General features: G+C 46.0%; 51 protein-coding genes and 1 pseudogene (1 of these 52 running past the window's edge). 18 read left to right on the top strand and 34 right to left on the bottom strand.

The genetic code is table 11. The annotated features are described in order from the left end of the window. The 5 genes and pseudogenes from JOC27_RS04430 to JOC27_RS04450 form a co-directional block, all read right to left on the bottom strand. A pseudogene (locus tag JOC27_RS04430) lies at positions 1-455 on the bottom strand (hypothetical protein); the annotation flags it as partial. An 879-nt stretch (positions 456-1,334) separates the two neighbouring features. Beyond that, positions 1,335-2,114 (bottom strand): delta-lactam-biosynthetic de-N-acetylase, encoded by a 780-nt coding sequence (gene pdaA / locus JOC27_RS04435; protein ID WP_205005808.1) that lies wholly within the window; start codon positions 2,112-2,114, stop codon positions 1,335-1,337. Between the two features lie 57 nt (positions 2,115-2,171). After that, on the bottom strand, positions 2,172-2,375 hold the full coding sequence (locus JOC27_RS04440; RefSeq protein WP_205005809.1) for an SE1561 family protein: 204 nt from the start codon (positions 2,373-2,375) through the stop codon (positions 2,172-2,174). A gap of 137 nt (positions 2,376-2,512) precedes the next feature. Next, positions 2,513-3,298, bottom strand: coding sequence for a YfkD family protein (locus tag JOC27_RS04445; RefSeq protein ID WP_205005810.1), 786 nt, complete (start codon positions 3,296-3,298; stop codon positions 2,513-2,515). A 419-nt stretch (positions 3,299-3,717) separates the two neighbouring features. Continuing rightward, positions 3,718-4,893 carry a pyridoxal phosphate-dependent aminotransferase gene (locus JOC27_RS04450; protein WP_205005811.1) on the bottom strand — a complete coding sequence of 392 codons (1,176 nt, stop codon included), beginning with the start codon at positions 4,891-4,893 and terminating at the stop codon, positions 3,718-3,720. Positions 4,894-5,047: 154 nt separating this feature from the next. On the opposite strand from JOC27_RS04450, the gene JOC27_RS04455 reads away from it, so the two are divergent. From JOC27_RS04455 to JOC27_RS04465, 3 genes are all read left to right on the top strand, one after another. Continuing rightward, entirely contained in the window at positions 5,048-5,824 is a 777-nt protein-coding gene (locus JOC27_RS04455) for a carbon-nitrogen family hydrolase (protein WP_205005812.1), read from the top strand. Positions 5,825-5,864: 40 nt separating this feature from the next. After that, the gene (locus tag JOC27_RS04460) at positions 5,865-7,052 is read left to right on the top strand and encodes an MFS transporter (RefSeq protein ID WP_205005813.1); all 1,188 of its coding nucleotides are present in this window, start codon (positions 5,865-5,867) and stop codon (positions 7,050-7,052) included. Between the two features lie 150 nt (positions 7,053-7,202). Then, positions 7,203-7,640, top strand: coding sequence for a TlpA disulfide reductase family protein (locus JOC27_RS04465; RefSeq protein ID WP_239529748.1), 438 nt, complete (start codon positions 7,203-7,205; stop codon positions 7,638-7,640). Positions 7,641-7,643: 3 nt separating this feature from the next. Here the strand turns inward: JOC27_RS04465 and JOC27_RS04470 are convergent, their stop codons facing one another. The 4 genes from JOC27_RS04470 to JOC27_RS04485 form a co-directional block, all read right to left on the bottom strand. Further along, positions 7,644-8,093, bottom strand: coding sequence for a VanZ family protein (locus tag JOC27_RS04470; RefSeq protein ID WP_239529713.1), 450 nt, complete (start codon positions 8,091-8,093; stop codon positions 7,644-7,646). Positions 8,094-8,226: 133 nt separating this feature from the next. Further along, positions 8,227-9,096 carry a YihY/virulence factor BrkB family protein gene (locus JOC27_RS04475; RefSeq protein ID WP_205005816.1) on the bottom strand — a complete coding sequence of 290 codons (870 nt, stop codon included), beginning with the start codon at positions 9,094-9,096 and terminating at the stop codon, positions 8,227-8,229. An 11-nt stretch (positions 9,097-9,107) separates the two neighbouring features. After that, a complete protein-coding gene (locus tag JOC27_RS04480; RefSeq protein ID WP_205005817.1) occupies positions 9,108-9,719 on the bottom strand; it encodes a hypothetical protein in 612 nt (203 codons plus the stop codon). Positions 9,720-9,816: 97 nt separating this feature from the next. After that, positions 9,817-10,290, bottom strand: coding sequence for a low molecular weight protein-tyrosine-phosphatase (locus tag JOC27_RS04485; protein WP_205005818.1), 474 nt, complete (start codon positions 10,288-10,290; stop codon positions 9,817-9,819). A 147-nt stretch (positions 10,291-10,437) separates the two neighbouring features. Between JOC27_RS04485 and JOC27_RS04490 the strand changes: the two genes are divergently transcribed. From JOC27_RS04490 to JOC27_RS04505, 4 genes are all read left to right on the top strand, one after another. Further along, the gene (locus JOC27_RS04490; RefSeq protein ID WP_205005819.1) at positions 10,438-12,231 is read left to right on the top strand and encodes a M3 family oligoendopeptidase; all 1,794 of its coding nucleotides are present in this window, start codon (positions 10,438-10,440) and stop codon (positions 12,229-12,231) included. 123 nt (positions 12,232-12,354) lie between these two features. Continuing rightward, entirely contained in the window at positions 12,355-14,094 is a 1,740-nt protein-coding gene (gene ade, locus JOC27_RS04495) for an adenine deaminase (RefSeq protein WP_205005820.1), read from the top strand. A 21-nt stretch (positions 14,095-14,115) separates the two neighbouring features. Continuing rightward, positions 14,116-15,495 carry an RsmF rRNA methyltransferase first C-terminal domain-containing protein gene (locus JOC27_RS04500; protein WP_205005821.1) on the top strand — a complete coding sequence of 460 codons (1,380 nt, stop codon included), beginning with the start codon at positions 14,116-14,118 and terminating at the stop codon, positions 15,493-15,495. A gap of 12 nt (positions 15,496-15,507) precedes the next feature. Then, complete coding sequence (locus tag JOC27_RS04505; protein WP_205005822.1) at positions 15,508-16,386, top strand: S66 peptidase family protein; 879 nt, start codon at positions 15,508-15,510, stop codon at positions 16,384-16,386. A gap of 272 nt (positions 16,387-16,658) precedes the next feature. Here JOC27_RS04505 and hypB read toward each other — a convergent pair whose 3' ends face one another. Further along, entirely contained in the window at positions 16,659-17,321 is a 663-nt protein-coding gene (hypB, locus tag JOC27_RS04510) for a hydrogenase nickel incorporation protein HypB (protein WP_205005823.1), read from the bottom strand. Between the two features lie 394 nt (positions 17,322-17,715). Here hypB and JOC27_RS04515 point away from each other — a divergent pair, with 394 nt between their 5' ends. Then, the gene (locus tag JOC27_RS04515; protein WP_205005824.1) at positions 17,716-18,144 is read left to right on the top strand and encodes a DUF3842 family protein; all 429 of its coding nucleotides are present in this window, start codon (positions 17,716-17,718) and stop codon (positions 18,142-18,144) included. A 5-nt stretch (positions 18,145-18,149) separates the two neighbouring features. On the opposite strand, the gene JOC27_RS04520 is transcribed toward JOC27_RS04515, so the two are convergent. Further along, positions 18,150-18,665: a gamma carbonic anhydrase family protein gene (locus JOC27_RS04520; protein ID WP_205005825.1), complete on the bottom strand. Its 516-nt coding sequence runs from the start codon at positions 18,663-18,665 to the stop codon at positions 18,150-18,152. A 305-nt stretch (positions 18,666-18,970) separates the two neighbouring features. Here JOC27_RS04520 and JOC27_RS04525 point away from each other — a divergent pair, with 305 nt between their 5' ends. Further along, complete coding sequence (locus JOC27_RS04525) at positions 18,971-19,765, top strand: arginase family protein (protein WP_205005826.1); 795 nt, start codon at positions 18,971-18,973, stop codon at positions 19,763-19,765. Positions 19,766-19,777: 12 nt separating this feature from the next. On the opposite strand, the gene JOC27_RS04530 is transcribed toward JOC27_RS04525, so the two are convergent. The 6 genes from JOC27_RS04530 to JOC27_RS04555 all read right to left on the bottom strand — a co-directional run bounded on the left by JOC27_RS04530 (position 19,778) and on the right by JOC27_RS04555 (position 25,525). Beyond that, complete coding sequence (locus JOC27_RS04530; protein ID WP_205005827.1) at positions 19,778-20,284, bottom strand: type 1 glutamine amidotransferase domain-containing protein; 507 nt, start codon at positions 20,282-20,284, stop codon at positions 19,778-19,780. Between the two features lie 112 nt (positions 20,285-20,396). After that, positions 20,397-21,245 carry a TIGR03943 family putative permease subunit gene (locus JOC27_RS04535; protein ID WP_205005828.1) on the bottom strand — a complete coding sequence of 283 codons (849 nt, stop codon included), beginning with the start codon at positions 21,243-21,245 and terminating at the stop codon, positions 20,397-20,399. A gap of 13 nt (positions 21,246-21,258) precedes the next feature. Further along, complete coding sequence (locus JOC27_RS04540) at positions 21,259-22,167, bottom strand: permease (RefSeq protein WP_205005829.1); 909 nt, start codon at positions 22,165-22,167, stop codon at positions 21,259-21,261. 223 nt (positions 22,168-22,390) lie between these two features. Next, positions 22,391-22,765 carry a DnaJ family domain-containing protein gene (locus tag JOC27_RS04545; RefSeq protein WP_205005830.1) on the bottom strand — a complete coding sequence of 125 codons (375 nt, stop codon included), beginning with the start codon at positions 22,763-22,765 and terminating at the stop codon, positions 22,391-22,393. Between the two features lie 14 nt (positions 22,766-22,779). Next, on the bottom strand, positions 22,780-24,339 hold the full coding sequence (locus JOC27_RS04550; RefSeq protein ID WP_205005831.1) for an FAD-dependent oxidoreductase: 1,560 nt from the start codon (positions 24,337-24,339) through the stop codon (positions 22,780-22,782). 199 nt (positions 24,340-24,538) lie between these two features. Further along, positions 24,539-25,525 carry a Gfo/Idh/MocA family protein gene (locus tag JOC27_RS04555; RefSeq protein ID WP_205005832.1) on the bottom strand — a complete coding sequence of 329 codons (987 nt, stop codon included), beginning with the start codon at positions 25,523-25,525 and terminating at the stop codon, positions 24,539-24,541. Positions 25,526-25,830: 305 nt separating this feature from the next. Between JOC27_RS04555 and JOC27_RS04560 the strand changes: the two genes are divergently transcribed. From JOC27_RS04560 to JOC27_RS04570, 3 genes are all read left to right on the top strand, one after another. Beyond that, on the top strand, positions 25,831-27,159 hold the full coding sequence (locus JOC27_RS04560) for an O-antigen ligase family protein (protein WP_205005833.1): 1,329 nt from the start codon (positions 25,831-25,833) through the stop codon (positions 27,157-27,159). Positions 27,160-27,232: 73 nt separating this feature from the next. Next, on the top strand, positions 27,233-28,051 hold the full coding sequence (gene proC, locus JOC27_RS04565) for a pyrroline-5-carboxylate reductase (protein ID WP_205005834.1): 819 nt from the start codon (positions 27,233-27,235) through the stop codon (positions 28,049-28,051). Between the two features lie 421 nt (positions 28,052-28,472). Continuing rightward, a complete protein-coding gene (locus JOC27_RS04570) occupies positions 28,473-32,195 on the top strand; it encodes a GH92 family glycosyl hydrolase (RefSeq protein WP_205005835.1) in 3,723 nt (1,240 codons plus the stop codon). 257 nt (positions 32,196-32,452) lie between these two features. Here JOC27_RS04570 and murB read toward each other — a convergent pair whose 3' ends face one another. The 6 genes from murB to JOC27_RS04600 form a co-directional block, all read right to left on the bottom strand. Then, on the bottom strand, positions 32,453-33,370 hold the full coding sequence (murB, locus tag JOC27_RS04575; protein WP_205005836.1) for a UDP-N-acetylmuramate dehydrogenase: 918 nt from the start codon (positions 33,368-33,370) through the stop codon (positions 32,453-32,455). Positions 33,371-33,820: 450 nt separating this feature from the next. Further along, the gene (locus tag JOC27_RS04580; RefSeq protein WP_239529730.1) at positions 33,821-34,738 is read right to left on the bottom strand and encodes a sensor domain-containing diguanylate cyclase; all 918 of its coding nucleotides are present in this window, start codon (positions 34,736-34,738) and stop codon (positions 33,821-33,823) included. 15 nt (positions 34,739-34,753) lie between these two features. Beyond that, positions 34,754-35,371, bottom strand: coding sequence for a chemotaxis protein CheC (locus JOC27_RS04585; protein ID WP_205005838.1), 618 nt, complete (start codon positions 35,369-35,371; stop codon positions 34,754-34,756). Continuing rightward, positions 35,368-35,739 carry a response regulator gene (locus tag JOC27_RS04590; protein WP_205005839.1) on the bottom strand — a complete coding sequence of 124 codons (372 nt, stop codon included), beginning with the start codon at positions 35,737-35,739 and terminating at the stop codon, positions 35,368-35,370. Before JOC27_RS04590 ends, JOC27_RS04585 begins: the two co-directional genes overlap by 4 nt. Positions 35,740-36,008: 269 nt before the next feature. Beyond that, positions 36,009-36,887 (bottom strand): N-carbamoylputrescine amidase, encoded by an 879-nt coding sequence (aguB, locus tag JOC27_RS04595; protein ID WP_205005840.1) that lies wholly within the window; start codon positions 36,885-36,887, stop codon positions 36,009-36,011. Beyond that, entirely contained in the window at positions 36,884-37,927 is a 1,044-nt protein-coding gene (locus tag JOC27_RS04600; protein WP_205005841.1) for an agmatine deiminase family protein, read from the bottom strand. The genes aguB and JOC27_RS04600 overlap by 4 nt, the downstream gene beginning before the upstream one ends. Before the next feature lie 279 nt (positions 37,928-38,206). Here JOC27_RS04600 and JOC27_RS04605 point away from each other — a divergent pair, with 279 nt between their 5' ends. Beyond that, the gene (locus tag JOC27_RS04605; protein WP_205005842.1) at positions 38,207-38,644 is read left to right on the top strand and encodes a C40 family peptidase; all 438 of its coding nucleotides are present in this window, start codon (positions 38,207-38,209) and stop codon (positions 38,642-38,644) included. A gap of 114 nt (positions 38,645-38,758) precedes the next feature. Here JOC27_RS04605 and JOC27_RS04610 read toward each other — a convergent pair whose 3' ends face one another. From JOC27_RS04610 to JOC27_RS04625, 4 genes are all read right to left on the bottom strand, one after another. Next, positions 38,759-39,961, bottom strand: a complete 1,203-nt coding sequence (locus tag JOC27_RS04610; protein ID WP_205005843.1) for a GGDEF domain-containing protein — start codon at positions 39,959-39,961, stop codon at positions 38,759-38,761. 540 nt (positions 39,962-40,501) lie between these two features. Beyond that, a complete protein-coding gene (locus JOC27_RS04615) occupies positions 40,502-40,945 on the bottom strand; it encodes an S-Ena type endospore appendage (protein WP_205005844.1) in 444 nt (147 codons plus the stop codon). Between the two features lie 124 nt (positions 40,946-41,069). Next, entirely contained in the window at positions 41,070-41,480 is a 411-nt protein-coding gene (locus JOC27_RS04620; RefSeq protein WP_205005845.1) for an S-Ena type endospore appendage, read from the bottom strand. 705 nt (positions 41,481-42,185) lie between these two features. After that, positions 42,186-44,498 (bottom strand): tetratricopeptide repeat protein, encoded by a 2,313-nt coding sequence (locus JOC27_RS04625; RefSeq protein WP_205005846.1) that lies wholly within the window; start codon positions 44,496-44,498, stop codon positions 42,186-42,188. A gap of 746 nt (positions 44,499-45,244) precedes the next feature. Between JOC27_RS04625 and JOC27_RS04630 the strand changes: the two genes are divergently transcribed. Then, positions 45,245-46,168 (top strand): aldo/keto reductase, encoded by a 924-nt coding sequence (locus JOC27_RS04630; protein ID WP_205005847.1) that lies wholly within the window; start codon positions 45,245-45,247, stop codon positions 46,166-46,168. Positions 46,169-46,466: 298 nt separating this feature from the next. Next, entirely contained in the window at positions 46,467-47,369 is a 903-nt protein-coding gene (locus JOC27_RS04635) for a DMT family transporter (RefSeq protein ID WP_205005848.1), read from the top strand. 311 nt (positions 47,370-47,680) lie between these two features. Here the strand turns inward: JOC27_RS04635 and JOC27_RS04640 are convergent, their stop codons facing one another. After that, a complete protein-coding gene (locus tag JOC27_RS04640) occupies positions 47,681-48,883 on the bottom strand; it encodes an MFS transporter (RefSeq protein WP_205005849.1) in 1,203 nt (400 codons plus the stop codon). A gap of 134 nt (positions 48,884-49,017) precedes the next feature. Here JOC27_RS04640 and JOC27_RS04645 point away from each other — a divergent pair, with 134 nt between their 5' ends. Then, positions 49,018-49,893 carry a helix-turn-helix domain-containing protein gene (locus tag JOC27_RS04645; RefSeq protein WP_205005850.1) on the top strand — a complete coding sequence of 292 codons (876 nt, stop codon included), beginning with the start codon at positions 49,018-49,020 and terminating at the stop codon, positions 49,891-49,893. A gap of 121 nt (positions 49,894-50,014) precedes the next feature. Here the strand turns inward: JOC27_RS04645 and JOC27_RS04650 are convergent, their stop codons facing one another. Continuing rightward, positions 50,015-50,638: a nitroreductase family protein gene (locus JOC27_RS04650; protein WP_205005851.1), complete on the bottom strand. Its 624-nt coding sequence runs from the start codon at positions 50,636-50,638 to the stop codon at positions 50,015-50,017. A 279-nt stretch (positions 50,639-50,917) separates the two neighbouring features. On the opposite strand from JOC27_RS04650, the gene JOC27_RS04655 reads away from it, so the two are divergent. After that, positions 50,918-51,838: a VanW family protein gene (locus JOC27_RS04655; RefSeq protein ID WP_239529738.1), complete on the top strand. Its 921-nt coding sequence runs from the start codon at positions 50,918-50,920 to the stop codon at positions 51,836-51,838. 215 nt (positions 51,839-52,053) lie between these two features. After that, a complete protein-coding gene (locus tag JOC27_RS04660; protein WP_205005852.1) occupies positions 52,054-52,578 on the top strand; it encodes an O-acetyl-ADP-ribose deacetylase in 525 nt (174 codons plus the stop codon). A 24-nt stretch (positions 52,579-52,602) separates the two neighbouring features. Here JOC27_RS04660 and JOC27_RS04665 read toward each other — a convergent pair whose 3' ends face one another. The 5 genes from JOC27_RS04665 to JOC27_RS04685 form a co-directional block, all read right to left on the bottom strand. Beyond that, on the bottom strand, positions 52,603-52,797 hold the full coding sequence (locus JOC27_RS04665) for a hypothetical protein (RefSeq protein WP_205005853.1): 195 nt from the start codon (positions 52,795-52,797) through the stop codon (positions 52,603-52,605). Between the two features lie 39 nt (positions 52,798-52,836). Next, positions 52,837-53,745, bottom strand: coding sequence for an ROK family protein (locus JOC27_RS04670; RefSeq protein ID WP_205005854.1), 909 nt, complete (start codon positions 53,743-53,745; stop codon positions 52,837-52,839). Positions 53,746-53,981: 236 nt separating this feature from the next. Further along, positions 53,982-55,334 (bottom strand): APC family permease, encoded by a 1,353-nt coding sequence (locus JOC27_RS04675; protein WP_205005855.1) that lies wholly within the window; start codon positions 55,332-55,334, stop codon positions 53,982-53,984. Positions 55,335-55,346: 12 nt separating this feature from the next. Further along, positions 55,347-56,423 (bottom strand): ROK family transcriptional regulator, encoded by a 1,077-nt coding sequence (locus JOC27_RS04680; protein ID WP_205005856.1) that lies wholly within the window; start codon positions 56,421-56,423, stop codon positions 55,347-55,349. A 658-nt stretch (positions 56,424-57,081) separates the two neighbouring features. Further along, on the bottom strand, positions 57,082-57,671 hold the 3' portion of the coding sequence (locus JOC27_RS04685) for a threonine aldolase family protein (protein WP_205005857.1). Its footprint extends 463 nt past the window's final position; only the last 590 of its 1,053 coding nucleotides appear in the window; its start codon lies beyond the right edge, outside the window — the gene reads right to left on this strand; the stop codon is at positions 57,082-57,084.

Raw genomic sequence — 57,671 nt, forward strand, 5'->3', positions numbered from 1 at the left:
ACTCTGTCGATCCCCGCGCCTACTCTGTCGATCCCCGCGCCTACTCTGTCGATCCCCGCGCCTACTCTGTCGATCCCCGCGCCTACTCTGTCGATCCCCGCGCCTACTCTGTCGATGTCCGGCTCTAACAATATCTGCTGTCGGCCAATACCAATCGCATGAAATAAAGCATTAACCGGACCAAATGTGCCGAAGAGACCGATATACGCATACGCTTTGAGAAGGACGTTAATCCATGTCGGCAGAATCAAAAGAAGCAACCACAGCTGGCTATGCTTCAATAGCGTCAGCACATATGCGGTTGGATAAGCAACAAGCAATGTGAACAGCGTAATCAAAAAAGCGTACCCGAGCGATGCTAACGCCATGCGCAGATAGATTGAAGTAAAAAAGTGTGCATAATTACCCAGTGTCAGCTGTCCCTGTAAAAGAATGAACAATATATTTTGACGCATTTTATCAAAAAATTACCTTTTTCATCATATTAAAGTTCTATTTTTCTGAATTTATGAGGACAAGACTTCTGAAATTGTCAATAACTTTGTGGATATGTGGATAACATGGTGAATCGCTTATCAGGCCTTGCTGTCTGATTGTGTATGATTTTGTCGACAACTTTCATTTGCTCTGTGGATAATGTGGATAAAGCTGTGTGTATCCTATAAATAGACTGTATTAATTTGTCAATACTGTGCATAAGTCTGTGGATTATGTGCTTAATTATTTTTGCAGAAAAATTTACATTTTTTTCATAGAAAAGATATCATAAAAACTAGGTAAAGTTGCCCAGTCCTTATTTTGTATCAATTACGCTTCGGCGCTCGCTTGCCGCGGGCGATCCGTGAGCCTCCTCAGACAAGCGAGAATCTGCGGGGTCTCACTTGGCTCGCTTTTCCCGCAGGCGTCTCGCACCTGCGCTCCATTTTTCACGCAAAATCTTATACATTCTTTAATTACAGGATAAACCCAGCCTAGCCCAGTCCTTATTTTGTATCAATTACGCTTCGGCTGCTTGCCGCGGGCGATCCGTGAGCCTCCTCAGACAAGCGAGAATCTGCGGGGTCTCACTTGGCTCGCTTTTCCCGCAGGCGTCTCGCGCCTGCGCTCCATTTTTCACGCAAAATCTTATACATTCTTTAATTACAGGATAAACCCAGCCAGCCCAGTCCTTATTTTTTATCAATTACGCTTCGGCTGCTCGCTTGCCGCGCCTGCATCGTGATCCTCAAAAAAGCTAAAATTCCGCATCCGCCAGCACTGCATTTTTTGCAAAGTTCTTATAAAAAAAGATGCCCTCAAGTCGAAAAAATCGGCTTTTGAGACATCCTCTCTTTTTACCATATATCTGATGAAATCATGCGATGCGCGACAAGATCGTCAAGGCTACGAAATTGATAGCCCTTTTTCTTCAGGTCATGAATCACTTTCGGTAGCGCATCGGCGTTATCCTTAGATACCGTATGAAGGAGAACGATCGCTCCCGGATGGATCCGCCGCATAATTTGTGTATAAGCATAAGCGCCACCATGCTGCTCAGTCCGTACCCAATCTTTATACGCGGCTGACCAGAAGACGCTAATATAGCCTTCCTGTTTGGCTAGCTTCATCGATCGTTCGCTGAATGTGCCACGCGGCGGCCGCAAATAATTCATGATTGGCTTGCCGGTCAGTTTCGTATAAGCATCTTTGAGTTTCGCGAGTTCCTGTTCATATTTCATATCGCTAATTTGCGATAAATCCGGATGCCCCCATGAATGGTTGCCGATAATATGCCCCTCGCGAACCATTCGTTTCACCAGATCCGGCTGACTCTTGATGTAGTGGCCCGTAATGAAAAAAGTGGCCGGCACGTTTTCCTTTTTCAGCGTATCTAAAATCGATGGTGTATAGCCTGCCTCATAGCCGTTGTCAAAAGTCATGTAAATCTGCTTTTTTGTTGTATCGCCGATAAATATCCCATCATACTTATTCAGCAACGCTTGATACTCTGGTTCCGTTGTTGCCGGCTGGTTGTTTTTTGCCGGTTTGAAATACCAGTCCGCCGCGTATCCCGGCTGCGGCAGACCGATAAAAAAGGTCAGCAGCAGGGAAGCGAGCATTATTGTCTTTTTCATTTTCAGTCACCTCAAGGCCCAACATTTTCTCCTTTAGGGTGACCTGAAAAACTAATTTTATTTGTCAGTCAAGTGATTCTCCCAGTCCTCACGATACCGTTTAATGCGTATCGCAAGATTGTCAATCATTTTCAGCAGATGGGTTAAAGCCTCCGAATCTGCATTTTGCTCATCTAATGCGTCAACCATGGTTTGCAGCAGACGTACTCGCTTTTTCAGATTGGCGACCTGCTCGCTCTTTAGATTTGTTGCCCGTCCCATAAAATAAGTTCCTCCATCTTCAACACTATTCTATGGTTACTGTAGCATATTGGCTGCCGACGGGTTGAAAATTTGCCTGTGAGAGACTTTTTGCGCGAAAAATAGGCACTGGCTTTCCCGCCAATGCCTGACTGATCTTAATTTACTGAATAGCGTAGGAACAGACGGTCCTGAATCGGCATCCAGGCGCCGATTCCTTGCTGCATCCTGTTTTTGACTTCAATTTTCGCTTGTCCCCCGTGCAGAACAAGAAAAACTTCCCCGTACGTTATCGTCCCTTTTTCACTAATTGCGGGAACGAAGCCGTACAGGTGACCAATCTGCTTCGGTTGAACAGAATAGGGCCGGTCAATTTTTGTACCGCTGCCGATGATGGTTGAGAAAGCGATCGGAAAATGAGTTTTCCGTATCATTTTTGCCATAATCAGCTGATTAACTTCTTCAGAACGTGGGACTTTCGCCGTCAGGCCACCACTTACTTTTACCTGCATTTTCTGTAGATAGGTAAGTTTCTGAACGGTTTTGCTTCCTCTTGCGTCAACTGCATTGTCATTTACTTTTTTATACTCCCAGTTGACGGATGTTTCCTTAGACGCATAGTTGAGCGGCCACTCGCCAAGATAAATCTTCGCGTGATAGCCAAGCGACCATTTTGACGGATGAATCGTCGACTCATTCAATAGTTTGATCAGGCGCGCGTTTTCGATCGGTACCTTTGCCGTTTTCAATAAAGCTTTCGTTTTGCTGCCGGGAACAAGTTCCGCTGTGTTATGCGCTGGATTCGGATAGGTATTTTCTTTCGATACATCAACCACTGAGGAAGGAATCTTATTGGGAACTGCAGCGGTGGATTGGGCGTCTGTAAACGTCGAACCGCAGAAAAAAATTGCCAGACAGATGCTCACCGATAGTATTTTTTTCAAATCGGATCGCTCCTTTTTTTTCTTATTCTTTTCTGATCGCCGGGATTCTATCCCGAGCGGCTTCATTTTTCTGCAGTGTCCGAATAGACGGTCCTAGTGTCCAAAATCCGCCATGAAGCGCCAAAATCATCGAAAAAAAGTTAAATTCTATCCTCGCGCGCAAAACTGCGCCAGATCCGCTCAAAAAATAAGATAACTTGGCTACGCCAGCCTTTTTTTGCAAAAATTGCACATCGGCTGCTCGCTTGCCGCGGGCAATCCGTGAGCCTCCTTAGAAGGCTAGAATCTGCACGGTCTCACAACTTGGCTCGCTTTTCCCGCAGGCGCCAGAGCGCCTTCGCTCCATTTTTCGGAAAAAATCATAGGCTTTCTTATTTATTGAAAAAAGCTGCGCGAGGCGCAGCTTTCAACTACTGATCTTATCCAAAATAATGAAGCTCACCAATTCGTTTTACCGCTTCGACTAAACGATCCGGTTCGGTCAGGAGCCCGACACGGATAAAGTCGTCACCATTGGCACCGAAACCGAGTCCTGGGGCGAGAACAACATGCGCTTTCTGCAACACATCATCGCAGAAGGAAACGGAGTGATAGCCCTTCGGAACCGGAAGCCAGCCGAAGAACGAGCCTCTTGACGGTTCGGCGTGCCACCCGATCGCTTCAGCAGCGCCGAAGAATGCGTTGCGCCGCTCCTCATACCGGGCAACGAGTTCGTGCACACAATCTTGCGAACTGAGCAAGGCTGTCGCGGCCGCCTCCTGAATTCCACCGAAAAGGCTGACATAATAATGATCTTGAATCAATTCAATGGCTTCAATAACACTTTTATTGCCAAGCGCGAAGCCAACACGCCAACCGGCCATATTATACGTTTTCGACAGTGTATACATTTCGATGCCGACGTCTTTCGCACCCGGCGTCTGCAGAAAGCTGCGTTGTTTCTGACCGTCAAAGCCGAGCGCGCCATAAGCGAAATCATGAACAACGCAGAGGTTGTTTTGTTCCGCTACGCGAACCGTCTCTTCGAAAAAGTCAGCTGGAGCTGTTGCGGCCGTCGGGTTATTTGGGTAGTTCAGAATCATCATTTTCGCTCGGTCAAGCACCGCTGGCGACAGTGCCGAATAATCAGGCAGAAAAGCATTCGCCTTAACAAGCGGCATGGGTTCAACCTTCAAATTAGCGAGCGCAAAGCCAGAGAGATAATCCGGATAGCCGGGGTCTGGCATCAATACCGTATCACCGCTGTTCAGCAAGCATTCGCCGACTTCTACAAGCCCGGTTTTGGAACCGAATAAAATAGCGACTTCGCTTTTCGGATCCAAATCAACAGCGTATTCCCGTTTATAGAAAGAGGCGATCGCCTCTTTGAGAAAATCATAACCGCGAAACGGTGAATACTTATGATAGAGTGGATTGGCCGCCGCTTCCTGCAGCGACCGGACGATATGAGGCGGCGTCGGTTGATCTGGGTTGCCTTGCCCCAGATTAATGACATCGTAGCCTTTGGCAATTTCCGCGTTCGTTTTCACAACCAAGTCAGCAAAAAATTGTTTCGGCAAACGATTCAATGCATCAGATTTCGGATAATAAACCATTTTCACACTTCCCGTTCAGAAATCAGTGATTGCTGTTTTCCAAAAAAAAGCGGCAACCGATATAATAGAATTGTCTGTCCCTTTATTTTCATCGAAATAATCATCTTTGTAAAGGCGATTATTCAAAATATTTTACCATCATGGAGGTATCCGCATGAAGCTTGCATTGATTCAGCTAGACATCGTTTTCGGTAACCCGGAAAAAAATAAGCAAAATGCGCAGACATTGATTGAACATGCGATCAAGCAATCCCCAGACACGGTGATCCTGCCTGAACTGTGGACCACCGGCTATGATTTGACGCGCCTCAATGCGATCGCCGATCCAAACGCCGCCGATATACGCGCGTTTGCCGGAGACTTGGCTAAAAAGTATCAAATCAATATCATTGCCGGATCGGTCGCCAAACAAAAAGGAGACAAAGTCACCAATACAATGACTGTCTTCAATCGAAAAGGCGAATGCATCAAGGAATACAGTAAAGTACACCTTTTTCGTCTGATGCGTGAGGAACGCTACATGGAAGCTGGCGAAGCAGACGGTCTTTTTTCAATTGACGACGTTTCCGCCGCCGGCTTCATTTGCTATGACATTCGTTTCCCCGAATGGCTGCGCCGCCATGTGCTTCAGGGGGCCAAACTTCTGTTTATTCCCGCAGAATGGCCAGCGCCGCGTCTCGATCACTGGCGGACGCTGCTGACATGCCGCGCAATTGAAAATCAAGCCTTTGTTATCGCCTGCAACCGGGCGGGCAGCGATCCTGAAAATCAATTTGCCGGACACTCGCTTGTCATCAGCCCTTGGGGAGAGATTCTGGCTGAAGCCGGCGATAAAGAAGAAATCCTTTTTGCCGACATTGATATTGCCTCGATTGATGCGATCCGTAACCGGATCCCGGTATTTGAGGATCGCCGCCCTGAGCTTTACTGAATCAAAGAACGAATCTTTTTTTAAGAGAAAGGAATCATTTATGACGTCCCGTCGCTCACTGATCTTTCGTTTTACCCTTCTGCTCGGATCTGTTTTCATCTGCGGTGTAGCGGAAGGCATGCTTCTGCCGCTGCTTTCGTCTCTTCTCGAAAAGCGCGGCGTCTCGGTGCTCGTGAACGGTCTCGGTACCACCGCATTGTATCTCGGCATGATAATCGCCACGCCATTCATGGAAAAGCCGATGGAGAAATTTGGCTATAAACCTTTTTTATTCTACGGATTGGTTCTGATCGCTTTATCCATCTTGCTGTTTCCAATCCAGATCAATCTCTGGTTCTGGTTCATCCTGCGCTTCACCGTCGGTATCGGCGACAGTCTTCTTCATTTCGCCGCGCAAACCTGGATCGCAATCGGCAGCCCAGCAAATCGGCGCGGGCGCAATATCGCCTGTTACGGGCTTAGTTTCGGACTCGGGATAGCTGTGGGTCCACTTCTAGTTCGCCTGCTTGCCTATGGACGCTGGGTTCCTTTTATTGCCGCGACTGTTCCCTGCCTACTTGTTGCGCTGCTGATGCTACTTTTGAAGAATGAGCGACCAAGTGCAGTCGGAAAAGACGCTTCGCAAAGCGTTGGCTGGATTGCTCGGTATAAAAAAGTGATTTTTTTAGCTTGGTCCGGTCTTGTGGCGACCTTCAGCTTCGGTTTTCTGGATGCTTCAATGAACAACAGCTTCCCTATTTTTGCCCTTAGAAGCGGTTACTCTGTCGATGACATCTCCATCCTACTTCCAGCTTTTGTTGCGGGAGGGCTTTTGACTCAGTTGCCCATTGGTATGCTGAGCGATCGGATCGGCAGAAAAATTCTGCTGCCGCTTCTCACATTTTCAAGTGCCTGTCTTTTTATTCTGACGGGATTATTCTACGATTCCTTTTCATGGATTTTGGGCACTTTTCTTCTTTCAGGAATGCTCATCGGGTCGCTATATTCGATGAGTATGAGCTATGTCAGTGATTTGCTTGAGCGCCCCCTGCTCCCTCTCGGAAATATTCTGCTCAGCATCTTTTACAGCATCGGCTGCATTTTCGGCCCGCTCAGTGGCAGTCTGTTGATTGGAAAGAATCCCGACGGTCGACTGTTCTTCGGATTCTCCGTGATGCTGCTCTTGATTACAACTAGCACCGCGCTACATCAACTTATACTTGCAAAATGCAGAGAAGCAACCCACTGATGAATGCGAGCATCTCTGTTTTTTTTCCTGTTAAAATGCATTTTTCCGTTTCATTTGGACGATCAGATTTAACGAGCGGTGCGCCGCATGCATACGATACGTTGTAGGCAAGATCGTTCGCGCAGATTGGAGGAATGCACTTTGAAAAGAATGTTAACTTTACCAGACCTTGATTTGGCGACCCATTGGATGAACAGACGGCTGAGTGCCGACTATTTGGAAGGAAAACCGCTGCTGATTCATTTCTGGTCAATCAGTTGCTATCACTGCAAAGACTCGATGCCCGCACTGCAGGCCATACGTGATCGGTACAGCAATCAACTCCGAACTATTGCCGTGCACATGCCACTGTCCCCTGCAGACACAGATGTCGACCAAGTCGCCGCTGTCAGCCGCAACTATCAGATTACGGAACCTTTGCTGATTGATAATGATCACAAATTGGCTGATGCCTTTAGCAACCGCTATGTTCCAGCCTATTACCTATTCGGCACTGATCGCATACTGTATGAATATCATCTCGGGCAGCGCGGTGTCGATCGAATCGGTCGAGCCGTCGAACGTCTTTTAAATCTGCCTCCCGTTTGAATTTTATCGGGGGCCCGAATAGAAGAAAAGCATTTTACGGGTAACAAAGCGTCCGGCAGTCACAAATAACCGGCCAATCAGCGTTCCGGCAAAATTCAACAGCAAATCATCAATATCAAAGATTCGAGCGGCAAAATAGTACTGGCACATCTCTATGAATAAACTGAAGCCGAGGCCCAGTAGCAAGGTCCCTACAAAGAAATCATTTTTTTTGAGAAGTGGGAAAAGAACACCGAGAGGCACGAAAAGAAGCACATTGCCAACGACGTTCTTAGCAATCAACAGACCAGAACCGCTGCGTAACATTAAGCGAATACTGCTGAAAAGTAGCAAATTGCTGGATCGTCCGTACGTATAATAATTATGCGTGAATAAGGTCAGCAGCAGAAGTAGACCAAGATAACTGATAAAGGCTATAAAAAGAACGAAACTATTGGCGTCTTTTTTTTTCATCATCAGCCCTCCTTGTCCCATTTCTATGAAAGGAAGAAACAATCAATGATCCAAAAAACAAACAGGCCCGAGCGCGCGAGCTACTGCTGACGCTTTCGACCTGCATTTTTGTTGCGCGGCAGATTTAACCGTCCTATTGTTTCGGGATAAGCGGTTTTTTATCCTCATTTGAATGCGGAATACGCAAAATTGCATTGATCTGACCACCCACAAGGATCATGATCGCAGTCAGATAAAACCAGACCATCAGAATAATAATCGCTCCGAGCGTCCCATATGTCGACGAATAATTATTGAAATAGCGCACATAAAAAGAAAAGCCATACGAAGCCATTTGCCAGCCAACCCCTGCGATCACGGCACCGATAATCACCTCACGCCATTTTAAAAACATATTGGGCCCAAATTTATAGAGACAGGCAAAAATAGTAATAATCAAGAGAAAACTTAAGAGCATGCTGAGTGCGGTCCAAAGCCAGGCAAACTCGCTTGATAAACCGAGAAAATGCAAAAACTGATGAACCAATCCATTAAAAATCACATTAATCGCAAGTGAGATCACAATGGCGAAAACCATTAAAATTGTCAAAACGAATGAGAGTAGTCGTGTCAATAAAAACGGACGTGTTTCTTTGACACGGTAAGCATGATTCAAGGTTCGAACCATCGCGTTTAATGCATTTGAAGCGGACCAGATAGTTGCCAAAATGCCAAGAGACATCAGCGAACTGCTTTTCTGGAGGAGACTTACTAAATTCTGTTTGAGTAAACCGACAACAACAGCTGGCACATAACGACTGATGAACGCGAATAACTCTTTCTCCGATAAACCGATGTAAGGAACTAAGGAAAACATAAAAATAGACAGCGGAAAAAGCGACAACAGGAAATAATATGCCAGTGTTGCCGCTAAATCCGTTGTTTGATCTTCCGTGAAACGGTGAATAAATTGTTTCAAGATCCCCACGGTGTCTTTCAGTTTCCGTCTCTCCAAATTTCTCATCTCCGCTCCATTCATTTTCTGTTATTTTTTGAATGGTTGCCGCTCTTCGAAACCGATTTGGTTGTTTTTACGGTTTCCGTTTTTCTTTCCAGAGTTGCTGTCGCAGAAGAACCCTTTGAGTAATTAGTTTGCTGCGTCGCCGTTGTTACGGATTCGTGGCGCATCGTTCCCGGATTCGGTACAGTGGTCTCATTTTCGAGGCGCTGCAGTGCATCTAGTTCAGAATCAATCAATACCGGCTGATCGAATTGGGACAAATTCTGCCCGTATCGTTTGATTTTGCCAGCGATATCCCCAAGTTCACTGCCGGCTTCCATCACATATTGATAGGTGTTCCCCGTGCTTTTCCGTGCCATTTCGGCGTGTTCAATCATATGCTGGAAATCATCGGACACTTCGCGCGCTAGACCTTTAAGTCGCGTGCCTGTCACTGAAAAATAACGACCAACCTGAGCAGGATTCTGATACACCGTTTGAATCAATTGACCGCTGCTCTTTGCAGCGTTTTGCACCCGATGTCCCCAAACAGAACGTGTCTCCCGGCTCATGAACGACAGAGCACCGCCAACCAGACCACCGATTAGCATTAATCTCCCCATATTGCTCTTGCCATAGACATTCATTAGACTCTGCCCCCTCGCAGTGTTTGCAATCCCTTGTCGGATCACAAATTTAGTCTGTGTTCAGCGAGTAAATGTATGTAAGAAAAACATTGGAAGATCAAAGGCTACCGGCAATGAGACGTTCAATTAGCTTATCTGTTCCCTTATCGACGAGCTGAAACACATTTTCAAAATTTCCGGTGTAATACGGATCGGGCACATCTTGATCTGCCGTACCGGGCACAAGATCCATGAAACGGAGGATTTTCTCAGTCCGTGCCGGCTGCTGGGCGGCTTGCTCCATTAAATCCGTTTGGTTCCTGCTGTCCATCGCAATCAGCCAATCAAATTGATCAAAATCATTTAAATGGACCTGTCTGGCATGGATACCCTGAAAAGAAATGCGGTGCTTCTGCAAAATTTCACGCGTCCCTTGGTGCGGCGGATCGCCAATATGCCAGTCTCCAGTTCCTGCTGAATCCACAGCTGCCAGCCCGGTTAAGCTGCGCTGTTTCAGTTTATTCCTTAGTACAGCCTCAGCCATTGGCGATCGGCAAATATTACCGAGGCAGACAAACAGTATCCGCTTCATGACGTACGCCTCCAATAAATTATCTCTAAATTCAGCATAGCTGATTCCGTTTTTGTTCTGCAAGCATTATATGCCAAAGACCACTGATCACGGCTTATTGGGAAAATATGCTACAATGAGGGCAGATCATTCGTAGGAGGATTAGCGATGGGAGACGTACTCAATCAAAAATGGAATTTGGATACACTTTTTCAGGGTGAAAGCAATTCAGCGGCTTTCGAATCGTTCCTTCAATCCCTTGAAACAGAACTCAGCCAATTTCAAGAAAAGTTGGAAGCACAAAAGCAGCCATTTACAGCAGAACAAGCCCCATTTTTTGATAAAACCATACATACTTATGAAGACATAACAAGAAAACTAACGGAAGCGATCGCTTTTACCGAATGTCTGACAGCACAGAACGTCAACGATGAGAAAGCTTCGGCGCTCAGCAGCCGTCTACAGGCGTTATCTGCAAAAACAGACGCCGCAGATATTCTGCTTGGCAACCTGCTCCGGGATATTACGGAATCCGACTGGCAACAGCTGATTACAGGCGGCCTAGAAGACATCCGTTTTAATCTTCAAGAAAAACGTGATTTGTCACGGAAATTGCTACCGGCAGAGCAGGAACAGTTGATCAGCAATTTATCCGTAGACGGCTATCATGCGTGGGGCAATTTCTATTATTCGCTCGTTGGCAAGCTTAAGATCCCTTTTACCAATCCGGAAGGCACAGAGGAAATGCTCTCAATTAGCCAGGCGAATAACCTGCTCGAAGATGGCAACCGCACTGTTCGCAAAAACGCATTCGAAGCGCTGGAAAACGCTTGGTCGGAACAGGCTGATCTATTCGCCACCGTTTTGAACCATATCAGCGGCTATCGCTTAGCTGCTTATAAAGCGCGCGGCTGGGATGACTTCTTAAGCGAGCCGCTTGACTATAACCGCTTGTCACGAAAAACGCTTGAGCGGATGTGGCAAACAATTGAGGCTTACAAACCACGGTTCACAGCTTTTCTGAAGCGCAAAGCAGAGCTGCTCGGTCTGAAAAAACTCGCCTGGTACGATGTCGACGCACCACTCTCGACTTCAAGCCCAAAAATCAGCTATGAAGAAGCCGGCGCGTTCGTCGTTCGTCACTTCCGCAGTTTCAATCCGAAAATGGCTGACTTCGCTGATCATGCGTTGAAGTCGCGCTGGATTGAAGCGGAAAATCGCTCAGGAAAACGCCCAGGCGGCTTTTGCACCAGCTTTCCAATTGCCGAGCAGTCGCGAATTTTCATGACGTTTAGCGGTACCATGGGCAATACATCGACGCTGGCTCACGAATTAGGCCATGCCTATCACCAATCCGTGATGAATGACCTACCTTATCTTTCCCAACATTACGCGATGAATGTGGCCGAGACGGCATCGACATTTTCTGAATTAATTGTCGGTGATGCCGCCGAAACCGCCGCCAAGACAAAGGAAGAGAAGATCACCTATCTGAGCAATAAGCTCGAACGTTCGATTGCATTGTTAATGAATATCCACGCGCGTTTCTTATTTGAGACACGGTTCTATGATGAAAGAAAAAAAGGCATGGTTTCCGTTGATCGACTAAATGCGCTGATGGTCGAAGCACAAAAAGAGGCTTATCTGGACTCACTCGATACGTACCACCCGCTGTTCTGGGCATCCAAGCTACATTTTTATATCACCGACTGGCCGTTTTACAATTTCCCATATACCTTCGGCTTCCTGTTCAGCACAGGTATCTATGTACAGGCGCTTAAAGAAGGACCTGCTTATGCGGCTAAATACGATGCCTTGCTGCGCGACACCGGCCGGATGACGACCGAACAGCTCGCCGCCAAGCATCTCGGCGCTGATTTGACCGCTGAAGATTTTTGGAGCGCCGCTCTCGATTATTGCGCCGCCGATGTTGATGAATTCCTGAAATTGACAGAAGAATAATCAAGCGGATCAAAAAGCAATTAGACCGTCGAATTTTCGCCACCGCCCTGGGCGGTGGTTTTTTGAATCGGTTATAATGTTTTTATATGTAAATCGTCAGCTGACCTGGAAAGGGGCTAGTTTATGCTTGAAAATAAAGAACAACTGATTCGCACGATTCACGCAGCTGCCGGAGACGCACCTGCTGATTTGGTTATAAAAAACGGGCAGATCGTCGATGTCTTCAGCGGTTGCCTGATTCAAGCGGATATAGAAATCACTGATGGGAAAATTGTCGGTTTAGGAAAAGGCTACGCGGCGAAAAAAATTATTGACGCGACCGGAAAAATTATCAGCCCGACGCTTATCGACAGTCATGTGCACATTGAGTCCTCGCTTCTGTCTCCTGGAGCGTTCGCCGATGTTTTGGTCGCCCATGGCGTGACGACCGCCATCACTGATCCCCACGAAATCGCCAACGTGCTCGGTGCAGATGGCATCCGTTTCATGATTGAACGCGCCCGGGCTGCGTCGATCGATGTTTTTGTGATGCTCCCTTCTTCTGTGCCAGCGACTTCCTTTGAGCATAATGGCGCGGTGCTGCATGCTGAGCAGCTTGAGCCGCTATTTAGCGAACCGACCGTCCTTGGTCTTGCCGAAGTGATGGATTACCCTGCGGTGATGCAAGCTGAACCTACAATGGTAGATAAACTTTTGATGACAAAAAAGCATTCGTGGCGGATTGACGGCCATGCCGCTGGTTTAGACGAAAAAGGCATCAACATCTATCGCGCCGCTGGGATCCGAACTGATCATGAATGCGTCAACGCTGAAGAAGCGCAAACACGATTGTCGCGCGGCATGTATGTGATGATCCGCCAAGGCACGGTCGCAAAGGACTTACCTCAGTTGATTGACTTGGTCAATCCGGTGAACAGTCGCCGTTTCTTGTTCTGCACGGATGATAAATATCCTGATGATTTAATAGCTGAAGGCAGTGTCGACGCCAACGTGCGTATGGCGATTCAGCGCGGCATCGATCCGATCACCAGCATTCAAATGGCCTCCATTAACGCGGCGGAATGCTACGGACTTGGGGAAAAAGGAGCGCTGGCTCCCGGATACGAGGCAAGTTTTCTGCTGCTTGATGACTTGGAATCCTTTGCGATTGACCAAGTTTATGTTAAGGGAAAACTTGTTGCCGAAAAAGGAAAATCGCTATTTCCATCGCCAGTTCCAGAAGGACGAACAGCGTCGCACCCATTGAATTTTAAAAAACTTACATCAGAGCAACTCGCCATTCCATTGCTGTCCGATCAAACGGCGCACGTGATTGGAATTATCCCAAACAGCCTCGTGACAGAGAACCTTGTTGCAGAAGTCCCGACGCAAGATGGTGCCTTTATTTTCGACGCGGCAAGCGGTGTTCAGAAAATTGCCGTGATTGAGCGCCATCGAGGATTAGGAACCATTGGTCTCGGCCTTGTCAAAGGTTTTGCGATGAACTCCGGTGCTTTGGCGACAACAATTGCCCATGACTCGCATAATCTTGTCGTCACAGGCTGCAGTGATACCGATATGATTTTTGCCGCAGAACGCCTGAAAGAAATCGGCGGTGGCATGCTCGTTGTCAATGACGGCAAAGTGCTTGCAGAGCTTGCTTTGCCGATTGCCGGATTAATGACGGACGATCCAGGAGAAAAGGTAGCCGTCGCACTCGCCAAACTGCGAGACGCTGCCGCTCGACTTGGCACTCCGGATACATTCAATCCTTTCCTGACCCTTTCTTTTCTCAGTCTGCCAGTTATCCCAGACTTGAAATTGACGGATACTGGTTTATTTGATGTCCGGCAATTTAAACACGTGCCAGTCGCCGTTCGCTAATTATTAAAGGAGTGTGTCTGCTTGTCATTACCGGAAGCTTTTATCGAAAAAATGACGCGATTGCTTGGACAAGAAGAAGCCCAAGCCTTTTTCGCCAGTTATGAAAAGCCGCGTGCATACGGATTGCGGGCCAATCTGTTAAAGATTACGCCAGAGCAGCTGCAGGCCCTTGTCAATTTCCCGCTCCGTCGGATCGCATTTTGCAAAACCGGCTTCTATTTTAACCCGGACGATCACCCGGGCCGGCAGGCGTTCCATCAAGCAGGCTTGTACTATATACAGGAGCCAAGTGCGATGGCCGTGGCTGCATTTGCTGACGCTCAGCCCGGTGAAAAAGTGCTTGATCTCTGTGCCGCGCCTGGTGGCAAATCCACGCAACTGGCTGCGGCAATGCAGAATCAAGGGCTGCTTGTTGCCAATGAGATTTTCCCGAAAAGGGCAAAAATATTATCAGAGAACATTGAGCGCATGGGCATCCGCAACGCCATTGTTACAAATGAAACGCCTGAAAAACTCGCCGATTATTTCCCAGGCTATTTTGACAAAATTCTCGTTGATGCGCCATGTTCCGGGGAAGGTATGTTTCGCAAGGATCCAGAGGCTGCGTCCTATTGGAGTCCAGCGCACGTCAATGAATGTGCCGCGCTGCAAAGCCAGATTCTTGATCAGGCGTACCGCATGCTGAAAACTGGTGGGACGCTGATTTATTCAACGTGTACTTTTTCCCCAGAAGAAAATGAACGAACCATTGAGGCTGCACTTGAGCGTTTTCCAGATCTAACCGTGCAGGCTTTAGAAAAAATAGGTGGCATTGCGGATGCACGTGCCAAGTGGTCCATAAGTCAGAAGAAGCAGCTGAAACATGCTGCTCGACTATGGCCGCACCAGCTTGAAGGTGAAGGACACTTTATCTGTAAATTACTGAAAACGGCGGACAGCGCTGAAGCCCGGCTTCGTGAGGCAGTCTCGGTCAAAGAGGCGCAGCTTCACGATTATCGTTTCTTTGAAAAAGCTGCGTTACGTGAGCCGCTGAGTGGTTGTTTCCAACAATACGGCAATCAACTTTTTCTGCTGCCTGAATCATGTCCGGATCTGAAGCCGCTTCGCGTGATCCGAGCCGGACTGCATCTAGGTGAATTCAAGAAAAACCGGTTTGAGCCGAATCACGCTTTGGCACTCGCTTTGCCAATCAGCCAATTTCAAAGCGTTTTAGCGCTCAACAATCAGAGTTGTGATCGCTATTTGCGCGGAGAAACATTGCCGGTATCCGCTGATAAAAAGGGATGGACAATCGCAGCGCTCGATGGATTTCCACTCGGTTGGGGCAAAGCAACCGCCGGTCAACTGAAAAATAATTATCCAAAAGGCCTGCGCCGGCGCGGTCTTGTCTATCCGGAGTAAATGGAGGCTACGATGCGTTTCTTAAAAAAAGGCGATGCTGTCGGACTAATTTCTTGCTCTGACGGTTGGAACAGCAGCGATAAACCGTCCCTTGATTATATAGTTCGAGTACTGTCGTCACTTGGTTTAAACGTACGGATCGCCGAAACGATCTTCCAGTTAAAAAATACGCCTTTCAGCGGTTCGCCGATCCAGCGGGCTACTGAATTGATGAAATTGTTCCGTGACCCTGAAATTCGGATGATCTTCGATGTATCCGGCGGCGACAGTGCCAATCAAATTCTTCCTTATTTGGACTATGCCGCCATTCAGCAGTCGCAGGCTGTATTCTGCGGGATCAGCGATCTGACTGTTGTCACAAATAGTCTCTATTCCCAATGCGGGCACCGAAGCATCCACTATCGGATCAAGAACTTGACTGGAGACTGTGCCGCTGAACAATTGAATTGGTTCAAAGCCGCGTTTATGAAGGACGGCTCCATCCCTGCCATTGACTACCACTGGTTACGTGGCAGCCAGATGAGCGGTGTGCTGATCGGTGGGAATCTGCGCTGCGCGCTCAAGCTTGCCGCAACGCGCTATTTTCCCGATCCAACGGACAAAATCATTTTGCTTGAATCGCTTGGCGGTGGAGCAGCGCGCACAGCGACTTTGCTCGCGCAACTTGATCAAGCCGACGTCTTCAGCAAGTGCAGCGGCATTTTGCTTGGTACATTCACTACGATGGAGCAAAGCGGCGCACAGCCATCTGTACGGAAGCAGATTCTGGGGATCACGGCTCCCTATCAACTGCCAGTCGCTGAAACCTCTCAGATCGGCCATGGCGAAGATGCATACGGCATCGAAATCGGCGCCATGCTACACTTTTCAGCTAGCGCTAACCTACAATAAAATTGATTCTCAAAGATCTACAGAAGCCCTCGCCGTTGTAAACGGGTGAAGGCTTTTTTTAATGCTCGATAAAACGACAAAGCGGATTACCATGTGCACTTGGCTTGTCAGAAAAACTTAGCACAGCCAAGTCCCTTCTACAACAACTGCGGTCCGGTCTTGTTTTTCCCGCAGGCATTTCACACATTGTCTTTTTCGGGAAAATCAATATTAACAATTTAACAGAGGCATAAAAAAAATGGCCAGTCACTGCGCGAGTGATCGGCCATTTCTCATTCTGCTATTTTCTCGCGAATCTTCTGAACGACCGCCTGGTAGAGAGGCTCAATACCTTCGTCCGTCTCACAGGATGTGCGAAAGATTTTCGCTGAGGCATTCAGTCCGAGCGCATCCCGCTCCGCCTGTTCCGTATTAAAATCGAAGAAGCGCTGCAAATCTGTTTTATTGAAAACCACCCAATCCGCTTTTGAAAAAAGCAACGGATACTTAACGACTTTATCGTCGCCTTCCGGAATGCTGACAATACCCAGCTTTACATCTTCACCAACTTCAAATTCTGCCGGACAAACCAGGTTACCGACGTTTTCAATAAACAGAACATCAATTTCATTAAGGTCGAAATAGCCGAGCATTTTCTTCATCGCCATCGCTTCGATATGGCAGGCACCATTCGTGTTCAACTGCACAACTGGAATGCCGAGTGCGTCCAACTTCTCTGCGTCAAGCTGGCCGGCAATATCTCCCTCAATAACCGCCGCATGATAGTCCGGCTGCAGGCGTTCAATCAGTTTCAAAATCAAACTTGTTTTACCTGCGCCAGGAGCTGCCATTATATTGATTGCCAATACCTTTTTGGCTTTAAGTGTTTCTTTTACTTCATTGCTGCAATCTTCGTTCCAGTCGAGCAGCTGCTGTACCACTTTAATTGTGTTCATTAGATTAAGCCTCCATTCCCCGTTAAATGTCCGTGGTTTCTTTTCATGATGAAAACTTCTTCTTGTATTATATAATAAAGGAGTGTTCATTCGTAGCACATAACTTTTTTATCCGTAAGCTTTGTAATATCAATTGTTGCTTTTAATTATTTATCGGATGCGTTCGCTTGCTGCAGGGGCTCACTTAGCTCGCTTTTTCCGCAAGCGTCTCGCGCTTTCACATCATTATTTTCGCAAATTCTTATACATTATTATCTCTTGAAAACCAACATTAAATTTTTACAGCTCTCCGTTAAGAAGATCTTAGACTTCAGCATATTTAGTAAAAGAAAAACTAGCTCAGCCGAGGACTTGGCTTTGCCAAGTTTTTCTGATCAGTAAGGATGGATAAAGCATGAAAATCGCAGTTTTTGACGGTCAGGGAGCGGGGCTCGGGCAGTCTGTGATCAAAGCGATGCGCCAGAGTCTACCGAATCCCTGTACCATTGTCGCACTCGGCGCCAACACGTATGCTACTTCGAAGATGGTCCGCGCCGGCGCGTCCATGGGAATCAGTGGCGAAAAAGGGTTTATCTCCTTCTGCAGGCGTGAGCCAATCGATTGTCTGATTGCACCGATCAGCATCATTGAATCCGGTTCACTGCACGGCGAGATCACACGGCCCATGGTTCACGCGTTCACCGATCTTCATTGCAAGAAATTTCTAATCCCACTCCATCATGAACGCGTATTTCTCCCCGGACTGGCCCATTTGCCAATCAAACTGTGTATTGAAGAAATCATCCGCCAAATCCATGACGATTGGGCGGAAACTGACGAGTAAAAGCTTTATTGGCCAATCCCCATCGATTGATACCGCTTCGCTTGTTCCTGATAGTGTTTGGCGTCATAAACAAGGTATTCTTTATTTTTGTCGCTCAGCATTCGTTTTTCTTTCGCCGGGACACCGGCAACAAGTGTGCCTGCTTTGACAACCTGACCTTCCAGCACAAGCGATCCGGCAGCAACAAGCGCCCCTTTTTCAATGACTGCCCGATTCAGTATCGTCGCCCCCATGCCAATCATTGCGCCATCTTCGACCGTACAGCCGTGCAAGATCACTTGATGACCGACTGTCACATTGCGTCCGACGCGGCAAGGGGTGTTGGTATCGACATGCACGATTGTTCCGTCTTGAATATTGGAACCTTCCCCAATAAAAATACCCGCCTCGTCGCCGCGAAGAACAGCATTAAACCAAACAGAGGATAACGCGGCAAGCTTCACCTGACCGATAATCTGCGCGCCAGGCGCCACAAAAGCGCTCGGATCAATCTTCGGTTCGTAACGTCCATATCTGAACATGATTCCGCCTCCATTGTTCCACTTGTTATCGTTTTCATCATAGCTGAAAAACGAAAGTATTGCGAGCCTCGCCGCTTCGCTAGCCAAGATCGGTTTTGCTCTTTTTTCCATCTCTTGTGCCACATTGATCGTTTCGCGTTAAAATAATAGATAGGTAAATGATTCAGAAAAACTTGGCATGGCCAAGTCCTTTTTCAATAATTGCGCTTAGGTTGCTCGCTTTTCACGCAAGGCACAAGAGCGCCTTCGCTGCAGTTTTCACGAGAAATTCTATACATTCTTATAAAAAATAAGAGGGGACCAACATGTCTTCCAGTGAGACAACCTTTTTACATTTTGATGAATGCTTTGCTTATCAGAAGAAACTGGTTCAGGATCTACACGCCAGGCTGATTGATTTTACGAAACTGCGCGGGACATCCCTTTACTGTTCGTCCGAGGCTTTCACGACGATTCAACGCGCGCTGAACAAGCAAACGACAGGCGGTCTAACTTTACTCGGAAGCGGCAACTATCACTACACAACGCTTGCTCTGCTTCTGAAAATTCAGCATCCGTTCACACTCATTCTCTTCGATCATCATACCGATTTAAATGCGGGCCGTCTCAGCGATATGCTCTCGTGTGGTTCTTGGGTGCATCATGCGATCAGCACTTTGCAGAATCTGAAGAAAACAATCATCATCGGCCCGGATCCGTTATCGGCCCGCAACATTCCGCCGTTCATCCGGCGTCAGGCTGTCATTCTTTCCGAAAATCAGTTACCGGATTCCGCAACATTGCTTTCGCTGATTCCGACGACAAATGTATATATTAGCATCGACAAGGACGTTCTCTCGTCCCATTATGCCCAGACGAACTGGGATCAAGGGCAGATGCAGCTTGGCACACTTTGTGATTTGATTCGGCTGATTCTCAGTGGTCATTTCTGCTCAGGTATGGATATTTGCGGGGAATGGCCCGCCCAGCCGCATCAACATTTAAATGTTGAAACGCGGCGCGCAATGGAAATCAACGCTTACAGCAATCGGCGATTAGCTGAAGTCTATAGGGAAAACAAAAACACGCCCGACATTGTCCGTCCGGGCGTGCTTCATTGAAAAAATATTATCTCAGGAAAGAAGTTTTAAGCTTTCGCGATTAAACGCCGGAATATCCTGAGGCATCCGGCTGGTCACGAGATTATGACAAACAACGACTTCTTCGTCTTTAAACTTTCCGCCAGCATTCACTAGGTCAACCGCTATCGATTTATAGCCGGTAACATTCCGTCCTTCAAGAGAACCAGCCGAGATCAGCAGCTGTGGTCCGTGACAGATCGCAAACACTTTTTTATCTTCCTCCATAAACGCTTTAGTGAATGCGATATAACGGTTATCGTCACGGAGATTATCTGGAGAATAGCCGCCTGGGATGAACAATGCATCGAATTCTTCCGGTTTTACTTCATCAATTGTTCGGTCGACGTTGACCTTTGCCCCATGTTTTCCTGTAACCGTGCCTTTTGATGAACTGATCACGATTACTTCATGGCCGGCTTCTTCGTAAGCTTTTGCCGGGTCGGTGAATTCTACATCTTCGAAATCGTTTGCCAGAACACAAGCAATCTTTTTTCCCATAACGAAATAACTCCCTTTCTTGTTACTTTTTCTGATAAAACGTATCAGAAATTTATTTTCATTTATTATGTTATGGAAAATAATAAAATTTATCAACCAATATGCTTTGGTACTAATATTGACGGTACGTATACGGAGATTTCGGTTTTGATACGACAGTCCAGCGTGTCACTTTCAAATAAGGAATCGTTTGTTTGAACGGCTGGTAATAGACTTCGGATAATTTGCCAGAGACACGAATCCATGTATCATTTTTATAGTCAATTGTGTGCGGAAATTGGACCATCATGCCAAAAACGCCTGCATCAGCAATGCAGTGTATGATGCCGAAGCGGAACAGAAACAGCTGATTTTTCTCCAACGCATCGCCATGATAGACAAAGCCCATCATCGATAGGTTCTTATTTTCAAAATTGCCCGGATAATTATAGATGGCTTCGAGCGCGCGCAGATAATTATTATCATCCAAATACAAGCGATTGCCGCTGCTATATTTTTTCATATCCGCATGCAGCATCTGTTTATACGTGCTACTTTCATAATATTGACTCGTATCCGGTTTTAAAATCTGGTGATTCGCATATTGATCGTGATCGTTATCCAATTCTGCAAAATGAAAACCCTTGGCTTTGACTATATTGGAGTCGAGTGTCGCAATCGGCAGAAACAGCCCTGTCAGCAGCGGGAAAACAAGCAGCCCGTAGGTAATCAGCTTTTTCCACCAGACATTATCCTCGTGGCTGTGATCATGGCCGAACAGGTCTTTTTGTCGCTTGTGATGGGGACGGCTGCCTTCGAGATTCCATTGAATTGCCTGATAGACGGCCATCAAACCGACAATAAAAATCATTGAGAAAGTCAGATAGCCATAGCGCATATTGATATATTTGCTGATATCACCTGTCAGATGCAAATGAAGAAAAAGATACGCATAGCCAAAAAGGATGATAAAACGAATCATTTCCGGCCCTCCTTCAGACGAGCAGCGCGCCGGTGAATACACAAAGAAAAATCAGTGCAACCAGCGTGGCCACAAATTTTTTTCGGAATGTCGACAGCATCATCATTAGATTCTTGATATCAACCATCGCGCCGAAAACTAAGAATGCCGTCAATGGCCCAGGCGGAAAAGTACTGCGGAAGGACGAGGCGACAAACGCATCTGCTTCAGAGCAAAGTGACATGATAAAAGCGAGTAGCATCATGACAAGCGTCGCCGTGACCGGTGTATTGCCAAATGCAAGCAGCGTGCTTTGTTTAATATAGGTCTGCATCGCAGCGGCAATAAAGGCTCCAAAGACGAGATACTTGCCAACAGAAAAAAATTCATCAACGGCATGGGAGAGCGTTCCACGGATCTTATCCGTTAATTGCAGCGGCTGATTTCCTGCTGGCTCATGTTCATGCTTGTGATAATAGGTTTCAATTTTATGATCGATATACTCGCGCAGCTGATTTTCCGGAAAAAGAAAGGAAATAAGTAGGCCGACCGTGATCGAAACGGCAATCGCAAGTCCTCCGCGATAAAAAACCATCTGCCAACTGCTTCCGAAAGCGATATACGTCGCAAAGAGTACGACTGGATTGATAATCGGCCCTGCCAGCATAAACGCGATTGCGGCGTGCAACGGCACTTGTTTGCGAATCAGCCGTTCGGTAATTGGTACAATGCCGCATTCACAGGCTGGGAACAGCGCACCCAGGCAAGTGCCGAGCACGACGGAACCCAGACGATTGCCCGGCATGATCCGAACAATTATCGCTTCGGTAACAAACATCTGGATGATTGCCGAAATAAAGACGCCAATGACGATAAAAGGAATCGCTTCGATCATGATACTGATAAAAATTGTATTTAATTGCAGAAATGATTCGCTAAACAACGCCGCCACTCCTCGCTGAGCAAAAACAAACCGATTAAAACTCTATTCAGTCTATCATCCAGCTGATTTATAAACAACAAGAGCGAATTGGCGGAAAAAGCCGTGTCTGCGTAGCCTCTTTTATTCAGTAAGGCTCGATTGGGCAACTTATCACACACATGATGACTGAGACTCAAAAAGCGCACATCCTGATCACTTCCGGATGTGCGCTTGCTATCATTAATTAAAAATGCAGTTTTTCCATGATTCTGTTACGGTAATTACGAAAAACACCGGCTTTTTTCAGCGAGCGCGTCTCCATCATTTGATTGAATTGAAGACGCTTCGCTCTAATTTCTCCAGAAATCCGCTCTTTCTCCACCGGATCCGTGCAACAGCGCAGCAAATCGTTTAGTGTCACCAGTTCTTTGTGCAGCCGAACTTCCTCCGGAAGATAACCAGCATTCTTCAGTAGTTTATAGCCAACCCGCAAATCAGCGGGTACAGCCGAATCATCCTCGAATTTCTGTGGTTTTCCTTTACCTGGCAGATTTTCAAAAAGGCCTTCACGCAGCCCCTGCTGAATTCTCTCTTCAGCCAGAAGTTCAATCAACCCCATGAATTCCGCTCCTTTTATCCTTTTGGTTGCTCTTGCGACGGTTCCTGATAGAGTTTTTTCAGCGGATCAAGCGCCGGTCCGTCAATCACCTCACCGTTTGCTGAAAAACGCGAGCCGTGGCACGGACAATCCCACGTCTTTTCCGCTTGATTCCAGTTTACTTCGCAGCCCATGTGGGTGCAAGTCGTATTGACAAGGCTCAGACTTCCTTCCTCATCGCGATATGCTCCGGCGCGCTGTCCATTGATCGTGACAATCACGCCTTGATTGTTCCCCAACTCATCGAGCAACCGCTGCTTACGATCAAGCTTGCCTTTAACAAGTTCTTTACCAACAATGGCTCCCTCAATAATAAATGTCTTGATCATTGGGTCAGCCTCAAAGCGTGATGGATTAAACAGTTCTGTGTAAGGATTGTGTTTGCCAAGAATCGTGTCTGAAAATAATTTGGCCGCTACTACTGCGGTCGTCATGCCCCATTTACGAAAACCCGCTGCAACGTACAGATGGGGTTCATTTTTCGCCAGAAGTCCAATATATGGCACTTTATCCAATGAAGTGTAGTCTTGTGCGGACCAGTGCGCAATCATCTGATTTTCACCGAGGACGGCATCAGCAAAACCTTGCAAGCGAATATAATGATCCGTCGTGCTACCTCCTTGACCTGTTTTGTGGTTTTCTCCGCCAACGAGAACAATTTGGCGGCCATCGCAAACCGCACTACGAAGAGAACGTCTCGGATCACCGGCACTCAAATACATACCCTGCGGTACCGACTCGCAATCTGCGCAGGCTATCAAATAGGAGCGCTCCGGATACATGCGAGCAAAATACAGACGATTCGCATCATAAAAAGGAAAATGTGAACAGATCAACACGTCGCGGCAATGAATCTTCCGACCATCCTTCGTGACAACAGCAAGCGATGGTTTTTTCTCCAGATCATAAGCGAGCGTGCCTTCATAAATAGCTGCCCCCATCCGCACCAGTTCAGAAACGAGAAAATGAAGAAACATCAATGGATGAAACTGGGCTTGATCGGCGATTGTCAAACCGCCCTTTGTGTCAATCGGTAGATCAACTGAATCGCTGAACTGTGCCGGTATGCCAAGGCAGTCATATGCTTCTTTTTCCCGTTCAATTGACCGTCGTTCGTTGTCGGTTGCGGCATAAAGAATGGCCGGTGCTGTAGCATATGTGCAGGAAATATCACTGGATTGGCAAAGCTTTCTCAACCAGCTCAACGCTTCATTATTTGCATCAAAATATTGCCGTGCTTTTTCTTTGCCAAAATGGGCGATCAGTTCTTGATAAATCAGGCCATGCTGCACCGTTATTTTAGCCGTCGTATTGCCGGTCGTAGAACTGGCCAAGCGATCAGCTTCAACAAGAGCCACTTTCACGCCACGAACCGCGAGCCGATACGCCGAAACGATGCCTGTGAGTCCGCCGCCAATGATGGCCACATCCGTATGAATGTCTTGGTCAAGCGAACGAAATGAAGGGAGATGCACAGTTTTGTGCCAAATCGATTCTGTCTTCTCCGATATATTATCTTTTTGAAAAAGAGTCATATGCTCTATCCTCCGGCTGATTTTCTCTTTAGTATGCGCAGAAAATCACGGAAAATGAGCAAAAGATTCACGAACGACAAAGCCATCAATACAAATCCAGCAAAATACTGGTTCTTAAATTCAACAAATGTGCTCCGATCGCTCGCTTGCCGCTAAAGTATCGAGTTGTTTTCCGATTCGATGTCGATCATTTTTGACATTATTGCTCGTCATTCGGGAAAATAATCCCATTTTCCTTGCGTACGTGCTCCATGACGCTTAGAACGTTGCTGCTGAGCTGCTTCAAGTGTTCATAAGCCCCTTGGTCATGACGCGCAATAATATCCGCGAAATTGGCAATTTCAAAAACCTTATCATCAGGCACACAGCATGATGCGACAGGCTGTACCTCTTTTGTATGGGCATCGATCCATTCCAGTTGGTGAATATCCGAAGGGTTATTAATTCGCCAAGTCCCCTTCTCTCCATGAATCTCTGAAGGCGCCGATGAATGTGCAATTTTCGAACAGAGCAGCGTACAGACGAACTGATCGTACCGAAGGATCAGCGTTCCGCTGCCGTCGATACCGTTTGATAGTTTCACCGGATAGTAATGGGCTTCAAGTGGTGAGCCGAAAAGTGCAATCACCGGATAAATTGTATAAACACCTAAGTCTTCGAGTGCCCCACCAGCAAATTCTGGCGAGAAGATATTGGTAATCGTACCCTTCAGAAAACTGTCGTATCGAGAAGAATATTGGACAAGTTCTAAAACAGCGGAACGTATTTGGCCCGCTTGCGCAAGATTCGCCTGCAGGGTCTTGAAAACCGGCGTTTGAATGTTGCGAATCGCCTCGAAAAGAAAGACACCCTGCTCATCCGCTAAGCGAAAAGCTTCGTCAAATTCCTTTCGAGTCACAACGATCGGTTTCTCGCAGATCACATGTTTGCCGCCAGCAAGCATCTGACAGACCTGACGATGATGGAGCGTGTTGGGAGACGCAATGTAAACAACATCCACATCCGGCGAACCGGCGAGCGCTTCAAGTGATGAAAACCAGAGCTGTCCACCATTTTTCTGTGCAAAGGCACGTGCCTTCTCCTCTGATCGTGAATAAGCACCGACAAAAGTCATCCGTCCTGTTGCCGCTACCGACCTAAGAAATGATTCCGTTATTTTGCTTGTTCCAATCGTTGCCAGCTTCATTAAATCTAATCGCCTCCAGACTTTCTTTCTGGCTTCATTATACCAAGATAAATATGGTAGAATAGACGAGCACTCAAATTAGCTAGAAAAATTTTCTCCAAATAACATAGAAAAAGTATAGATGAAGCAAAGTGGCTTGTCGCTGCGGATACGGGGTAATTGTTCAGCTCTGGCAAAATTCGTTAAGACGCTGTAAATAATATAGAAATTTACCCACAACTGCCGCTGTATGTTTTCTTTAATATAAAATGATGAAGCTAAATGAATGTTTTACCTATTCATATGCGCTCAGAGGAGTGAGTTGAATGAACGCGATCTATAAAAATATTATCTTGAATATAAAGAAACAACCTTTAGTTTGGGCTTTTGTATTAATTTACGTCCTTCCTCCTGTGGGAATGGCTTGGCTACTCGCTTTCGGCGTGATGCACGTGATACACATGCTAAAATCAAAAGAGAAATGGACCTTTGACCCGGTCGGCATGCTTTTTATGCTCACTGCCATCGCTGCCGCAGGCTCCGCCCTGACTTCCTGGAAGTTGCTAAACTTTTTGTCCGTGCCGATGATTGCAGCGTTTTACGGAATCTATCTTTATTTATTTCATCATATCGAGCGCCTGCGCCTGCGTCGCTATCTATGGGTCGTGATTTTCGGCGGACTGTATGAGGTCATTTCTGATAAAGTTTTTGCTGTGATTAATCATTTTATTAAAATTCCTGATGTCATCTCTTTCTTCACAGGAAATCTGCTGCTTGGCTTTACAAAGTATGATCGCCTTTTTGGTTCAGCATATAATCCGAATTACGCCTGCTATTTGCTTATCTTGTCGTTGTCTTTCCTGCTTGTTGAGATTCTGCGGGTGATTCGTTTAAGAAACACACAAGCCGTACGACGCATGCTGCTGATGCTTGTGGTTATTGATTTCGGTATCTATCAAACGGGATCACGCGCTGGTTTCATCATTATGCTCGTTCTGCATTTGATGTTTCTACTTCTTTATAACAAATGGGCATTCGCCGGATTCACTGGGCTGACTGTTTTGTTGCTGCCTTTTATTTTTCATTGGATGCCTCGGTCGAGCTCAACAGAAATGTCGTTCTCGACGCGTCTTGATATTTGGAAAAACAGTATTTATGTTTTTTGGCAGCATCCGTTGTTTGGCGCCACACCGCTTGGCTTTCCGGATGCCTATGAACAATTTGCCAGCAGCAGTCAGTCACATCCGCATAACCTTTTTCTCGCCGTATTCGCGTCATCTGGGGTTATCTGCGGCCTTTTCTTTACAGCACTGATTCTGCTTAGTGCCTATTATCTGATACGATCATTCATTCAGGATAAACGGCATCGTTATCGAGCAACGTTGTTTCTATTCGCCCTGCCGACAATCATCGAATACGGAATTATGGACTTTACGTTGTCATCGCCACAAGTGATGCTCGTCGTGCTGGCTCTCTCTGCTTTCTGGATCAACTATCTGCGCCAAAAGGGCTGGTTGAAAAGTGTGCATTCCATTCTTATGCCGCAGCTTTTTCATCGGTTTAAGGCGAAAGCAGAAAACAAGAAAAGTCCGGCACTCGCTTTGACCGCTCACATCCAAATGGCAAAAAAAGCCGAAAGCTTGGAAAAATATTAACGTTTCAAAGCGATGAATCCGAGGTTCGTAAGCGTATAATAGATCTATTGAACGCATCAGGAGGAATTCATAAATGACAAAAATCGCATTTATCGGTGCTGGGGAACTGGCTGAATCACTTGTTAAAGGGATCCTAGCCAAGCCATTTTGTCCGCCCCAGTCCATTTGGATGACGAATCATTCGAATAAGGACAAGCTAACTTATTTATCAAAGACCTATCAGGTGAATGCCACACCAGATAAGACGGATGTACTACGCCAGGCCGATGCAGTTTTTCTCGCCTTCAGACCAGGAAATGCGCGCGATGCGCTTGCAGAGATAAAAGATCAGCTGACCAACGAACAGCTCGTGATCTCATTAATGGTCGGCGTTCCATCAGCTTATATTGAAGAAATTGCCGGAAAGTCGCTGCAAATCGTTCGTGCCATGCCAAATACATCAGCATCAAATGGTCTTTCAGCTACCGGTATGGCCGCTAATGCAAATGTGTCCGACGATAATCTTGCACTTGCCCAACGTCTTTTTGAGGCTGTCGGAACAGTAACAGTTGTCGCCGAACAAGAAATCGATATTATTGCCGGTCTGGCAGGAAGCGGACCTGCTTATCTTTATTATCTTGCTGAAGCCATGGAAGAAGCAGGTATTCGAGAAGGCCTCTCTTCAGAAGCTTCTGCCGCGCTTGTTCAGCAAACAATAAAAGGCGCAGCTCACCTGCTGAACCATTCAGGCAAGTCTGCGCGGCAGCTGCTTAAAGCCGTTGCTACGCCAGGTGGCACCACTCAGGCAGGTCTTGATACATTGGACCAGCATGAAACAAAAGACGCGATCATCGCCTGCGTGCATCAAGCCATCCGCCGAGCAGGAGAAATGAGTCAGCCGTTCAAACACTAATACAGCGTTTGTCTCAGCTGCATGCGGCAAAGCTAGCTTATTATGTCAGGATTCTAGCAAAAGTTATGCAATATTCGATTCAAGCAAAAATAGCGTGTCAGATTATATAACACAATCATTGAATGCTTTATCTAAAATGCTAAGATAAGTGAGTAAGCTTTAACACACCTTCTGTTGCAGTTAACCTTAAGTTGAGATGTTCGATCTTAATTTAGGAAACCATCATTTACTCGTTTGCGATAGAATGCTCACCGGCATTCTTATCGCATATTTTTTTGCATTTTTTGCAGATCGGAAGGCAGCTGAAAAGCGTTTTCCTTCTGCTCTATTTCATGCAACCTATATATTCGTTATAATAAAAAATAGAGCTCTTACACAAGTGGGTCGAAATCAGACCCTTTTCGCCGGGAGTGCGTTCACCATGAAAAGACATCATTCTGAGTCGCGAAAGGATGCCTCGCTGATGAAGAACAAGCAAATGATAGCCGCTTTCCATTTTTTCCTTTGCTTTGTCCTCATTGCACCCATTTTGCCACTGACTCAAGCCCGAGCCGAGAGTCACTCTGAAATAGCAGCCACCGCTTTCGCTACATCTTTTGAAAAGGGACAAGCTTTGCCTCTAAAAAGCAAGCGTGTCAGTAGCGAAGGGGCTGATATCTATTGGACGGATCGCGGAACACGTATCGCTGGTTTGAAAACCACCGTAGCAAACGGACCAACAGAAATTTATCATACCACTGCGCGCTTCGGATGGACGGGTAAAAAAGTCCTCTACTATTCAGGAACCATCGGCAAGGGAAAAAAGCGCGACGTCCGAACCGCACTCTTCCACACCCGAATCCAAGTTAAAAAAAACAGCGTGCTTTCCTATTATATCGCGCCGCTCGTCTCAGACAAACAGACATCGGCTCGTGCGTCGAACGTTTCAATCGATCTCGCATTTTCCGATGGAACCTATCTCCACCAATATAAAAACGTTACCGACCAAGACGGCTTTTCAATCACACCGAGTGCTCAAGGAGCATCCGGAACGTTAATAACCAATCAATGGAATCACAAATCTGTGGCAATCGGTCAGACCGTTGGCGGTAAAACAATTACAGGAATCTTGCTATCCTACAGGGCGAGCCAATCTTCCGGTTCATTTCGCGGCGCATTGGACGATTTATCCATCTCGCTTGCCAATCAAGCAACAGCTGCCGCACCCGTTGACTCTGTGAATATCCTGCGTGGCACAGCATCGAGCAGCAAGCTTTACCGCGGAAATACAGTTCCTGCTGTCGGTGTCCCCAACGGATTCGCTTACTGGTCGCCGGCAATCGACAGCAGTTCCGCCAACCATTTCTATCCCTATCAACAAAATAATAATCCGAGCAACCAGCCGATGATTCAGTCCTTCTCACTCAGCCATTCTGCTAATGCTACCGATGGCGACCGTCAATCGTTTCAAGTGATGCCTTCGGACTTCAGTGGAACGCCAAGCGCGAGCAGGCTGAATCGCAGCTTAGCCTATTCGCACATGAGCGAAACAGCGCAGCCAAATCTTTATAAAGTTTCCTTTTTAAATGGCATTCAGGCAGAAATGACCGCGCTCAGTCATTCTGCAATTCTCCGCTTTACCTTTAAGGGAAACAGTAGCAACCTGATTTTCGATAATATTGATAAGAATGGTCACTTATCACTTTCGCCGAATAGAAAAGAGCTCTATGGTTACTCAGATGTCACCAATGGAAAAACCGGTGAATCTGCTCGGCTCTATTTCTACGGAACCGTCGATCAGCCCGTTATCGATCAAGGGCACCTTTATGGACAAGACCGCGATAAAGTGACAGGATTCTACAAATTCGACACCTCCGTTCACAAAACGGTAACTTTGCGCATCGCTAGTTCGCTGATTAGCGTTAACCAAGCCCGTAAAAACCTTAATTTAGAAGTAGGATCGAAGGTATCCTTTCAAAAAGCGAGCAAAGAAGCGGCGGACGCCTGGAACAAACGACTCAAGAGAATTACTGTCAAAGGAGCAACTGCCCTGCAGCAGACAACCTTGTATTCCAATCTCTATCGGCTTTACCTGAGTCCGAACAGTACAAGCGAAAATACAGGCACGGCAAAGAAACCGATTTATCAGTATGCAGATCTTGCCGCACCACTGAAAACAGCCAATGGACCGCTGCAGACTGGTGCACGGATTCGCAAAGGAATGAACTATAATTCAGGTAATTTTCAATACACGGCGCAAACCGTATGGCCCGCCTATGAACTGCTCGAGCCAAAACGCACAGGTAAAATTCTGAACAGCTATTTGCGGGATATGACTAAAGACGACTCATTAATCTCTGCGTCTGAAGCGCCATATGCCGAAATGACGTTGGCAGATGCGGTGCAAAACGCAATTCCCGGCTTAAATGCCAAATCCGTGTATGATCAAGTTCTAAAAAGCGCATCGAATCGGATGCCCCCGATGCAGACGTTTGGTCAAAAAAACACGAACAATCTACTTTTCAACGGTGAACTGACCCTTGCCGGCAGTCAGTCGGCTTCACGTCTGCTTGCGGATTGTCAGAGAGATTATGCACTCGGCGAACTTGCTGCCTCACTCGCTAAAGGCAGCAACGCTTCTTCGTACGCGGATGATTCTGCCTTCTACTTAAAGCAGGCCCAGAATTATATTCATTTATTCGATGTTCCAACAATGCTGACAAACAAACCGCATTCTGGTCGAAACAGCCTGCTCGCCCCGTCACAAGCGCTGAATGATGCCAATCCTCAGCTGCAAAATCGGAGTTGGCGCCTAGCATTTGCTGTACCTCAGGATGGACAGGGACTGGCGAATCGATACGGTGGTCAACGCGGCCTCGCTGCGAAATTGAATCAATGGATCACTGCCACGCCAACCATCAATGAATTAAGCAAAAAAGAGGCAGCAAGAGAAGCCTTCAGCGGCGGCCTTGGATCGTTTACATTGTCCAGTCCTGATTCTCCATCTCTTGCTTATATGTACCTTTTTGCTAAGCAGCCGGATAAAACGCAAACCATGGTGCGTGAATTGCTCAATCGTTTTTATACGGGCAGCGATATCGGTCAGGGCTATCTTGGCAGTGACACAGACGCGATGCTCTCATCCTTCTACATTTTCGCCGCTGCTGGTATTTATCCATTGCAAAAGGGAAGCGGCAATTATGTGTTGAATGCTCCATTTTTTAAAGAAATGACGATTCATCTTGAAAATGGACGAAATTTAACAATTAAAGCACCAGCGGTTAGCAATCGTAATCGTTATATCCAGTCGGTCATTTTCAATAATCAAACCTATTCTAACAGCAGTATCTCGCAATCGATGCTGAAAAAAGGCGGAACATTGTTGTTCGTGATGGGCGAACGCCCATCCAACTGGGGAACGGGAAGCAATCAGCTGCCAAATTCACTGACACCTGTTTCGACCAACGGATCTAGCTTTTATCCGAAGCCGCTAGAAGACTTGATCCGCACGGATAAAATAAAATTGACAACAAACGGAAAGTTACACACTGATTTTCTCTCGGAAATCAATACCGTTCGCGGTGATTCGACAGACGCAATCATCCAGGCTGATTTCTCCAGCCAGTCACCTTTAATCCGCATGTATACACTGACGTCCTCTGAGAATTCAGGGACAAGTGATCCGAAAAGCTGGATTCTTTATGGATCCACGGATGGAAAAACTTGGCATCCGATTGATACGCGAAAAAACGAGCGCTTTTCTTGGCGCCTGATGACTCGTGCTTTTCTGATTAAGGATCCGCAGCCTTTCCGTTATTATCGATTAACAATTATCGATCATTCAGATAATCACGCGCTTTCGCTCGGTTCCATCCAACTGTTGGGTTATAACGGAATTGTTCCTGCATTTAATCAGGTGGAACGCAATCTGATTCGCCAATTTGAACGAAACGATTTGTCTGAGAATCAAACGGCTTCTCTGTTATCTCTGATTAATAAGGCAGAATCCGCCTATCAGGCGCAGGATATTCCCTCTGCAATCAGTTATCTGCAAATTTATGTGCGCACCATTGATTCATTTGTCAACGCAACAGGAACGACATCGACTGTTCGCGGTCAGCTTTCAGCGGACGGTCATGCCTTAATAAACCTGCTCGTTCAATGAGATAAACTTGATTACGCCTTGTCTTTTTCGGCAACAATTGTGCTTCGGCTACTCACTTGGCGCGGGCGCCGCGCGTTTCCTCAGACAAGCTAGAATCTGCGGGGGCTACTTGGCTCGCCTTACCCGCAAGGCGCCAGAGCACCTGCGCTGCATTTTTTTGCAAAATTTTTATGCTTTCTTATCTCCGCAAAAAGCCTTAACTTTCTTCTAAAAAATAGAACCGTTCTTTCCGAATGGCATCCGGAAAGAACGGTTCTTTATTTATCTTCACCAATAATCCGAACCTCGGTCTCAAGGTCGACATGAAACTTTTCCTTGACCGTTTTCTGTACATGATGAATGAGATTAATGTAATCGGTCGCCGTCCCATGATCAACGTTGACCATGAATCCGGCATGCTTCGTGGATACCTCGACGCCGCCGATTCTTACGCCTTGGAGACCGCTGTCCTGTATCAATTTTCCCGCGAAATGTCCGGGTGGACGCTTAAAAACACTGCCACAAGACGGAAATTCCAGCGGTTGTTTCATTTCCCGCAATTCAGTCAAGTGATCCATCTCCGCTTTGATAGCATCTTTATCGCCCGGCACGAGTTCAAAGGTGCCTTCAAGTGCAAGATAGCCGTTCTTCGAAATGGCGCTGCTTCGATACCCCATATCCAGTTCGCCACGACTAAGGGTCCTCAGATTGCCACTTCGATCCAAAACAAGTGCGCTGCTAAGCACCTCAGAAGTTTCACCGCCATAAGCACCCGCATTCATGTAAAGCGCACCACCGACTGAACCGGGAATCCCACAAGCGAATTCCAGACCGGTCAGGCCACAAGTTAACGCGTAGCGCGAGACATCAATTATCGCTGCCCCACATTGTGCCGTAATGGCGTTGCCTTCACGCGTCATTTGGGTCATACGGTTTAAATCAATCACAATTCCGCGAATCCCGCCATCACGGATAATCAGATTCGATCCTCTTCCAAGAATGGTGACAGGTAATTCATTTGCTGCTGCGTATGCAACGATTTGCTGCACTTCAACAAATCGCTGCGGCTGAACGAATAGATCCGCTTTTCCACCTGTATGTGTAAACGTGTAAGCACTTAGCGGTTCATCTTTTCGAATTTGGTCACGAGACGCAAGCATTGTTATTATTGTGTGATAAATGGTATCATTAATCATTCTTCATCCTCAAACCTATCATAATAAAAAATTCCCTCCCGTTCTGCCCGAGCAAAACAGCCAAGTGTATTCAGAACCGGCTGTTGCACAAAAATTGCAATTGAGTCGTAACGGAAAGCTTCGCAGATAATCTAGCTAGAGGGCGAACAAGCTACTGAAGTGCCGCTCTGTTCACAGAACACCTTTTCTCCGCATTAATAATTTATGCCATTCCTTCCGGCCGATGTCAAGCAAATTCCGTCACCATCGAAAGACTGCATTGTATAATCGTTCAATTAAAAAAAGACGGATTCTGTGCACGCTGAGTGTAGAATCCGCCTTAAAGCTTTTACTTTATTGGCTCTGCTGTTGCTTTTAACCCTTTATTTGCCGCGCGTACAGCGAGAGCCTGAGCGCATCGACATTTTGTCGGAAAAACAACAATAAACTCAAACAGAGACATTTAATTAGTTATCTGGATCGATAAGTATTCTTATTCGCATACATAAATTGATCGGCTTTTTGCACCAACTCTTCGATTGTTTCTCCATCATCCGGGAAAAAACTAACACCGATGCTAAGCGACAATACGATTTCAAGCCCATCTTGAATAATTCGCCCATCCGCAAGTTCTTTAAGCCTTTTTCGAATCGCCCAATAGTTTTCATACGATCCGATATCCGGAAGCAAAACAAGAAATTCATCACCGCCATAACGACAGACAATATCCTCTTTCCGGATCGATTCCGTCAACATACTGGCCACTCGGGTCATCACCTTATCCCCGGTATTGTGGCCATATGTATCATTAATTGATTTGAACTCATTCACGTCGACAAACATCAGTCCGAGCATCTGGTCGCTCGCCTTTGCGTGTTTGATATATTTTTCCGCATAACGCTCAAACAGCGCCCGATTTGCCACACCCGTCAGTTGATCATAATAGGCTAGCTTCTCGATAACCTTTTCTTTCTGCTTCAGTTCATTGTTTAAACTGGATAATTGCCTGACGGCATCACGCAGCTGATCAATACGCAAAAACTGATTGGTCACATCAATGAACTCAAGCAGAATTGCAATATTAGAACCCTCTTTTAATCGGTTCATTTTCAGATTGACTTTCTGCTCGGAATCTATCATTTGTCGGTGCATCGCCGCAGAGAAAAAGGCGGGCGTTCCGTCAGCAATCAATCGCTCAACAGCTCGATCAAAGAAACGGTAACTCAGATGGGGAATCACTTCATTGATATTTCGCCCCATTACCTGATCCTGCTTCTTACCCGTTATTTTCTCCATAAACGGATTCCAGTATGTAATGGTCCGATCGGTATTCAGAATGACAATTCCCTCGTTTATGTAGCTCAGCACGCTTTGCATAATTGAGTCCATATCAAGCATCTTCCCTTATAACCAATTCTCAATGGTATCCATTACGTCATCCAGCGACTTCAGTGTCATGTTTATGACTATTGCTCCCTCAATTTCAGTACCTTCAATATCAAATGAAATGTACATCAGGACAACGAGATGATAGGCCTCTTCATTGACAAAAGCCTCGGCACGAGCGTTATCCAAAATACCTACCTCAGGAAGCGTGTATTCAACAGGAATATGAATATTATTGCTGAGTTCCCCGATAATCGCGTTCATGAGAATATTTCCGATTTCTTTAATGGTGTCAAAATCGATATCAGTAAAATCCATAACCGCATCCGTGTCATGTTCTTCATGCAAGCAGAGATCAATAAAACGATGCATTTTCTCAGCTGGAAAAACCAGGCTGATCCTTCCTTGAAGCTGACGATCAAATGAAATCGATGAGACCATCACCGCGCCAGCGGCAACATTTTGCAAGAACGCATCAAGTTCTTTTTTCCCCTCTTGCAAATTAAGGATTTTGACGTCCGGAACCTTGAGCACAATTTTTTTGTCAATAATCTCGGAAAGTGTGCTAGCTGCTTGACCGACCCCGATATTAAACAATTCTTTCAGCACATCTTCTTTATTTAAATTCGCGCTCATTGGGCATCATTCCTTATGAGGTTTGCTATCGTTTTCGCCTTTTCTTCATTCAGAGGTTTATTTATGAAAGTCAAAACACCCATTTTATCTATCACTTCGCGTACTTTATGCTGCACGTCGGCAGAAAGAACAATAATTTTTGCATCAATGTCAATCTTCTTTACTTCCTCAATAAGATCCTGACCGCGTAATTTAGGCATAAGAAGATCAATAATCATAAAATCCGGCTTAATCTCTTTATACTTCTCGAGTCCTTCCAAACCATCATCAGCAAAATGCTGAACAGCATCAGGAATGAACTGTTTGATCAGACCGGATGTCACCTTCTGGGAAAACCTCGAGTCGTCGACAATAAGTATATTCATCATTCTATCACCACTTTTCCAATAATGGCTATACGGCGTTTCCGCCACTTGCGAAAGTATAAAGCAACCGAATGCCTCATGACTAAAGTCACAGCAATTGATTTAATTATACATGAATCACCTATGAAAGCACAGAATAAATCGTTTTAAATAAAGAGATCCAGTCAATGAGTTGCTATTTTTTCCAGAGTTTTACATTGGTTGCTGAGGTCGACATAAATTAAACCATGCCCACTGCAAGTTTTTTTTCATGTTGACTGACACATCCGGATTCAACGCAATTTGTTTTGGCCATCGTAGGACGTTAAAATGCCATATAAATCTGGGCGGCGATCGCGGAAGATCCCCCACTCCATCCGCTGAAGCGCCAATGCATCTAAATCAAAAGTTTCAACCAGAATTTCTTCATCCGTTCGCCCAGCTTCCTGAAGCAAGTTTCCTTGTGGTCCGGCAATAAAGGAGGAACCGTAAAAGGTAATTGATGAATCATCGTCCGACTCAGCGCCAATTCGGTTCGAGGCAATAACCGGAATCAGATTCGATGCTGCATGACCAAGCATGCAGGTCTGCCAATGCTGCTTCGAATCAATCGATGAATCGTATGGCTCTGACCCAATTGCCGTCGGATAGAATAATAATTCAGCGCCCATTAACGCCATGCAGCGCGCCGATTCAGGAAACCACTGATCCCAGCAGATACCGACGCCGATTTTTCCATAGCGGGTTTCCCAGACTTTAAAACCGGTATCGCCTGGATTGAAGTAGAATTTCTCCTCATAACCCGGTCCGTCCGGGATGTGGCTTTTTCGATAGACGCCAAGTACCGTTCCATCCGCATCAATCACCGCGATTGAATTGTACAACGCATTGTTCTTCTTCTCATAAAAGCTGATCGGCAGCACCACTTGAAGTTCTTTAGCAATCGGCTGGAAATAGGCAATGGCCTGGTTTGAATCCCGATCGCAGGCCAACTTATAATAGTCAACTTTCTCCTTCTGACAGAAATACGGTGTCTCAAATAATTCCTGCAGCAAGATAATTTGGGCACCTAGTCCCGATGCTGTGCGGATAAGTTTCTCCGCCCGTTTCAAGTTCTCGTCAAGTGACCAAGAGCAGCGCATTTGTGTCGCCGCGACTGTAACCTTTCTCAACGCTTATTTCCTCCTTTGCCAGCAGGCAATTGCTGTGTCGCACAATGCACATTGCCGCCTTCTGAAATGATTGCCGTACCGTCTATCGTCCGAATCCGGCGATTTGGAAACGTGCGACTCAAAATATCGCATGCAGCTTGATCCGTCTCCGCCGCCTCGCCGCCAAATACAGGCAGTATTAGGCCATCATTCACCAGATAAAAATTCATATAGCTTAAAGTCAGACGCTTGCCTCGGTAATAGCGGGCCGGCGGCTGTTGCACGGGAATCACTTCGAGTTTGCGCCCGGCTGCATCGACGGTTTGTTCCAGTATTGCCAAATTTTCCTGGGTCACCGTATAGTTTTCATCGCTTGGGTCTTCGCAAACTTGAATCAATACTTTACCCGGTGCTGCAAAGCAAGCCAAATTATCCACATGGCCATCGGTTTCATCGCCGCTCAGCCCTTTTTTCAGCCAGATGATCTGACGGATAGCCAAATAATCCTTTAATAACGCACTGATCGTCTCTCGTGACTCTTTAGGATTGCGATTCGGATTAAGTAGGCATTGCTCCGTCGTCAGCAATGTGCCTTCACCATCCACATGGATTGAACCGCCTTCAAGAACGAGCGGCGCATTAAAGCGGGGCAGATTGAAGCTATCCAGTAACATACCCGCCAGCCGATCATCACGATCATACGGTGTATATTTCTCGCCCCATGCGTTGAAGCGCCAATTAATTCCGCCCACTTGTCCATCTGCAGCAACAAGAAAAGTTGGCCCATTATCCCGAAACCACGAATCATCATGTGCCATTGACAAAACCCGAACATTTTTCCCCTGATAAATTTTCTCCAGCGTACCTGCCTCTTCTGGATTAGCAAGGATCGTTACTGGCTCAAATTCAGCGATAGCGGAAGCAAATTGTGAATAGCCCGTTGCGACCTGTCGGTAATTCTCTGGAAAACACATCGAACCTCTAACCGGCCAAGCGATGAATGTACACGCGTGACGTTCCCATTCTGCCGGCATTCGAAAATGTAACACTGAAGGAACCATTTCTGTTAAAGCCTCCGTCTTTCCGCCTAACATCGAGGCGCGAACGATTTAAATTTCTTCCTTAAGAATAACGGATTTCTGCTCAGAAGCAAAATCATTTCTCAATCTCGTTTTATTTCATTTATATTACATTAATCTTTCTTTTTTTAATCATTTAGTCATTATCCAGTAACAAAGTCGAAATGTTAGAATTGTACAATAATAAAGTCGAATAAGAAATGATACATAGGAAACAAAAAAATTATTGGCGACTTTTGGCGGAGCGAGGTAAAGACTGAAATGAAAAAATGGCTTATTTCTTGCGGAATTGTCTGTGTGCTCTTTGCAACGTCACTGAATACAGGACATGCGAACTCGGTTTCCGGTTCGAGAATTGTCCAACTCGCGATGACTCATCATGAGCGGTATATGTACGGCAGCACCGATTGTTCCGCGCTTACCCGCAAAGTTTATGGCTCTGTCGGCATTCGTCTGCCGCGCACGTCGCGTCAGCAAGCGAGAGTTGGAAAGCCAGTCAGGATATCTAATTTACGAGCAGGCGATCTCGTCTTTTTCGCAACAGGACGGAGAGGCGTCATCAGTCATGTCGGTATTTATACTGGCAACGGACGGATGATTGACGCGGAGTATAGTGGTGTAAGACAAACCGGTATTTTTACTGGGTCAACCGCGCATTACTGGAAGTCAAAATACATAACCGCTCGTCGCATCCTATGATAATCAATTTGTGCCAATAGCCATTTATCATTTACTGCGAATGTCTCACGTCTTTTCTTGGTTAGTATGCCTTCCTTTTAAGCAAACGTGTACGATGTGTCGCTGCTTTTCTTTTCATTCTTTTAATTCAATCAGCGAATCAGCAAGCGTTGCTGCTGCTTCATAATGGCCTCGAAAAACTTTGTTTTTTCCGTTCCGTTTCGCCTCATAGAGCGCTGCATCACAGGAAACATACAAGGATTCAATAGTCGTTTCCGCGTCTGGCATCAAGGTTAGTAGACCAATACTGATCGAATAACTCAAGGTACCGTTTCCCATCCGGATAATGGCGTGAGAGACAGTCTCTCTCATTTTTTCCGCGAATATACCGGACATCTCTTCATCTGCCCCCGGCAGCAACAGGCAAAATTCATCGCCGCCGAATCGACTGAAAATCATTTCCCCACTTATCAATGAATAAATTCGATTTGCAAGATCCTTGAGCACGAGATCGCCAATTTCATGACCATAAGTATCATTGACTGCTTTAAAATTATCGATATCGAACAACAGAAAAGAAAGCGGTGCATGGGTGCGTTTGCAGCGCTGCAGGTGCTTCACTGTACGTTCAAAGAAGGCACGTCGATTCAACGCTTGTGTCAAATAATCAATCGTCGCTTGACGCGTCAATTTCAATGCAACCATTTCATTTTTAATCATGATAAATCCGGTATTGCTAAGAAAAAAGCCAAGATAGATGCCAAACAGAGAGATTACGCGCATCCATTCAGGACGCAAGGCGATTAGCGACATATTACGAAGCACGTCAAGACATGCAATTGTCCCGGAACAAACAACAATGATTAGAAAGAAAAAGCTCATGACACGGATAAGCGGAGATTCTTTTCTTTTTTTTCTCAAATAAAAGGCTGGAGCCACGACAAAGCTGCCAAATCCTGCTGAAAAATAAGCGAGCAATACATCCGACTGCTGATCCAGCCTCAAGATCCACAGGAAAGTTGCCAAGCCAGCACCAAGTAAGAGTAAGTAGAGTCGCCGCATCAATCGGCGATAGCAATGAATCAATTTCAAAAAAGCGGTAATCTCAAGATAAGCGCCAATAAAAAGCAGCGTATTAACCACCCATAAGATCGACACTTTGTCACTATTTCGTACAAAAAGATAGAAAATCCAGGTTAATGCAAATAAGCATTTAGAAATGAAGAACTGGCGAAGGACGCGATCACGCTGATGACCAGTCCAATAAGCAAAAATAAGAAATGCCATGAGTAAATCACTTGATGAGAGAACAACCAGAAAAGTTCGCACATCCAACATGAGTCAATAACCACCTTGAGACAGTGTGTTTACTTATCGCTGAGCTGTTTCCTGGCTAATTGATCGCCGGATTCATCAAACAGCGGGTGATACCTGGCCCCTGGTCATTCTTTCAGGACCCTGAAAAGTATGAAGAAGACAATAAAATTGAATGAAAAAAATGATATATCGACATTTATTATCTCATTTTCAGTGCTAAAATTGTCACCATTTTACCATAAAAAGTGCAAGTTGCGTCGATTTTCATTCTATTGCCAAACTATCGATTTCTTTACGAATCCGAATAGGAGAAAAACTAGGCTGTCCATCAGAATGCGACTTTTGATCGTCAGACTTATCTTGCCCACACTTCAGTTGCTCGCTTGCCGCGGGGGCTGAAGTTCTCTGAACGATGGCGCATCTTAAGTCTCTATTTTTAGTTTCTCTTAAATCTTATACAATCTTAACGCACACAAAAAACGGGGGATGAACTCCCCCGCAGATCGCTATCTGTCATCTTAACTATTTTTTAAGCCCTCGTGAATTGCCGTGCAAGTTTCTTTAGCAGGACGGAAGTTTAAAGTTAGGCGTGATGCAGAGTTCACCACGTGCTGGAACAGTAGCAGTAGCCGTCGGCGCCATAACTGTAATCGCGTTAAAGTTTTGGGCAACGAAGGCCACACTGCTACCCTCATCCACACGAAGGGTCTGTACAACGACACCGCCAACTGCTGGATCACCTCTCCAGAATCGAACGATAATGTTACTTGAAGGGTTATCCGTGCTACATTCATAGCTAATGGTTCCGGATGCAATCAGCTTGCAGAGCCCTGGGGCTGTGAAGATTACCCTGTCGACATCAAAGGTATTCACTTCCCAGCAACTTTTTAATTGGGTTTCTTCCCGTTCTTGATCGGAACCATCGCAAGTAAAACAAGAGCAGTGAATTTCCTTCTTACTTTCTTCTGAGTGCTTCTCAGAATGTTTGTTACATTTACAACCCATTGACATATTCCTCCCTGAATCTTACTGCCTCTACGGCAATAATAGTAAATTCAAAAGACAGTTTTTTGTATAGGTTGCTGCTCTGATTGAATGAACCAATTACGATAAGATGCTGATAAATGGCTCAGTCCACATTGAAGATTGGATTAATGCACAGTTCACCTTGAGCTGGGGCCATTCCTTTGCGCAGCGTTAGCGTTATCGAATTAAAATCCGACAAGACGAACGATGAGCTGCTACCCTCGTCAACGATAAAACAATCAACGAGACATTCCTTATTCGGTGGCCCCTTGAAAAATTTTACAAGCGCACGGCCTTCCGGCAAATCGGATGCACATTCAAACTTGATCGTTCCAAAAGCTGTCAACGCGCATTCATTCGGAGCTGTAAAGATAACTCTTTCTTTATCCTTTTTATTAACTTGCCAGCAGCTTTTTAATTGGGTTTCCATTTTATTTTCCCGAATCTTTTCCTCGCCATTTGCCGGAAAATAATAGTCCCAACCGCCGGAATGATGTTTCTGATAATCCACCATCAGTAAGGTCCCCTTCCAAGTTAAATGATTCATTACTAGTTAATGATGCAGACCCATAGACTGTATGGTTTTCTGCACAGATCAACCGTCCATTTTTCTATTTGCAGACAAAAGCACAAAAAAACGGAGCGAAACAAACATAGTATAGGACGTTAAAAGATTTCCGGAGGGATACAAAATGTCCTGTAACTGTCACAAGAAATGCGGAAACTGTTGCTGCAGAAACCGCCTAAAGAAATGTAAAGTAAAACATTGCCATTCCTGTTGCTGTCCTTGTTTTGTGTGTGTTCCCTGCCATCCTTGCTGCTGGCCTTGCTGTTCCCATGATTTTCCGGAGCCATGGACACCCTGCCATTGCCATAAAAAACCAAGCCCTTGTCCAACACCTTGTGAACAGGAAAAGCCACATCCTCGCCGCTCATGCTGCTCAGACACGGACGACGATGTCTGCTAAGCGCTTAATGAGAAAAACTTGCGTAGCCCATTTACGCTCCGTCTACTCGCTTGCCGCGAGCGCCGCGCGTCTCCTCAGACAAGCTAGATTCTGCGGGGGCTCACTTGGCTCGCTTTTTACACAATCGCCAGCGCACCTCGCTGCGAAAAACTTATACTTCTTATCTCTAAAAAAAAATCGAAGCAAAAAACATGCTTCGATTTTTTATCTCTTCATTCAGCTGTTTGGTGCTACAAGAAACCGCTCGGCTGTTATTTCTGCGCTTTCCCAATTGCCTTTGTAGCAGCCGCTTCGTCATGGGCGCCATCCTTAACCGCATAACCCGCTGCCGCGGCTGTTTCAATAATTTTTGCCACCCATTTTTCTGATTCATCCGCAAGCTGACCGGCGGCAAACAATTCGCCAACCTTCTGGCAAGCCGGTCCAAAACCGAGTTCCGCAGAAAGGAGCAGCAGATGCAGACTTTGTTCCACATTTTGCTCGACCGTTTCGCCAGCAAATGAACCGGATGCCCGAATTTCAGATAATGTGAAAATCGCTTCCGGATGATTGCGAGCGGCCGCCTCTTCAATCAAGTTGATACCGCGATCGGTATTCTTCTCAACAACATCGCCCTGCCCGAATGCCATGCCAACACGATATAATGCCGGACTATAGCGTTTGGCAGCACTGCGGAACAGATAGTCGAGCGCTTCCTGACCGCTCACATCGAGATCCGCATAGTGACGGTCACGGCTTAAAACCCAGACTTCATACTGCGCCGCAGCCAGAGTCTTTGCGGCTTTCAGCAACCACTTATAAGCACGTTCTTTATTGATATGCGTGTTTTTCAACGTCTTATAACCGAAGCAGTAATATTGATACAGCGCAAATTGTGCTTCAGCAAATCCGGCATTTGCCGCTGCTTTCAAGAGTTTTTTTGCCTGTTCGAGATCTTGTGGCAGATACAGACCATCAAGCAGCAGGTCAGCAATTAAATACATCGCAGGCGCGAAACCGTCATCAACAGCTTTTCTCAAGTAATTGATAGCTTCGCGATGCTCCAACATCATTTCGTTTCCATTGAGGTAATCGTTCATTATCCGAACACTGGCCTCAGCATTGCCTTCACTCGCAAATTGTTCGAGAAGATGGAAGGCCTTATTCTTGTTCTGTTCGAAAAGAATATCTTTATAACGGCCATTATAATAGCTTTGGAAGAGAACGAGCTGAGCTTCCCAATTTTGTTTCTCCGCCGCTTTCTGCAAATAGCTAAGACCTTTGTCATTATCCTTCTCAAGAAGCCGGCCATCAATATATAGATCGCCGAGTCTCGCTTCGGCCGCTGGATCGCCTTGTTCAGCCGCTGCTTTTAGCCATTTAAGCGCGTCGGATTCTTCCATCAGGAATTCATTGCCATTCTCGAAGAACGTCCATAAACGCAAGGCTGCGTCAACATGACCGCCTTCAGCCGACGAGCACAGGTAATAATAAGCCATTTTCTTATCAACTGGGACCCGTTCGCCAAGACAAATTCCTTCATAAAACGCTTTGAAAAGCAGATATTCCGCCTGAGGCGCCTTCTTTTCCGCCGCCGCTTTTAAAATAGATAAATAATCTTTCACCTGTTCCTGTGAAACGAAGACATAATTGCGGGCAAAAGCATCCGCAAGAACGGCGATCGCTTCGGCAGAGCCAGACTCAGCAGCCTCTTTGACGAAAGCGAAAGCTTTTGTCCTATTATAAGCGCTGCCCTGCTGCGTCAACGAGTACTGATAGATCAGCCATTTAGCGACTGTATTCCCCTTATTCGCCAGTTGTTCGCATTTGACAAGCGTTGCGTCGTCAGTGATTCGCTCCGGAAGCTGATTACGCTCAGCTTCTTGCTTTTCAGCAGCTGCCGAAGCAGCACGACCGACGTTATCAATCTGATCGAGCCATTTTTCCGCATCCTCGTTGTTTGCCACTGCGTAACGCGGCTCACTGTAAACTTCATGGATTTTCTTTGCCGCGTCAAGCGAACCAATGTCCACAAGCTCCTTCAGCAGTTCAATTCCCTTATTCAAAATCGATGGATTATCGGCATTCTGATCGATCCAGTAGCCAACTTTTCCAAAACGTTCTTCTGCGGGCAGACCGCTTTTCAGATAGACTTCCATGCCATGATTCGTTAAAATGTCGAGGCTACCGCGCTTTGTGCCGATCAATGTCAGATTCTGATGATTCAGGACTTCCCCAGTTGTTTCATTTTCCAGAACGACATTCACCGAAACGAGATCGCCGTAATGCAAGACTGGGAAAACGGAATAAGGCATATTGATCTGCATCCGATCCTGTCGCATAGCAAGGACGAAATCAAGGTCGCCGTCTTCACTTATGTATGTAGGACGTGTCTCCGGTATTTCATCAATATGAACGAGCTGATGCGCCGGTTCCAGATAAATCTGAACAGTAACTGCACGATGGCGCTTAATCTTACGCGAAGCTAGTTGGCCAAGCGCCTGAAAAGTCAGTGTTAATTCGGACTGGTCGTCCGTATTTTCGAGATCAACATCAAACAATTGATTTTCTGATAAATTCTCCATAACGTCTCTCCTCTTCCCAATCGAATCATACGAAAGTAGATGGCACGCACCTACCCTCTAAAGATAAATCCGTTTGCTAACCTACTTTTCATTCTAGTAGATTGCAAAAAAAATGGTATCCGCCAAATCACATACACAAATTGGCAGTTTCTATGAACGGTGACCTATTTTATACAAATAAACGTATCAAACGTCGATTCCAGCGACTTTTTGTCCGGTTATTAAGTTGCAAACAACGGTTTCTTTTAATCGTACTGTAATGAAATTGTTGCCAGGAAGAAAAACGAGCACGCGATTAAATATTCGGTTCTCTATAGTGACAATGTGGGCGCCTGAATTCCAGTTGTTTTATGTCAATTATAGCCCAAGCCAATATATTAGGTCTAATAGATTAGTCTCTATTACCCTTATAGCTAAATAAAAGGCTTTGTTAATATATTTTGTTGTATTTAATCGTTTATTACCATGTGTTCGCTTGCCGCGGGCGCACCGCGAGCCTCCTCGTACAGGCAAAAGTCTGCGGGGTCTCGCCGGCACGCTGTTCCCGCAGGCGTCTCACACATTGCCTTTGGGTCAGAAAAAACAACATTAAATTTAAACATAGCTAAATAAAAAGATGTCTATTTAAGTGACACGATCTGGTAACTCTTTAATTGTCTGAAAAAAGAAAAGCCAATTTCTTTCATTCGAAAATCTTTCGTTTTATTATAGTTACTGGAAACGTTTTTACATATGGAGGGATTGGCATGAAAAATGTAACCATCGGCAGCAATCAAGTGCCGGCAGTCGTCCAGGGCTGCATGCGTATCAAAGATCTGAGCGAGGATCAGATCGAACGGCTGATCGAGGCGGATCTAGAGAACGGGATTACTTTCTTTGACCACGCCGACTGCTACACCAACGGTCTCTGTGAGGAAAAATTCGGCAAGGTGCTCGCGAAGCACAAAGACTTGCGTGATAAAATCACGCTGCAAACCAAATGTGGCATCGTTCATGGCCCGGAATATACGTATTATGATTTTTCAAAGGATCATCTGCTTGAGACGGTGAATGCCAGCCTGAAACGTTTGCAGACGGACCATCTCGATTATCTGTTGCTGCACCGTCCGGATGCATTGGTGGAACCAGAGGAAGTTGCCGAAGCATTTGATCGGCTCCATCAAGAAGGGAAAGTGCTCCACTTCGGCGTCAGCAATCAGAATCCAGCACAAATTGAATTACTGAAAAAAGCAATGAAACAGCCGTTTGAAGTCAATCAGTTGCAGTTCAGCATTATGGCGACAGGAATGGTGGACCAAGGCATCAATGTCAACATGACCGTTGACGCGTCATCGGATCGTGACGGCAGTATTCTCGATTATTGCCGGCTGCACGGCATCACCGTTCAGGCATGGTCACCGTTCCAATACGGGTTCTTCGAAGGCGTCTTCCTCGATAATCCGAAATTCCCGAAACTGAATAAAAAAGTCAATGAATTAGCAGCTAAATATGAGGTCACAAATAATGCAATTGCTGTCGCCTGGATTCTGCGCCATCCAGCGGAAATGCAGGTAATACTTGGCACAACAAACCTGACACGGGTTGCGGAATCGGCAAAAGGTGCCGATATCACACTGACACGTCAGGAATGGTACGAGGTTTATCTGGCAGCAGGCAATAAATTGCCTTGATGGCATATTTGCACGGAGAACGCGGCGAATTTCGAAATCCACCGTGTTTTTTTTTGTGTTTGAAAATATTAGAAGACTATTGGCTGCATACAGAAAAAAATCAATTGCCACTTACGGGGCTCGCTATACACCGTTGATCCGTGCGCTTCTTAGCAACCAGCTTTTGGAAACTCGGAACTCACCAAACTCGCCAATGCTTATCGTGACGCAAAGTAGATTCCTATTAAATAATGATTGATTATGCACCCGATCAACTCTTAAAATAGAAAGATCAATAAATCAAGGAGTCTTCCCATCTATGAGCCTGAAAAATTTTCTGCTATTGAATCTGCTTGCTGCTTTGTGGGGTGGATCATTTCTCTTTATGCGTGTCGCCGCACCTGTTCTGGGCCCTTCGCTATTAATCGAATTGCGCGTGCTGCTTGCCGGACTCTTTTTATTCATTTATGCCTACGCCGTCCACCAGGCGCCGAACTTCAGAAAAATTTGGCCGCGGTATATTCTTTTAGGTGCTATCAACGCAGGGGTTCCTTTTACGCTGATTGCCTCTTCGGAATTGCATTTGTCCGCCTCTGTCTCGTCCATTCTAAATGCGACGACGCCTTTATTTGCTGTCATCATCGCCCGGCTGTGGCTAAAGGAAAAATTCACCTTTAAGAAGATTGCTGGCATTTTCCTCGGAATTGCTGGCGTGTCCGTTCTCGTCGGCGGCTTCCACGGCAACGGATCATCGCTGCTTATTTTGTCAGTACTTTTTTCTCTGCTGGCTGCGCTCTGCTACGGAATAGGTGGCGTCTATGCCAAGTCCCATTTTGCCGGAGAACCGGCATTAACTCTTGGGATCGGTCAACAGCTCGGCGCCGCGCTCGTCCTGCTTCCCTTTTCTCTGCCAGATAGCGGACATCTTCAGGCGCTCGCATCGCCTGTCCTTTTATTTTCCGTACTCGCCCTAGCCATTTTGTGTACATCAATCGGCTATCTGATCTATTTTTATCTCATTCGTCAAGTAGGTCCGACGCAGACACTGAGCGTTACGCTCCTTGTCTCGGTCTACGGCGTTATTTGGGGGGCGCTCTTCCTCAGAGAACATCTGTCACTTAACACATTTGCGGGGATGCTGATTATTCTCAGCAGCATGGTGCTGATCACCGGAATAAAGATCACTGCACCGCTAAATCGGATCATGAGACGGGCAGGCTGAATCTCCACAATAACTGCACAATCAACCTAAGCCACAAAATGCTTGGTCTGTTCGAGGAGGCTCACGGTACGTCCGCGTCAAGCGAGCATATAGCCCATAAATGTTTAACAACAACAGACTTTAAAAAGCACCTTTAGATAAGAATAGCAAAGACGGCATTCACCATTGTGGATGAATCCCGTCTTTTTTTGATGCCTTTGATGGTCTTGAATCGCTTGTCATTGGATGCGCGTATTCTATCAGAAACGTTCCTCAGTCAAATAATGATAAGCCCAGACTGTTACCGATCAATCATTCTTTTTCTAAAAAATTTATTGATTCTGAAGCAATTTTTTCTCGCTTGGCAAAAGCAAGCAGAGCGCCGCAGCGGCAAGCGGCAGGAACGCGAGAAAATTAAAAATCGTATACACACCGAACTGATCGGAAAGCCAGCCAATCATCGTTGCACCAATTCCCCCGGCGCCGATACCGAAACCGACCATCAGGCCAGAGACAAGGCCAATATTTTTTGGAAACATCATCTGCCCGTAAACCACCGTGACAGCAAATGAAGACAGAACGAAGAATCCGAAGAGAAAAAGTACAATGATCGATAAGACGCCGTGGACATGTGGCAGAATCCAGGCGAATGGTACAGTGATAGCCATGGAGACGAGGAGCAGCCATTTCCGGCTGATTCGATCGGAGAAACGACCGCCAATTAAAGTGCCGACCGCGCCGGCAAATAAAAAGATGAATGTGAGCAAATCGCCGTGTTTTAATGAAAAACCTTGATGCAGATAAAGAAACGGCAGAAAACCGGCGACACCAATCTGCGTCCAGGAGCGCAGGATGACGACCCCTGTCAGCAACATCAAACCAGCCAAATGGTTGCGCCCTTTAATTGTTTTCTTACGCGCCTCGTTTTGCACGAGGCTCTGTTTATACCATGGCAAAATCGACAGAACAAGTGCCAGGCCAACTACCGTTGCTAAGCTGAACCAACCGAGACCACGGAGTCCGGTTGCAATCAGAAAAAGTGGCAAGAGCAGTACGCCAACCGACTGGCCGAAATTGCCGCCAACTTGAAAAATAGCCTGCGCCATTCCGCGAGCCGTACCGGCCGCCATATAGGCACCGCGACTGGCTTCAGGATGAAAAATGCCAGACCCGATCCCCGAAATTCCGATCAAGATTAGCAGCAGCCAGTAGGCGGACGCAAATCCAGAGGCTGTGAGTCCGAAACCGGTCAGACAGATGCCAATCGGTAGGAACCAAGATTTCGGTTTTTTATCTGTAATTACGCCGAATAGTGGCTGTGAAATTGACGAAGTAATCATTGAGACGAACAAAATAAGTCCTGCCTGCAGATAACTCAGATGAAATGTACTTTTATAAAGCGGCAACAGAGCAGGCACGATCCCGGTCGTCATGACATCGTTGAGAAAGTGGGTCGCGCTCAGGAAAAACAATTCCCGCTTTGCTCCGAGCCGGCGCACCGGTACTTCATGTGCCCTGTTTAAAGCAAGATTCATGAAAGAGAGCCCCCTGTCAATTAAATATTGTTCGTTGCCCGTGTGAGTGAATAAATTTATACTAACACTTGAGATGCATCGGGGCATGCAATATACTGCTTTTCACCCGCACAATTTTGATTGAAGGAGATCACATGCAGAAAAACGAGGCCAATCATTATCTGAAACCACGTCCCCCTGTTCATGCCTATCTTGATATTACAAAACGTGATCATTCTGGGAGTGGGCTGACTTTTAAAGAGAATTGGCACGAGGAAATGCAATTTTATTATATTTGCAAAGGTTCCGCGCTTTTGCGCTGCGAATCCGTCGCCGTCGAATTAGCAGCCGGGGACATTGGCATTATTAACAGCAATGAACTTCATTCTCTGATTAACACCGGCAGAAAATTATCCTGCTACATTATCCGTCTCGACACCGCATTGCTTTTGAATCAAACAAGTTCCGATTATTATAGCTCGCTTCTCGCACGGCAGCTGATTGCCTTTAAACATTTGGCACGCCATGATCAACGATTGGTTCAGATTCTACGAACAATTTTGACCGAGGACGAGAAGCGTCAATCTGGTTTTGAATTGGCAATCCAAGCAGCCGTCTTGCATCTGTTGGCAGAACTTGTCCGCCATTATCTCGCAAGAATCTATACACCTGAACGTCTGGAAACACGGCTCAATAGCATGCATCAATTGAAACGCGTCATCACGTCAATTGATGCACATTATCAAGAACCACTTTCTGTCAGTGAACTTGCGCGCCAAGCCCTGATGAGTGAATCTCACTTTTGCCGCACGTTCAAGAAAATTTACGGCCAAACGCTTGTACACTATATTAATACCTTGCGTCTTGAAAAAGCGGAAGAATTGCTTCGTGATCCCGCGACAACGATTACCGAAGTAGCGCTATCCGTTGGGTTCAGTGATGCCAATTATTTCAGCCGTCTCTTCAAACGTGAAAAAGGAATTGCCCCGCAAAAGTTTAAAAAACAACTACTGGGCACAAAAAGCCAATGAGATAAAAGTAACCGAATCCACTCGTTACATTTTACCTTGAGGTATTTTTGTGCGAAAAACTTTCTTTCTTTTCTCTCAAAAAAAAGCCTTGGGATTCGCTCCCAGGCTTTTGCATTTTTCATTATACCCATTTACTAATTTGTTCGACGTCTAGCCGGATTGATTCAAAACCTTTTTCGGCGGGTTTGCCGATGGCAATTAGTACAAGTGACAGATAGCGCTCCTTATTGAAACCGAACGCCTCGCCGAAGTGGTCCTTGTCAAACCCGCCAAGTGGACAGGTTTCATAACCGTGTGCGCGGGCGACCAGCATCAATTGCATCGCAGCGAGCGCCGAATTAAATGAAACATCGGTCAGACGTGTGTCACGAGGCATGGATGAATAGAGACTTGCAATCAGTTTAACTTCCCTTGAGCGTACCTCCTCAGGCATTAATCCTTCCGAGACGGCCATATCATAAATGGTGTCTTTGTATTCAGAGGCCTGTAGATCGCCGAGGACAGCAACCATGGCTGCGCAGCTATCAAGCAATTTCGGATCATTAAAGAACAGCGGTCGCAATTTCTTCTTCGCTTCATCACTTTCGATGACCAAGAAGCGCCATGGCTGTAAATTCAATGCGGAAGGTGCCCGACCCGCTTCTTGAAGCATCTGCTTCATTTCTGACCGATCAATTTTTTGAGAAGAATCGAAGCTTCGAATGGATTTGCGTTCGGTAATTACTTTTAGAAATTCACCGTTCATAGGGATATACCCTCCTTTCCCCATCTTCAGTACTGTTACCACTTTATCATTATACTTCCGGAGTGATGGATTAATCGGTGGATTTGTCCAACTCTTTGTGAATCTTTTCCATCAAAGTATTGACTAAAATTTGGCTTAGCTAAGTCCTCAAATTTGCTTAGCGTTGTCTTTTGGGGCAGAACAGCACCATTATATAGGACATAGACTTCCGATAAGAAAAAACGATTGGATGCATGGATGTTTGCCGCCCATCCATACTAAGTGTAGGAGGTGCCGCTGTTGTTTCCTATCTGGATCGCCGCACTTATGCTTTTCCAATCTACCTTTTCTTCAACTGACCTGACATTGGTTGATCACGGACGGACAATCGCCGTTCTTCATCGATCAGATATTGCCTTGATGGAGCCCGGCCCTCCAATTCTTGATGAGCAGAAAATACAGCGATTATCCCTCTGGATTAACAAAAAAGTAGAACGGCCACCCGTCAACGCAGCAATTGCCCCAAGCGACAGCATCACAGCCGGAAAAAGTGGCCAACGACTTTATCAAGCCGTCTTCAAAAACCGCCTGATCCAAGCTTTTTATTCGAAAAAGTCAACGCGCGTCAATATTCCGCTCCTTACGACACAGCCAAAAGTGGATAGCGAACTACTCGGCCAGATCCGCACCGAACAAATCAGCAGCTATAGCACGCGGTTCAATCCCGCCAACGAAAGCCGGGCAAATAATATTTTTCTTGCAACTCAGGCATTAAACAGCACTGTTGTTTTTCCTGGGGAAACCTTTTCGTTTAATCAAACAGTCGGACAGCGCACCACAGGCAAGGGCTACCGTGTAGCCAAAATTATCGTTCGTGGTGAATATTCGGAGGGAATCGGCGGTGGTATCTGTCAAGTGTCCTCCACATTGTTCAACGCAGCGGACAAAGCGGGTCTGCAAATTGTTCAGCGTTTCTCGCATAGCAAGCACGTTTCTTATGTTCCCCCAGGCCGCGATGCCACAGTGAGTTGGTATGGTCCTGATTTTCAATTTCGAAACAATTACAACCAGCCGATTCTCATTCGCGGGAAAAGCGGCAACGGTTTTCTTACACTTGCGCTTTATTCATCGGATGTCATTAAGCTTGCACCGAAGCGCGTCCCAAGTCCGCCGGCAAATCCCCCGAAAGAAACGCGTGACAAAAGCGAACGTGCAGAGTAACTGGCTACTTTTGCCTTTTTTATCATGGTTTTGTGTACTTGTTATTTTATTCCCCCATGTGCTATGGCTTGCGCTCGCTTTCCCCACAGAGATGCCTTGATCTAGATTTTGCGGTTCACTCGATTCGAGCAGAACCTTTATAATAGAAGAAGGGCTTGACACGTCTGACGGGTGTGGCAGGTCAAAACCGTTTGACACAATCAGGGGCTGACACAATGAACGGATTTCAAATTTTTTTCGGCGATATTACGACTATCCACGCGGACGCAATTGTGAATGCTGCGAATACGACACTACTTGGAGGCGGTGGTGTCGATGGCGCGATCCACTGTGCGGCGGGGCCAGACTTACTCAAAGCATGTCGGACGCTTCATGGTTGCCAAACCGGTGAGGCAAAAATAACAAAAGGCTATCGCCTTCCGGCAACATACGTGATTCACACGCCAGGTCCAATTTGGCAGGGCGGCAGCTGCGGCGAAGCAGACTTGCTTAAGAACAGTTATCAAAACAGCTTGAAACTTGCGGAAGCGTATCATTGCCATACCGTTGCATTTCCTTCAATCAGCACCGGTGTCTACCATTTCCCGTTAGAGAAGGCCGCGCCGATAGCTTGCCAAACGATACGTGATTTTCTCAAATCGTCCAAGCATGTGACCGAGGTTTTCATGGTTTGTTTCGATGATGAAACAAAAGCAGCCTATGAAAAAGCGGACGCCGCTATCCAGCAAATTGACGAATAGCGAGCTTGAAATACTGCACATTTTTTAACGATTGATAGTAGAATAATTTGGTTTACCAAGTCCTCTGAACGATGGCGAAGCCTTCGTTTCTTTCACATTCTTAGCTGAGTAGCAAAAGACGGATGCCACATAGAAAGTGGCATCCGTCTTTTTATTTTTAATCCGTTCGCTTGTCACGGACGTACCAAGAGGCGATCGAGCACATTGCTTTTTTGTCAAAAAAACAACATTCTATTCAAAAATAACTATTTTATAAAATCAACAATCTTCGGTATGCGCTGCTGATAAAGCCAGCTCAACAGCACCATAAAGACTCGCATCCTTACCAAAAGACGAAAGGAATACTTCTGGAGGATACGGAACATTTTCTTTTAGTTTCTCAAGAATTTTTTGATGAATCGGTCCATTTGGGACAATCATTCCCCCTCCGAGCACAATCCGCTGCGGATTAAACGCAATCGAAAGGTTCGCCACTTGAAAACTAATTTCCATGCAAATTTCATCAATGAATTCTTGTTTGTTAGGATCGCCGCTACTCTCCTGAAAAAGCTGCTTTGTCGTCATCGATTGATTGAAAGCCACTGAAGCACGCCGCGATGCACCGGAACCCCCGGCAAATTCTTCGAACGATGCGTGTCCAGACTGGAAAGTCAATCTGTCCCTTCTATCGCGCATTAAATAACCAATCTCTCCCGCAGCACCATTATGGCCAGATAGCACGCGATCACCGACCGTGATACCGGCAGATATTCCCGTCCCAAAATTTAGATACAGGCCATAGTCCGTCTCTTTTAAATAGCCTTTCTTTAATTCTGCGAAAGCTGCGACATGAACATCATTTTCAATACGAACGGGCACATGAAATCTGTCTTTCATGTATTGGCGCAAATGGATGGATTCCATTCCTGGTAGATTCGGAATCATCGTGATCGTGTCGCCGTCAACGACACCGCACATGGCTATGCCAATCCCGATTAAAGTTTGGTCTTGATACTCGGTAAGTAACACGTGAATATGACGCATAACGTCTTCAAGAAGATCAGTCGCCTTTTTCCCTGAAGTCGGTACGCTTTTTCGAACAAGCATATTGCCGTGGTTATCCGCTACAGCAATACCGACGCTTGTTCCGCCAAAATCGAGGGCAATTAATATATTTTTTTCATTCATTAAACACACCTTCTTTGTCTCTCTTTATTAAACAGGTTTATCAACCAAGTGCTCTGTCTTTTTTTCGAAAAATAAGGCGATGCCTAATCCCTTTTTCACAAAAAATTTACGCTCTGGTCGCTCGCTAGCCACGGTTAGGACGGGAACCTCCTTATTCAGACGATAATCTGCGGGGTCCCCTCTGTCCTGCTCTTCCCGCAGGCGTCTCGCACCTGCGCTGCATTTTTCGCGCAAAGTTATCGGGTTTCTTTACCGGGAACAAATGGCCAATCATGATGACGGTGCGCCCAAACCAGAAAAACAAGTATGCCGATGATTGTCCAGATGACAGCAAGGCTGATCGCAGACCAACCGGATGAATAGAACACATAACCCCAGCCAATAAACGCCAAAATGCTTGGGAGTGGATACAACCATTGTTTATAAGGTCGTTTTAAGTCTGGGCATCTTTTCCGCAGAACAGTCAGCGCAACAATTTGTCCCATGAATTGAACCACAATAATCAAGGCCATCAGCGCGTTAATAATCGTCGTTAAATCAAAGAAACAGCAGATTGCCATAATCGCGCCCATGATTAGAAGTGAAACATTAGGAAACTGATATTTAGGATGAAGCTGCGCGAATGCTTTGAAAAACAACCCATCCTTTGCCGCGTTATAAGGCAGTCTCGATGCGCCAAGCAGTCCAGTATAAACCGATGCAAAACAGGTCCAGATGATCAAGATGGTAATGATGACTGCTCCCGGTGTCCCCCAGATTTTCCCCATGAAAAGGGCACCGATATTTGTGCTTTTCATCGCTTCTCGCCACGGAACAACACCAATCACGCCCATATTCATTAAGAGGTCAATAACCGCAACGAGAATGATTGACAAGGTCACAACGCGCGGGATCGTCCGTCCGGGATTTTTCACCTCATCGCCAAGATAGCAGCTTGTAAAATAGCCGAGATAATCATAAATCGAAATCAGCATGCCTGCGCCTAAACCTGTAAAGAAATTCGCGGCATGGAACGCATTCGCCGGAAAATCAAAAGCAAGATTTGGGTTAAAATGCGTCAGTCCGGTACCAATCATCAAGAGAACAGTCAAAATCATACCTGCCCATAGGATGATTGAAATTTTTGCGATTGACGCAATACGCCGATACAACAAAGCAATTGTTAGAATGGTTACAGCAACTGCAACCCATTTAATTTGAATATGTGTCATGTGCGGGAAAAAGTAGCTGAAGTAATTGGCCAGCCCTATCGCTCCCGTTGACATCGTCATCGGTGTCGCAATAATCGTCGACCAAATAAAGAGGAAGGGCATTAATTTTCCCGTTCTGAATTTAAATGCTTCACGCAAATAGACGTATGTACCGCCTTCTCCCGGCAATGCGGCACCGAGTTCGCTCCATACCAGTCCATCAAGCAGAGCGAGGAGCGCGCCGACAATCCAGCCGAACATCGCTTGCGGTCCGCCCATCGTTGTCAAAATAATAGGTATTGTAATGAATGGGCCTGCGCCCATCATCTGTGACATATTAATTGCAGTTGCCTGAATGCCACCAATACTACGTGTCAATCCATGCGTCGATTTTTCCATTCTCCCAACCCCTTATTTAATCTGGCGATCGCTTATATAACGAAACAGTCCGGAAACAGCACCTTTTACTGATGCCCCTTCACCCAAATCAGAATATAAAATTTCAGTACTCAGCGGACTGAATCGGTCAACTTGTTTCTGTATGTCTGGAATCAGCGGACGAATCACACGTTCAAAAGAACCGCCGATAACTACTTTTTCCGGATTCAACAGTGAGCACATATTGGCAATCATCACAGCAAGCTCTGTAACCAATTGGTCCCGATCCACTGAAGATTGCGTCGATCCTTTTATGAGGGCAGTTAACCGCTTCTCACGTGTCCCATATCGACCGGATGCATAAACATCTTTTTTTTCTACATCTTTGTTCTCGAGTAGATAACCGATTTCACCGGCTGCCTGATCGGCGCCAATCACTAATTCACCATTGGCGATAATGGCTGAGCCAACGCCTGTGCCAATGGATAAATAAAACAAATTATCAATTTGCTCCCCCGAATCGCCTTCACGCTCTCCCACTGCAGCTGCATTCACATCATTAATGACAAAAATTTCCCAGTCCCTTTCGACGGTCAGCGCGCGCACTAGATTCAGATTCTGCCAGCTCAGCGAGGGGGCATCAACGACTATTTGATGATCTTTAACGATCGACGGCACGGATACGCCAATTCCGAGTAATTTCTCTTTTTCTTCACCCAAAGTATCTAGAAAGCTGTCAATGATCCGTGGAATCGTCCGCAGATCACCCGAAAATTGAAAAATGTCCGATTGAATGATTTCCCCGCTGAAATCTGCCAAAGCAATTCGCGAATCTGTGCCTTGAAGATCAAGGCCGATACCGAACGCCGATCGTGGGTTGAACCCAAGCAATGTTCCTTTTCTGCCACCGTTAACAGTCGATGTACCGGACCCGATTTCAATCACAAAGCCGCTCTCTATTAATTCCGTTACAATCATTGATACAGTTGATCGGCTGAGCGACAGACTACGCGCAACCTCGGCACGGCTTACCGGTTGATGGCACCTGATCATATCCAAAATAAGTCGCCTATTGATCGTCCGGATTAGATCTGAATTTCCAATTTGCAATCAATCACCCCTCCTATTTTTTAGTTTGTTTGGTTCTTGAACAAACTAACTGATGTGCCAATTATAATATACCGATCTTGGATAAAAAAGTTTTGTGTCATATTATCTGACAATAAAAATCACTGCATATATTCTTGGAAAATACATGATTTTCCATTTCCTTATCACATTCCACATCGCTGGCTATCTCTGAATTTTTTGTTGAAGCGCCTCTTTAGCGACAAAAATTTAATGGCACAAAATCACAGGCGTTTGATTCATTCACAATGATCAAAAATGGCTCTGCCATGTCCTTTTTTCAACAAATGCGCTCCGGTCGCTCGCTTGCCGCGGGCGATCTGTGAGCCTCCTCAGACAGGCTGGGATCTGCGGGGTCTCACTTGGATCGCTTTTCCCGCAGGCGTCTCGCACCTGCGCTGCATTTTCTTATCTAGCGAATCCAAAGTAATCTTAACGATGACGATTCCTTAATACTCAATTGCTTTGAAACTTTATACATTCTTAACGTATTAGAAAAAATGGCTCAGTCATGTCCTTGGGACGACGGCTGAGCCTTAGTTTTTCAGATAATAAATTCCGATGAATTCTTATGTGTCTTAACGAAAAAAATAAACGCCGCGTATCGAATACGCGAACGTTCACTCGGATTGCTTTCGTTTTATTTTTCTACGGCGCTAAGCGATTTCGCACCCTTTTTCAACGCATCAATAAACGCGTCAACCTGATCTTCTTTTGTCGCCCATGACGTAACGAGCCGAACTGCAGTATGAGACACATCGACTTTCTCCCAAGTGGCGAATGAAAAGTTCTTACGGAGCTGTTCAATCAATGAATTAGAAAAAATAGGGAAAATCTGATTGGACGCGGATTCTGTGAAAAAGCGATAGCCCGATTCACGAATGGCTTGTGCCAGTTTTGCCGCCATATGATTCGCGTGATCAGCTAATTGGTAATACAAATCGTCACGGAATAATTCAAGGAACTGGATGCCAATCACACGACCCTTTGCGAGGAGCGCTCCCTTTTGTTTGATCATATAGCGGAAGTCTTCTTTGAGTGCATCGTTGCAAATCACGAGTGCTTCGCCAAGGAGCGCCCCATTTTTCGTACCGCCAATATAAAAAGCATCAACGAGATCGGGCAGATCGCGGAGCGTTAAATTATTTTCCGACGACGTCAGTGCGGAACCGAGCCGCGCGCCATCCAGATAGAGAATCAGCTGATGTGCTTTGCAGAAAGCGTGCAGCG

This window comes from Sporolactobacillus spathodeae (genome assembly GCF_016908935.1).
Classification (GTDB): Bacteria; Bacillota; Bacilli; order Bacillales; family Sporolactobacillaceae; genus Sporolactobacillus; species Sporolactobacillus spathodeae.

Bases quoted from the DNA above. Each gene is read 5' to 3' on its own strand.
- JOC27_RS04640 (WP_205005849.1), bottom strand. From the start codon at position 48,883: ATGAATCTTGCTTTAAACAGGGCACATGAAGTACCGGTGCGCCGGCTC.
- pdaA (WP_205005808.1), bottom strand. From the start codon at position 2,114: ATGAAAAAGACAATAATGCTCGCTTCCCTGCTGCTGACCTTTTTTATC.
- JOC27_RS04570 (WP_205005835.1), top strand. From the start codon at position 28,473: ATGAAAAGACATCATTCTGAGTCGCGAAAGGATGCCTCGCTGATGAAG.
- JOC27_RS04480 (WP_205005817.1), bottom strand. From the start codon at position 9,719: ATGAATGTCTATGGCAAGAGCAATATGGGGAGATTAATGCTAATCGGT.
- murB (WP_205005836.1), bottom strand. From the start codon at position 33,370: ATGATTAATGATACCATTTATCACACAATAATAACAATGCTTGCGTCT.
- JOC27_RS04505 (WP_205005822.1), top strand. From the start codon at position 15,508: ATGCGTTTCTTAAAAAAAGGCGATGCTGTCGGACTAATTTCTTGCTCT.
- JOC27_RS04465 (WP_239529748.1), top strand. From the start codon at position 7,203: ATGTTAACTTTACCAGACCTTGATTTGGCGACCCATTGGATGAACAGA.
- JOC27_RS04450 (WP_205005811.1), bottom strand. From the start codon at position 4,893: ATGGTTTATTATCCGAAATCTGATGCATTGAATCGTTTGCCGAAACAA.
- JOC27_RS04555 (WP_205005832.1), bottom strand. From the start codon at position 25,525: ATGAAGCTGGCAACGATTGGAACAAGCAAAATAACGGAATCATTTCTT.
- JOC27_RS04515 (WP_205005824.1), top strand. From the start codon at position 17,716: ATGAAAATCGCAGTTTTTGACGGTCAGGGAGCGGGGCTCGGGCAGTCT.
- JOC27_RS04525 (WP_205005826.1), top strand. From the start codon at position 18,971: ATGTCTTCCAGTGAGACAACCTTTTTACATTTTGATGAATGCTTTGCT.
- JOC27_RS04645 (WP_205005850.1), top strand. From the start codon at position 49,018: ATGCAGAAAAACGAGGCCAATCATTATCTGAAACCACGTCCCCCTGTT.
- JOC27_RS04635 (WP_205005848.1), top strand. From the start codon at position 46,467: ATGAGCCTGAAAAATTTTCTGCTATTGAATCTGCTTGCTGCTTTGTGG.
- JOC27_RS04460 (WP_205005813.1), top strand. From the start codon at position 5,865: ATGACGTCCCGTCGCTCACTGATCTTTCGTTTTACCCTTCTGCTCGGA.
- JOC27_RS04440 (WP_205005809.1), bottom strand. From the start codon at position 2,375: ATGGGACGGGCAACAAATCTAAAGAGCGAGCAGGTCGCCAATCTGAAA.
- hypB (WP_205005823.1), bottom strand. From the start codon at position 17,321: ATGAACACAATTAAAGTGGTACAGCAGCTGCTCGACTGGAACGAAGAT.
- JOC27_RS04585 (WP_205005838.1), bottom strand. From the start codon at position 35,371: ATGAGCGCGAATTTAAATAAAGAAGATGTGCTGAAAGAATTGTTTAAT.
- ade (WP_205005820.1), top strand. From the start codon at position 12,355: ATGCTTGAAAATAAAGAACAACTGATTCGCACGATTCACGCAGCTGCC.
- JOC27_RS04560 (WP_205005833.1), top strand. From the start codon at position 25,831: ATGAACGCGATCTATAAAAATATTATCTTGAATATAAAGAAACAACCT.
- JOC27_RS04660 (WP_205005852.1), top strand. From the start codon at position 52,054: ATGAACGGATTTCAAATTTTTTTCGGCGATATTACGACTATCCACGCG.
- JOC27_RS04470 (WP_239529713.1), bottom strand. From the start codon at position 8,093: ATGAAAAAAAAAGACGCCAATAGTTTCGTTCTTTTTATAGCCTTTATC.
- JOC27_RS04615 (WP_205005844.1), bottom strand. From the start codon at position 40,945: ATGGGTTGTAAATGTAACAAACATTCTGAGAAGCACTCAGAAGAAAGT.
- JOC27_RS04475 (WP_205005816.1), bottom strand. From the start codon at position 9,096: ATGAGAAATTTGGAGAGACGGAAACTGAAAGACACCGTGGGGATCTTG.
- JOC27_RS04610 (WP_205005843.1), bottom strand. From the start codon at position 39,961: ATGTTGGATGTGCGAACTTTTCTGGTTGTTCTCTCATCAAGTGATTTA.
- JOC27_RS04530 (WP_205005827.1), bottom strand. From the start codon at position 20,284: ATGGGAAAAAAGATTGCTTGTGTTCTGGCAAACGATTTCGAAGATGTA.
- JOC27_RS04535 (WP_205005828.1), bottom strand. From the start codon at position 21,245: ATGATTCGTTTTATCATCCTTTTTGGCTATGCGTATCTTTTTCTTCAT.
- JOC27_RS04580 (WP_239529730.1), bottom strand. From the start codon at position 34,738: ATGGACTCAATTATGCAAAGCGTGCTGAGCTACATAAACGAGGGAATT.
- JOC27_RS04520 (WP_205005825.1), bottom strand. From the start codon at position 18,665: ATGTTCAGATATGGACGTTACGAACCGAAGATTGATCCGAGCGCTTTT.
- proC (WP_205005834.1), top strand. From the start codon at position 27,233: ATGACAAAAATCGCATTTATCGGTGCTGGGGAACTGGCTGAATCACTT.
- JOC27_RS04490 (WP_205005819.1), top strand. From the start codon at position 10,438: ATGGGAGACGTACTCAATCAAAAATGGAATTTGGATACACTTTTTCAG.
- JOC27_RS04620 (WP_205005845.1), bottom strand. From the start codon at position 41,480: ATGGTGGATTATCAGAAACATCATTCCGGCGGTTGGGACTATTATTTT.
- JOC27_RS04545 (WP_205005830.1), bottom strand. From the start codon at position 22,765: ATGGGGTTGATTGAACTTCTGGCTGAAGAGAGAATTCAGCAGGGGCTG.
- JOC27_RS04650 (WP_205005851.1), bottom strand. From the start codon at position 50,638: ATGAACGGTGAATTTCTAAAAGTAATTACCGAACGCAAATCCATTCGA.
- JOC27_RS04455 (WP_205005812.1), top strand. From the start codon at position 5,048: ATGAAGCTTGCATTGATTCAGCTAGACATCGTTTTCGGTAACCCGGAA.
- JOC27_RS04630 (WP_205005847.1), top strand. From the start codon at position 45,245: ATGAAAAATGTAACCATCGGCAGCAATCAAGTGCCGGCAGTCGTCCAG.
- JOC27_RS04600 (WP_205005841.1), bottom strand. From the start codon at position 37,927: ATGGTTCCTTCAGTGTTACATTTTCGAATGCCGGCAGAATGGGAACGT.
- JOC27_RS04675 (WP_205005855.1), bottom strand. From the start codon at position 55,334: ATGGAAAAATCGACGCATGGATTGACACGTAGTATTGGTGGCATTCAG.
- JOC27_RS04485 (WP_205005818.1), bottom strand. From the start codon at position 10,290: ATGAAGCGGATACTGTTTGTCTGCCTCGGTAATATTTGCCGATCGCCA.
- JOC27_RS04625 (WP_205005846.1), bottom strand. From the start codon at position 44,498: ATGGAGAATTTATCAGAAAATCAATTGTTTGATGTTGATCTCGAAAAT.
- JOC27_RS04605 (WP_205005842.1), top strand. From the start codon at position 38,207: ATGAAAAAATGGCTTATTTCTTGCGGAATTGTCTGTGTGCTCTTTGCA.
- JOC27_RS04670 (WP_205005854.1), bottom strand. From the start codon at position 53,745: ATGAATGAAAAAAATATATTAATTGCCCTCGATTTTGGCGGAACAAGC.
- JOC27_RS04550 (WP_205005831.1), bottom strand. From the start codon at position 24,339: ATGACTCTTTTTCAAAAAGATAATATATCGGAGAAGACAGAATCGATT.
- JOC27_RS04590 (WP_205005839.1), bottom strand. From the start codon at position 35,739: ATGATGAATATACTTATTGTCGACGACTCGAGGTTTTCCCAGAAGGTG.